The sequence below is a fragment of the Nocardia cyriacigeorgica genome (assembly GCF_010868145.1).
Taxonomy (GTDB): Bacteria; Actinomycetota; Actinomycetes; order Mycobacteriales; family Mycobacteriaceae; genus Nocardia; species Nocardia cyriacigeorgica_D.
In genome coordinates, this window is the sequence record NZ_JAAGUY010000035.1 from 1 (window position 1) to 43,878 (window position 43,878).

General features: G+C 66.7%; 45 protein-coding genes and 2 tRNA genes. 26 read left to right on the top strand and 21 right to left on the bottom strand.

What is annotated here, in order from left to right; genetic code table 11:
* Positions 1-360: VWA domain-containing protein (locus tag GV792_RS26265; RefSeq protein WP_163827525.1), on the top strand; the 360-nt coding region annotated here is incomplete at its 5' end.
* A 101-nt stretch (positions 361-461) separates the two neighbouring features.
* Here GV792_RS26265 and GV792_RS26270 read toward each other — a convergent pair.
* Both GV792_RS26270 and GV792_RS29935 read right to left on the bottom strand, forming a co-directional pair.
* Complete coding sequence (locus GV792_RS26270; protein WP_163827528.1) at positions 462-866, bottom strand: HNH endonuclease; 405 nt, start codon at positions 864-866, stop codon at positions 462-464.
* Positions 867-876: 10 nt separating this feature from the next.
* A complete protein-coding gene (locus GV792_RS29935) occupies positions 877-1,011 on the bottom strand; it encodes a hypothetical protein (protein WP_256673887.1) in 135 nt (44 codons plus the stop codon).
* A gap of 242 nt (positions 1,012-1,253) precedes the next feature.
* On the opposite strand from GV792_RS29935, the gene GV792_RS26275 reads away from it, so the two are divergent.
* Positions 1,254-1,406, top strand: coding sequence for a hypothetical protein (locus tag GV792_RS26275; RefSeq protein WP_163827530.1), 153 nt, complete (start codon positions 1,254-1,256; stop codon positions 1,404-1,406).
* Positions 1,407-1,779: 373 nt separating this feature from the next.
* Positions 1,780-1,983, top strand: coding sequence for a cold-shock protein (locus tag GV792_RS26280; protein WP_030521844.1), 204 nt, complete (start codon positions 1,780-1,782; stop codon positions 1,981-1,983).
* A 67-nt stretch (positions 1,984-2,050) separates the two neighbouring features.
* On the opposite strand, the gene GV792_RS26285 is transcribed toward GV792_RS26280, so the two are convergent.
* The 4 genes from GV792_RS26285 to GV792_RS26300 form a co-directional block, all read right to left on the bottom strand.
* Positions 2,051-2,599 (bottom strand): nuclear transport factor 2 family protein, encoded by a 549-nt coding sequence (locus GV792_RS26285; RefSeq protein ID WP_163827532.1) that lies wholly within the window; start codon positions 2,597-2,599, stop codon positions 2,051-2,053.
* Positions 2,600-2,626: 27 nt separating this feature from the next.
* On the bottom strand, positions 2,627-3,670 hold the full coding sequence (locus GV792_RS26290; protein WP_163827534.1) for an alcohol dehydrogenase catalytic domain-containing protein: 1,044 nt from the start codon (positions 3,668-3,670) through the stop codon (positions 2,627-2,629).
* Between the two features lie 2 nt (positions 3,671-3,672).
* On the bottom strand, positions 3,673-4,854 hold the full coding sequence (locus GV792_RS26295) for an LLM class flavin-dependent oxidoreductase (protein WP_163827540.1): 1,182 nt from the start codon (positions 4,852-4,854) through the stop codon (positions 3,673-3,675).
* A gap of 146 nt (positions 4,855-5,000) precedes the next feature.
* Positions 5,001-5,639 (bottom strand): TetR/AcrR family transcriptional regulator, encoded by a 639-nt coding sequence (locus tag GV792_RS26300; protein WP_163827542.1) that lies wholly within the window; start codon positions 5,637-5,639, stop codon positions 5,001-5,003.
* 78 nt (positions 5,640-5,717) lie between these two features.
* On the opposite strand from GV792_RS26300, the gene GV792_RS26305 reads away from it, so the two are divergent.
* Complete coding sequence (locus tag GV792_RS26305) at positions 5,718-6,263, top strand: winged helix-turn-helix transcriptional regulator (RefSeq protein ID WP_163827544.1); 546 nt, start codon at positions 5,718-5,720, stop codon at positions 6,261-6,263.
* Here the strand turns inward: GV792_RS26305 and GV792_RS26310 are convergent.
* Positions 6,212-7,501: an APC family permease gene (locus tag GV792_RS26310; protein ID WP_375154320.1), complete on the bottom strand. Its 1,290-nt coding sequence runs from the start codon at positions 7,499-7,501 to the stop codon at positions 6,212-6,214. The genes GV792_RS26305 and GV792_RS26310 overlap by 52 nt on opposite strands.
* Positions 7,502-8,293: 792 nt before the next feature.
* Between GV792_RS26310 and serA the strand changes: the two genes are divergently transcribed.
* Positions 8,294-9,892 carry a phosphoglycerate dehydrogenase gene (serA, locus tag GV792_RS26315; RefSeq protein ID WP_163827546.1) on the top strand — a complete coding sequence of 533 codons (1,599 nt, stop codon included), beginning with the start codon at positions 8,294-8,296 and terminating at the stop codon, positions 9,890-9,892.
* A 78-nt stretch (positions 9,893-9,970) separates the two neighbouring features.
* Here the strand turns inward: serA and GV792_RS26320 are convergent, their stop codons facing one another.
* Entirely contained in the window at positions 9,971-10,210 is a 240-nt protein-coding gene (locus tag GV792_RS26320; RefSeq protein WP_218580086.1) for a hypothetical protein, read from the bottom strand.
* A 131-nt stretch (positions 10,211-10,341) separates the two neighbouring features.
* Here GV792_RS26320 and GV792_RS26325 point away from each other — a divergent pair, with 131 nt between their 5' ends.
* A complete protein-coding gene (locus GV792_RS26325; protein WP_163827550.1) occupies positions 10,342-11,349 on the top strand; it encodes a 3-isopropylmalate dehydrogenase in 1,008 nt (335 codons plus the stop codon).
* Between the two features lie 207 nt (positions 11,350-11,556).
* On the opposite strand, the gene GV792_RS26330 is transcribed toward GV792_RS26325, so the two are convergent.
* Positions 11,557-12,753: an MFS transporter gene (locus GV792_RS26330; RefSeq protein ID WP_218580087.1), complete on the bottom strand. Its 1,197-nt coding sequence runs from the start codon at positions 12,751-12,753 to the stop codon at positions 11,557-11,559.
* Between the two features lie 280 nt (positions 12,754-13,033).
* Here GV792_RS26330 and GV792_RS26335 point away from each other — a divergent pair, with 280 nt between their 5' ends.
* From GV792_RS26335 to GV792_RS26350, 4 genes are all read left to right on the top strand, one after another.
* Entirely contained in the window at positions 13,034-13,807 is a 774-nt protein-coding gene (locus GV792_RS26335; RefSeq protein ID WP_163827552.1) for a fumarylacetoacetate hydrolase family protein, read from the top strand.
* 13 nt (positions 13,808-13,820) lie between these two features.
* Positions 13,821-15,293 carry a glutamate--tRNA ligase gene (gene gltX, locus GV792_RS26340; RefSeq protein ID WP_163827554.1) on the top strand — a complete coding sequence of 491 codons (1,473 nt, stop codon included), beginning with the start codon at positions 13,821-13,823 and terminating at the stop codon, positions 15,291-15,293.
* Positions 15,294-15,453: 160 nt separating this feature from the next.
* Positions 15,454-15,525 (top strand) — tRNA-Gln (locus tag GV792_RS26345).
* 201 nt (positions 15,526-15,726) lie between these two features.
* Positions 15,727-15,799: transfer RNA gene (locus tag GV792_RS26350), tRNA-Glu, on the top strand.
* A gap of 408 nt (positions 15,800-16,207) precedes the next feature.
* Here GV792_RS26350 and GV792_RS26355 read toward each other — a convergent pair.
* The 3 genes from GV792_RS26355 to GV792_RS26365 form a co-directional block, all read right to left on the bottom strand.
* Entirely contained in the window at positions 16,208-16,390 is a 183-nt protein-coding gene (locus GV792_RS26355) for a DUF5302 domain-containing protein (protein ID WP_163827556.1), read from the bottom strand.
* A gap of 154 nt (positions 16,391-16,544) precedes the next feature.
* Entirely contained in the window at positions 16,545-17,066 is a 522-nt protein-coding gene (locus GV792_RS26360; protein WP_163827557.1) for a pyridoxamine 5'-phosphate oxidase family protein, read from the bottom strand.
* An 80-nt stretch (positions 17,067-17,146) separates the two neighbouring features.
* Positions 17,147-17,848, bottom strand: a complete 702-nt coding sequence (locus tag GV792_RS26365; RefSeq protein ID WP_163827559.1) for an IclR family transcriptional regulator — start codon at positions 17,846-17,848, stop codon at positions 17,147-17,149.
* Between the two features lie 166 nt (positions 17,849-18,014).
* Here GV792_RS26365 and leuC point away from each other — a divergent pair, with 166 nt between their 5' ends.
* The 3 genes from leuC (at position 18,015) to GV792_RS26380 (ending at position 20,929) form a co-directional block, all read left to right on the top strand.
* On the top strand, positions 18,015-19,430 hold the full coding sequence (gene leuC, locus GV792_RS26370) for a 3-isopropylmalate dehydratase large subunit (protein WP_163827561.1): 1,416 nt from the start codon (positions 18,015-18,017) through the stop codon (positions 19,428-19,430).
* A gap of 50 nt (positions 19,431-19,480) precedes the next feature.
* Positions 19,481-20,089 carry a 3-isopropylmalate dehydratase small subunit gene (gene leuD, locus GV792_RS26375; protein WP_163827563.1) on the top strand — a complete coding sequence of 203 codons (609 nt, stop codon included), beginning with the start codon at positions 19,481-19,483 and terminating at the stop codon, positions 20,087-20,089.
* A 156-nt stretch (positions 20,090-20,245) separates the two neighbouring features.
* Positions 20,246-20,929, top strand: coding sequence for an HU family DNA-binding protein (locus GV792_RS26380; RefSeq protein ID WP_163827565.1), 684 nt, complete (start codon positions 20,246-20,248; stop codon positions 20,927-20,929).
* 148 nt (positions 20,930-21,077) lie between these two features.
* Here the strand turns inward: GV792_RS26380 and GV792_RS26385 are convergent, their stop codons facing one another.
* From GV792_RS26385 to cofC, 3 genes are all read right to left on the bottom strand, one after another.
* Positions 21,078-22,001, bottom strand: coding sequence for an NUDIX hydrolase (locus tag GV792_RS26385; protein WP_163827603.1), 924 nt, complete (start codon positions 21,999-22,001; stop codon positions 21,078-21,080).
* 50 nt (positions 22,002-22,051) lie between these two features.
* Positions 22,052-24,232 (bottom strand): RNA degradosome polyphosphate kinase, encoded by a 2,181-nt coding sequence (locus tag GV792_RS26390; RefSeq protein WP_163827567.1) that lies wholly within the window; start codon positions 24,230-24,232, stop codon positions 22,052-22,054.
* 72 nt (positions 24,233-24,304) lie between these two features.
* The gene (gene cofC / locus GV792_RS26395; RefSeq protein ID WP_163827569.1) at positions 24,305-25,003 is read right to left on the bottom strand and encodes a 2-phospho-L-lactate guanylyltransferase; all 699 of its coding nucleotides are present in this window, start codon (positions 25,001-25,003) and stop codon (positions 24,305-24,307) included.
* A gap of 31 nt (positions 25,004-25,034) precedes the next feature.
* Here cofC and GV792_RS26400 point away from each other — a divergent pair, with 31 nt between their 5' ends.
* Genes GV792_RS26400 through GV792_RS26410 form a run of 3 tightly spaced genes read left to right on the top strand, consistent with a single transcriptional unit; the run spans position 25,035 to position 27,490 of the window.
* The gene (locus GV792_RS26400; RefSeq protein ID WP_163827571.1) at positions 25,035-26,030 is read left to right on the top strand and encodes an NAD(P)H-dependent glycerol-3-phosphate dehydrogenase; all 996 of its coding nucleotides are present in this window, start codon (positions 25,035-25,037) and stop codon (positions 26,028-26,030) included.
* Between the two features lie 43 nt (positions 26,031-26,073).
* On the top strand, positions 26,074-27,171 hold the full coding sequence (locus tag GV792_RS26405; RefSeq protein ID WP_163827573.1) for a D-alanine--D-alanine ligase family protein: 1,098 nt from the start codon (positions 26,074-26,076) through the stop codon (positions 27,169-27,171).
* Positions 27,172-27,196: 25 nt separating this feature from the next.
* Positions 27,197-27,490, top strand: coding sequence for a DUF6191 domain-containing protein (locus tag GV792_RS26410; RefSeq protein ID WP_256668387.1), 294 nt, complete (start codon positions 27,197-27,199; stop codon positions 27,488-27,490).
* Between the two features lies 1 nt (position 27,491).
* Here the strand turns inward: GV792_RS26410 and GV792_RS26415 are convergent, their stop codons facing one another.
* Positions 27,492-28,214: a DUF3515 domain-containing protein gene (locus tag GV792_RS26415; RefSeq protein ID WP_256668388.1), complete on the bottom strand. Its 723-nt coding sequence runs from the start codon at positions 28,212-28,214 to the stop codon at positions 27,492-27,494.
* Positions 28,215-28,437: 223 nt separating this feature from the next.
* Between GV792_RS26415 and GV792_RS26420 the strand changes: the two genes are divergently transcribed.
* The 4 genes from GV792_RS26420 to GV792_RS26435 all read left to right on the top strand — a co-directional run bounded on the left by GV792_RS26420 (position 28,438) and on the right by GV792_RS26435 (position 31,317).
* Positions 28,438-29,415, top strand: coding sequence for a thiamine-phosphate kinase (locus tag GV792_RS26420; RefSeq protein ID WP_175583043.1), 978 nt, complete (start codon positions 28,438-28,440; stop codon positions 29,413-29,415).
* Between the two features lie 11 nt (positions 29,416-29,426).
* Positions 29,427-30,110: a uracil-DNA glycosylase gene (locus GV792_RS26425; RefSeq protein WP_163827577.1), complete on the top strand. Its 684-nt coding sequence runs from the start codon at positions 29,427-29,429 to the stop codon at positions 30,108-30,110.
* Positions 30,111-30,147: 37 nt separating this feature from the next.
* Positions 30,148-30,387: a hypothetical protein gene (locus tag GV792_RS26430; protein ID WP_163827579.1), complete on the top strand. Its 240-nt coding sequence runs from the start codon at positions 30,148-30,150 to the stop codon at positions 30,385-30,387.
* A gap of 66 nt (positions 30,388-30,453) precedes the next feature.
* A complete protein-coding gene (locus tag GV792_RS26435) occupies positions 30,454-31,317 on the top strand; it encodes an alpha/beta fold hydrolase (protein ID WP_163827581.1) in 864 nt (287 codons plus the stop codon).
* 5 nt (positions 31,318-31,322) lie between these two features.
* Here GV792_RS26435 and GV792_RS26440 read toward each other — a convergent pair whose 3' ends face one another.
* Positions 31,323-31,790, bottom strand: coding sequence for a MarR family winged helix-turn-helix transcriptional regulator (locus GV792_RS26440; protein ID WP_163827584.1), 468 nt, complete (start codon positions 31,788-31,790; stop codon positions 31,323-31,325).
* A gap of 61 nt (positions 31,791-31,851) precedes the next feature.
* On the opposite strand from GV792_RS26440, the gene GV792_RS26445 reads away from it, so the two are divergent.
* On the top strand, positions 31,852-32,364 hold the full coding sequence (locus GV792_RS26445) for an SgcJ/EcaC family oxidoreductase (RefSeq protein WP_163827586.1): 513 nt from the start codon (positions 31,852-31,854) through the stop codon (positions 32,362-32,364).
* Here the strand turns inward: GV792_RS26445 and GV792_RS26450 are convergent.
* The 3 genes from GV792_RS26450 to rpmB form a co-directional block, all read right to left on the bottom strand.
* Positions 32,346-33,134 carry an enoyl-CoA hydratase/isomerase family protein gene (locus GV792_RS26450; protein ID WP_163827588.1) on the bottom strand — a complete coding sequence of 263 codons (789 nt, stop codon included), beginning with the start codon at positions 33,132-33,134 and terminating at the stop codon, positions 32,346-32,348. The two genes, GV792_RS26445 and GV792_RS26450, sit on opposite strands and share 19 nt — an antisense overlap.
* Positions 33,104-33,649, bottom strand: coding sequence for a GNAT family N-acetyltransferase (locus GV792_RS26455; protein ID WP_163827590.1), 546 nt, complete (start codon positions 33,647-33,649; stop codon positions 33,104-33,106). The genes GV792_RS26450 and GV792_RS26455 overlap by 31 nt, the downstream gene beginning before the upstream one ends.
* Before the next feature lie 111 nt (positions 33,650-33,760).
* Complete coding sequence (gene rpmB, locus GV792_RS26460; RefSeq protein WP_011210730.1) at positions 33,761-33,952, bottom strand: 50S ribosomal protein L28; 192 nt, start codon at positions 33,950-33,952, stop codon at positions 33,761-33,763.
* Between the two features lie 373 nt (positions 33,953-34,325).
* Between rpmB and GV792_RS26465 the strand changes: the two genes are divergently transcribed.
* Positions 34,326-36,065 (top strand): DAK2 domain-containing protein, encoded by a 1,740-nt coding sequence (locus GV792_RS26465; protein ID WP_163827610.1) that lies wholly within the window; start codon positions 34,326-34,328, stop codon positions 36,063-36,065.
* A gap of 46 nt (positions 36,066-36,111) precedes the next feature.
* Positions 36,112-38,391, top strand: coding sequence for an ATP-dependent DNA helicase RecG (recG, locus tag GV792_RS26470; protein WP_163827592.1), 2,280 nt, complete (start codon positions 36,112-36,114; stop codon positions 38,389-38,391).
* Between the two features lies 1 nt (position 38,392).
* On the opposite strand, the gene GV792_RS26475 is transcribed toward recG, so the two are convergent.
* On the bottom strand, positions 38,393-39,814 hold the full coding sequence (locus tag GV792_RS26475) for a short-chain fatty acyl-CoA regulator family protein (RefSeq protein ID WP_175583040.1): 1,422 nt from the start codon (positions 39,812-39,814) through the stop codon (positions 38,393-38,395).
* Between the two features lie 151 nt (positions 39,815-39,965).
* Between GV792_RS26475 and GV792_RS26480 the strand changes: the two genes are divergently transcribed.
* The 3 genes from GV792_RS26480 to GV792_RS26490 are packed head-to-tail and all read left to right on the top strand — an operon-like array spanning position 39,966 to position 43,524.
* A complete protein-coding gene (locus GV792_RS26480) occupies positions 39,966-41,489 on the top strand; it encodes an MmgE/PrpD family protein (RefSeq protein ID WP_163827595.1) in 1,524 nt (507 codons plus the stop codon).
* Positions 41,489-42,397 (top strand): methylisocitrate lyase, encoded by a 909-nt coding sequence (prpB, locus tag GV792_RS26485; RefSeq protein WP_163827597.1) that lies wholly within the window; start codon positions 41,489-41,491, stop codon positions 42,395-42,397. The genes GV792_RS26480 and prpB overlap by 1 nt, the downstream gene beginning before the upstream one ends.
* A gap of 5 nt (positions 42,398-42,402) precedes the next feature.
* Complete coding sequence (locus tag GV792_RS26490; RefSeq protein WP_163827614.1) at positions 42,403-43,524, top strand: bifunctional 2-methylcitrate synthase/citrate synthase; 1,122 nt, start codon at positions 42,403-42,405, stop codon at positions 43,522-43,524.
* Positions 43,525-43,878: the final 354 nt, after the last annotated feature.

Below are 43,878 nucleotides of genomic sequence, written 5' to 3' on the forward strand. Positions count from 1 at the left end.
CCACCCACCCCCGACCTGACCGCCCGCATCATCCGAGAATCCGGCGTCACCCGCTTCGGCAGCAGCAACTACGGCGAAGCGTTCGCGGGCTTCGTATCGAGCCACCTGGACGCCCTCGGCCCCCGCACGTCCCTGCTGATCCTCGGTGACGCCCGCACCAATCGGACGGACCCGAATCTTGTTGCGCTGGAGCTGATGGTGGACAAGGCGAAGCACGCGTACTGGTTGAACCCCGAACCCGCCCGTTCGTGGTCCACCGGCGACTCCGCCGCCGACACCTACGCCCAGCACCTCACGATGCACGAGTGCCGGAACGTGGTGCAGTTGGCCGAGGTCGTCGCGCGACTACTGCCCGCTTAGCGTGGTAGCACCACCGGATGAGTCCTTACTCTGTCCGACTGCGTGGAGTTCACGACCGCCGCGACCTTCTCAGCCCGGGACCCTAATCTCGTACCTGATGTTCATTCGTTCGCGGCGAATTCTCCCTCTGGAGCCACCGACTTCACGATTTTCGTGGTCGTATCGGAGCTCGGCCAGCTGATGTCGTGCCTCCGGCCGCTGGCACGCACCCCCATTGTGAACTGCTCGAAACGTGCTGCCAGTCGTTGTTCTGACGGGTAGAACTTGCGGGCGATCGGTAGCTGGAGATCCGCCTTGTCCAGTTGCTGTAGTCCGAGCTCGAGGATCGGGCCTTCATTCGCGGCCGACATGATCTCCTCGCCGACGTGGATCTTCATATCGGAAAAGACTCCGATGAGATTGCGGTCGTAGGCGGTGTGATGAATACGGCATAAGCTCAGACCGTTTGGAATGTCGGCGATTCCATGCTCGTGCGCGTCGGGAACGATAGGCGCCGCCTCGAGCAACTGGACACGATCAGTGGTCGCCGAACTCCCTTGATCGTGAACTGGTCGAGTTCGGAACGGGAAACGGACCCGCCCCGGTGACAACCAGATCGGTGAGTGCCGCGAAGATCTCCAACCGCAGCTCATACTCTTCCTCTAGCGTCACATGCTCAGTGTGCCATGGTGTTACGACCGAAGCGGTACGGCGGACTCTTCGCAGATCGTTGCAATGATCTGCCGGGGATCGAGTCGCTCGAGCCGTCACGGTAGTTAGCCATGGACCCATAGACCTCGGGGAACCGCGCTTGATCCAGGACGCGAATACAGCCCCATCATTGCCGCGTTCCCGTGTGCTGCAACTTGCGGGGTCGGTGCCTCGTGCAGACGCACCAGTTGGAGCCCGCTCGAGTGGCGCTGAACCGTGCGCTGACGGATGCGGAGTCCACAGGCAATGCGCTGGATGCGGGTTCGGCCGTTGTCACGCTGTGCTGGCTGCTGATCGTGGAACGTCGATTCGACCGGGTGCGCCAGCTCGCCACAGCGTGGGCTGACCGAATTTGAGCCGCGCTTGTCCTCGTGATGGCGTGGCGATCTGGTGGCCGCACGACCGGGGCGACGAATAGGTAGCCCCCCACGCCTGCCGATCGTGCAGCCGGGAACTGGCACCCGACGGCACCGGAGCGGAGTGCTTGCCGGGATGAGTCCGATCGGCCCCGTGCAACGCGTGGGCCCTACGTGACGGCTGCCACCCCACCGTGACGCCCCCGTAACCTGGGCAATCGTCCACACTCCATAGTGGAACGCCCTGAGGGATAGTTACCTCACAGTCACATGGTCCAGATGTGGAGGAATAGCCGAAACCATGGCATCGTTGTAGGCGAGACCGGGCTTGAAATTTGCTCGGCTCATCTACAGGAAGTATGAAGTACAGAACATGGCTCAAGGCAGCGTGAAGTGGTTCAACAGCGAAAAGGGCTTCGGCTTTATCGCGCAAGACGGAGGCGGCCCTGACGTCTTCGTGCATTACTCGGCAGTTTCCGGGTCGGGTTTCCGGACCCTCGAAGAGGGCCAGCGTGTGGAGTTCGAGATCGGGCAGGGCCAGAAGGGTCCGCAGGCTCAGGACGTCCGCGCTATCTGAACAGCGTGACTTTCGCAAGCCCCGCACCGTACGGTGCGGGGCTTGCCCCTTTTCCGGACCTTGTGACTCAGCCTGCGCGCATGAGCTGGACGTACTGCTGCGGCAGCTGCTCGGGCCGCAACTTGGTGACCTCGGCAGGGCCGGACTGGTAGGAGTCCTCGCCAACGATCCGGCCGTCCTCATCGACCGGCCAGAGGATGAGCTGGCGGTTGATGACGAGGTAGTCGGCTGATTCGTCATCAACCGGTATGCCGAGTCGCGCGGCATAGGATCCGGGGTAGATCTGCTTCAAGAAGCCCTCGGTCACCACGCAGTGGTCGTCGACGACGAGACGATCGATGTCGAACTCGAGGATATTCGAGCGTGTCGCCAGGAAATCTGTGTAGTACTGGCGCACGCCGTCGGTGCCCTTCGGCCCGCGGTCGCTGCCACTGTTCCAGAAGTGGTAGTCGGGCTCGTCCGACAGCGTGGCCATCAGTGCGTCCAGGTCGGGCGCGGCCTCGGCCCGCATATGTTCGATGACGGCGCCGAGCACGACGCGGTGCCGCCGATCGGTGGTGTCGGCGAGTCGTTGTTCGAGCGGCTCCCAGGTCCGGGTGGGATCGATGACGGGCATCGTGGCATTCCTTTCCGTGGCAATGGTTCACGCGTGCGGCAGGACCAGGATCTTGACGTGCTCGTCAGGATCGCGCAGCGCGTGGAACGCATCCGCGACACCGTCGAGACCGACGCGGCCGGTGATGATCGCTTCGGCGTCGATCTCGCCGTCTGCCAGTCGACGCAACACTGTGTCGTAGGCGCGGTCGTAGCTGCCATGGCCGAAATTGATGGCAATCATCCGGAACTGGCCGACTACGGGGACAATGGTCTCCTCCGCGAAACCGGCCGCGAGGACCTGGATTCGGGAGCCGAACGGCATAGTGTGCAGCAGAGAGTCGAGAATGCCTGCGCGGCCACTGCATTCGTAGGCGATGAGGATCCCCTCGCCGGGTGTGGCCATCTCGTTCCACACGGCGATGGGGTCCTGCTCATTCGGGTCGACGACGATATCGGCGCCCAGTGCGCGGGCGAGTGCACGTCGGGCCGGTGACGGCTCGGAGGCGATCACGGTCCGTGCGCCGTGTGCCTTCGCCGCCAGTATCGCGCCGAGACCGATCGGGCCGCAGCCGATGACCAGCGCCGAGTCGGCGTCGGTGAGACCCGACTGCTGCACATGCATCTCACCGACATGCAGCGGCTCGGCAAGTGTGGCGTGTTCCAGTGAGAGCCCGTCCGGAACATGGCGCACCCAGAATGCGTCGACGACGATGAATTCGCCGAAGCCGCCGTGATATTCGTTGGAATACCCGATGATCGTCGGAATGCCGGTGACGGTATCGGTGCAGACACCGATCCCCGCAACGCGGTCGCCGATGACGAAATCCTTCACCTCCAAACCGGTTTCGACGACGGTGCCCGCGTATTCGTGACCGAGCACCACCGGCCGCTGATGGTCGAACACGGCCAGTGGGTAGCCGGCCTTCTCGGCGACCGCGACGAATCGGCACGGATCCTTCGACATGCTCAGATCACTACCGCAAATCCCGCAGGCGGCCACCGCGATACGCAGCTGACCCGGGCCGAGCGCAGGGGGATCGGCGACCTCGGTCACCAGGAACTCGCCATCGGCGAACTGTGCCGCACGCATGGTCACGCCCCTTTCTGCTGTTCGCCGTAATAGTCGGTGTGTGCCTTGGTGATGGCGCTGACCAGTCCACCGATGAGGTAGTCGCGGTTGTCTTCGGCGAACTGCAGACTCGCCTCCCGGCCGATATTGCGCTGCTTGAAATGCGGGACGACCTCGGCGGCGAAAAGCTCGTAGCTGCGCAGGGTGTCTTCCCAGTTCGCCATATCGACGTGTAGCAGCAACAACGTGCCGAACCCGCCGGTCTTCTCGATCAGCCGCTCGATCTGCGCAATCGCCTCATCGGGAGTGCCGATGATCGCCTGCCCGAACTCACCGAGCGTGTCGTTGCGCCACTGATCGATGATTCCGTGCGGAGAATCCGCCCAAGCGGGGCGAACTCCGGTCTGCCGGTTGACGTAGGCGGCCATCGCGCCGATGCGACGGCTCACCGCGCGCTCGGCGTCCGCGCGCGACTCCGCCAGGAACATGGGATTGACCAGCCGCCAGGTGGCGCGATCGGCCACGTGTTCGTGGTCGGCGCACACCTTCTCGTACACACCCCAGTTGCGGTCGAGTGCGTCGAAACCGGTGGGTGACCCGGCTGCCAGGGACAGCAGTGAAAGTCCGTGAGTCCCGGCCAGCACCGAGCCATTGGGTGAAATGGTGGACGCCGCAGCCACTTCGATACCCGCGGGGTCATAGGTCGGCAGTTGGGCGCGGGCGTCGCGCAGGGTGAACCAGTCGGTCTTCATGTTCACGACCTCGCCACGCAGCAGCGCCAGAATCGCCTCCAGCGCTTCGCCCTGCCGTTGGCGCTGATCGGACGGGTCGATGCCCATCATGTGCGCGTCGAGCGGAATCTTGCCGGGGCCGGTGCCGACGATCAGCCGGCCGCGGGTCTGCAGATCGAGCTGCGTGATCCGGTCGGCGGTGATCAGCGGGTGGTGATACGGGAGTGACATGACTCCGGTACCGAAGCGGATGCGCTGGGTGCGCTCGGCTGCCGCCGCGATGAACATATCCGGTGCGGGCACGATCTCGGCGCCGGTGGAGTGGTGTTCACCCATCCAGGCTTCGTCGAAGCCCAGGTGGTCGAGGTGTTCCATGAGGTCGATATCGCGGCGTAACTGTAGCACCGGATCGGCGTCGAGCGGGTGATACGGGGCGAGGAAGGCGCCGAATCGCAGTGATCGGGAGGTCCACACGGGCGTCGTCTCCTGACGTGATCGGGACGAGAAAGGTGAGTGGCATCACATCCGCTCACTCGCTGTTGTCTACCAGAGGATTGGATCAAGTGATCCAGAAAGCTCCCGCTGAATGGAACAACACCGGGACCGGGTCCGCGAACCGATCAGGAGCCGAGGAGTCGTTCGACGCCGCCCACTACGAACGTCACCACGTCCTCGTAGAAGGTGACGAGTTCGTCGGGCGAGAGCATGCTGTCGTCGCGGCTCCACTCGTCGGCCTGGCTCAATGCCTGGACGAAGCCCATGACCGACACCGCCCAGCGCGCCGCCAAACGCTGCGGGTCGGCCGCCGGGAACGCGCGCCGGACCTGTTCGAAGAGGATTTCCGGCAGACGTTGATCGGTGGCTTCGAGCGCGGGATGGCCTTGCGGCGCGATCTGCGCGATGATCTTGACCCACCGCATCCCGCGGGTCCGATGCCGTTGTAAGAGTTCGAGATACGGCGTGGACACGGCTCGTACGAGCGATTCGGCATCCGGTGGTTCGGCTGACCCGGCCAGCCGGTCGGCATTGGCCCGGATGCGGTCGCGGACCGACGCGCCGAGCTCGACCAGCACCGCGGCGAGCAGGTCGTCCTTGGTGCCGAAGTGATAGTGGACCGAGGCGGCACCGAGTCCGGCAGCAGCATTGACCGCGCGCACCGATACCGCGTCGACGCCGTGGGCGGCGAAAAGCCGCTCGGCCGTCTCGAGCAGGCGGAGCCGGGTGGCATCGCCCTGACGGTTGCGGGCAGGGGAGCTCATGCGGTCAGCATGGCACGGGACGCCGACCCCAGCTGGTTGTATATTGCAAGCGGTAGGTCTGAATCGGAGGAGGACGGTATGCGTGAGGACGGACGCTCGGGCTGCCCGATCAACGCGACCATCGAGGTGATCGGCGACCGCTGGACGTTGCTGGTGCTGCGCGACGTGATGTTCGGCAACCGTCGCTACTTTCGTGAGCTGCTGGCCGGGTCCGAGGAGGGCATCGCATCCAACATCCTGTCCGACCGGCTGAAGCGGCTGGTGGCAGCCGGATTGCTCAGCCGCGACGATGCCGGGCCGGGCCGCAAGGCCGAGTATCGGCTGACCGAAGCCGCCATCGAGCTGGTGCCGATCATGGCCCATCTCGGTTCCTGGGGCCTGCGCCACCGCGAGACCACCCATCGTTTGCGGGTCCGGGCGCAGCTGTTGGAGGAAGGCGGTCCGCAGCTGTGGGAAGAGTTCATGGACGAGCTGCGGGAGTCGCACCTCGGGACACCGCGGCCTGATCCATCGGTGCCGCGGGCGAGTGAGCGTTTGGCAGCTGCTTATGCGGCTGCCGCAGTCGGCGGCAATCAGGATCGGGAGCCGCCCCGGTCCGATAGAACAGCGTTGCGGACCAGGTAGGCGATCGCTCCGATGGCTGTCACGGCTGCTCCAGCGAGGACGGCTTCCGCGGGCAGGGTGCATGCCAGGGCCAGGCACCCGATCAGGCCGAGGGCAGGGATGACGCGTAGGGGGCGGCCTTCATCCGGGCGGAGGGTCCAGGCGGAGGCGTTGGCGATGGCGTAGTAGAGCAGGACGCCGAAGGAGGAGAAGCCGATGGCGGTGCGGAGGTCGGCGGTGGCAGCGGCGACGGCAACGACTGCGCCGACGGCGATTTCGGAGTGGTGTGGGACGGCCGTGCGCGGGTGTACGGCGGCGAGGGTGCTCGGTAGGTGGTGATCGCGGGCCATGGCGAGGGTGGTGCGAGAGACACCGAGGATCAATGCGAGCAGGGAACCCAGCGCGGCGACGGCGGCGCCGACGCGGACAATGGGGGACAGCCAATCGGCGCCTGCTGCCTCGGCGGCAGTCGACAAGGGCGCGGGGGATTCAGCCAGACGTTGTGGGCCGAGCACCAGCAGGACCGCGACCGCCACCGCGGCGTAGACGACGAGCGCGATGGCCAGTGCGAGCGGGATGGCGCGGGGAATGGTGCGTGCGGGGTCGCGCACCTCCTCGCCGAGAGTGGCGATGCGGGCGTAGCCGGCGAAAGCGAAGAACAGCAGCCCCGCGGCCTGCGTGACGCCGAGAACCGTGATGTCGTTGCCGAATTCGAGTCGTTGTGGATCCGCCTCGGCGGACGTGGCCGCAGCAACAACCACGGCGGCCAGCACCGCGAGCACGACCGCTACGATCATCCTGGTCAGCAGCGCGGACTTCTGGACGCCGAGATAGTTCACCGCCGTCAACACCACCACCGCAGCGACCGCCACCGCGTGCGCATGACCGGGCCACAGATAAACGCCAAGGGTCAATGCCATTGCCGCGCAGGACGCGGTCTTACCGATCACGAAACTCCAGCCGGCCAGATAGCCCCAGAACTCGCCGAGCCGTTCGCGACCGTAGACATAGGTGCCGCCGGACTCGGGATAGCGGGCCGCCAGCCGCGCCGAGGACGTGGCGTTGCAATAGGCGACAACGGCCGCGACGGCGAGACCGAGCAGCAGCCCGCTACCCGCGGCTTTGGCGGCCGGTGACAACGCGGCGAAAATGCCTGCGCCGATCATCGCGCCCAGACCGATCATGACCGCATCGCCGACTCCCAACCTTCTGCGCAGCCGTTGTGGGTTCGGCTGGTTCGGGGACGCGGAGGTGGGCACGGCGGCTCCTGGGGAGGGGTCCGAAGTCGTCGCTCACCCTATCCGCGGCCGTGTTCCAGCGCTGGGCGGCTGTCCGCTCGGCGGGCGGATGCGGCATGGATAGGGATTTCGAGGAATATCAATGCGGCTAATTGATTTGGATGCGGCGAGGCAGCTGGCATCCGACCTGGTCGACCGAACTTCGCGTATTGCCCACAAAAATTGTGGGCAGCTTTCTAAGTGAATTCTCAGGTTATTCCGCCATGTGCGGGAGAGTGCTTCGTGATCGGCTCGTGACCTGGTGATTCTCGGCATTTGCGCTGATAGGAGCCCTGTATGGCAGCAATGTGGCTCACACGCCAGCGGCAATTGTGGCCTGTGTCACTAATTGAAGTTTTTCCGTAACCGATTCCGATCGCGCCTCGATGAGTCCTGTGTCAGCCAGTTCGACTGGATTGAATTTCGACGAGAGGTATTTCATGATCCCCGTTATCATCGACACCGGTAGCGCCGCCGTGAACGGTCTTTTCGACACCCTGGGTGCGGCTCTGCACGGCCTGGTGAACACCCTGTGGACGGGCTCGTTCGGCGGCTGATCACACGCTGCGGTCGCGGACGCGACCAGACTCCTGCCCCGGTCTTCCTCGTAGAGACCGGGGCAGGTCCGTCTCCGGACGAAAACGGCGCCCGACCCAGGCCACCCGACCGACTGAGGACGGCCGCCTACCAGGCGGTAGGGGGCGCGCAAATCCGGCCAACTAAGCTTGGCCCCGGTAACTGCCGACCCCTTTTCTTCCCCAGGAGTAACCCACAGTGAGCCAAGCAGGCCGTCCTGTAGTTCTGATCGCCGACAAGCTCGCCCAGTCGACCGTCGACGCGCTCGGTGACGGTGTCGAGGTCCGCTGGGTCGACGGTCCCGACCGTCCGGCGCTGCTGGCCGCGGTTCCCGAGGCCGACGCGCTGCTGGTTCGTTCGGCCACCACGGTCGACGCCGAGGTGCTGGAAGCCGGTAAGAACCTGAAGATCGTCGCCCGTGCCGGCGTCGGCCTCGACAATGTCGATGTGCCTGCCGCCACCGAGCGCGGCGTCATGGTCGTCAACGCGCCGACCTCCAACATCCACACCGCCGCCGAGCACGCCGTCACGCTGATGCTCGCCGCGGCCCGTCAGGTGCCCGCCGCCGACGCCACCCTGCGTGAGCGCACCTGGCAGCGCAGCAAGTTCAACGGTGTCGAGATCTTCGGCAAGACCGTCGGCGTCGTCGGCCTCGGCCGCATCGGCCAGCTGTTCGCCGCGCGCCTCGCCGCGTTCGAAACCCACGTCATCGCCTACGACCCCTATGTGTCGCCGGCCCGCGCCGCCCAGATCGGCATCGAACTGGTGACGCTGGAGGAGCTGCTCGGCCGCGCCGACCTCATCTCGGTGCACCTGCCCAAGACCCCGGAGACCAAGGGCCTGCTGAGCAAGGAGAAGCTCGCGCTGACCAAGCCGGGCGTCATCATCGTCAACGCCGCCCGCGGTGGCCTGATCGACGAGCAGGCGCTCGCCGACGCCATCAAATCCGGCCACGTGCGCGCCGCCGGTCTCGACGTCTACGAGACCGAGCCGTGCACCGACAGCCCGCTGTTCGAGCTGCCGCAGGTCGTGGTGACCCCGCACCTTGGCGCCTCCACCTCCGAGGCACAGGACCGTGCGGGCACCGATGTCGCCAAGTCGGTGCTGCTTGCGCTGGCGGGCGAGTTCGTACCGGGTGCGGTGAACGTCACCGGTGGCGTCGTCGGCGACGAGGTCGCCCCATGGCTCGACATCGTGCGCAAGCAGGGTGCTCTGCTCGGTGCGCTGGCGGACGAGCTGCCGGTGAGCCTGGAGATCCAGGTGCGCGGCGAGCTGGCCTCCAGCGAGGTCGGCGTGCTGGAACTGTCCGCGCTGCGCGGCATCTTCTCGGCGCACGTCGAGGACCAGGTCACCTTCGTCAACGCGCCGGCGCTCGCCAAGGAACGCGGCATCACCGCCGAGGTCACCACCGCGTCGGAGAGCCCGAGCCACCGCAGCGTCGTCGACCTGCGCGCCGTGTTCGGCGACGGTCGCACCCTGAATGTGGCAGGTACGCTGACCGAGCCCGCCCAGGTGGAGAAGATCGTCAACATCAACGGCCGCAACTACGACATGCGCGCCGAGGGCCTGAATCTGGCCGTGCTCAATTACGAGGACAAGCCGGGCGCACTGGGCAAGATCGGCATGAAGCTCGGTGAGGCCGAGGTCGACATCCTGGCGGCGCAGCTGACCCAGGACGTGGACAAGGAAGGCGCCACCGTCATGCTGCGTGTCGGCAAGGAGGTATCCGCCGAGGTGCAGAACGCGATCCGTGAATCCGTCGGCGCCACCAAGGTCGTTCAGGTCGACCTGTTCTGAGTCACCGGGTTCGCATCACCCGATATCACCGACCGAGCCCCGTTCCGTGTGGAGCGGGGCTCGGTTGTCTCGTCGGTTCTAGTGCTCATGCCCTCCGCGGGCTTCCACTGCCGCTTTCGCCTCCGCCAAACCTGCCTCCGGGTGCAGTCCCCGGTACGCCTTGATCGCGTGAATCGTCTTGCCCTGAGCGAGTAGCGCGTCGATTTCGCCATAGGAGATGGCAGCCTCGGGATCGTCGATGCCCAGATGTTTCATGATCAGGTCGATCTTTCGCTCGATTCGACCGATCCGGTACTCGAGCCCACTGTTTCCGAACATGCGCAGAGGCTGCCCATGGCGCCGCGATCCCACTGTTCGGGAGAGTTCGCCCTGGTCGCGGCCGGGTTCGGGCCACCGGCTATCGTTGCGATGTTCACGGGCGCCATCATCGGAAACGGAGCATTGCTTTCATGAAACTCGCTGTCATCCCGGGCGACGGTATCGGTCCCGAAGTCATCGCCGAAGCCCTCAAGGTGCTCGATGTGGTGTCGCCCGGGGTCGAGAAGACCGAATACGACCTGGGTGCCAAGCGGTACCACCGCACCGGCGAGATCCTGCCCCCCTCGGTGTTGCCCGAGCTGAAGCAGCACGACGCCATCCTGCTCGGCGCGATCGGTGATCCGTCGGTGCCAAGCGGCCTGCTCGAGCGCGGTCTGCTGCTGCACACCCGGTTCGCGCTGGACCACCACGTGAACCTGCGGCCGTCGAAGCTGTTCCCGGGCGTCACCAGCCCGCTCGCCGGCAATCCCGATATCGACTTCGTCGTCGTGCGTGAGGGCACCGAAGGCCCCTACACCGGCACCGGCGGCGCTATTCGCGTCGACACCCCGCACGAGGTCGCCACCGAGGTCAGCACCAACACCCGGTTCGGCATCGAGCGGGTCGTGCGCTATGCGTTCGCCAAGGCGCAGCAGCGTCGGAAGCACCTGACGCTGGTACACAAGACGAACGTGCTGAGCTTCGCCGGATCGCTGTGGCAGCGCACCGTCGACGAGGTCGGCGCCGAGTTCGGTGACGTCGAGGTCGCCTACCAGCACATCGACGCCGCGACCATCCACATGGTCAACGATCCGGGCCGCTTCGATGTGATCGTCACCGACAACCTGTTCGGCGACATCATCACCGACCTGGCGGCCGCGGTCAGCGGTGGTATCGGTCTGGCGGCCAGCGGCAATATCGACGCCTCCGGCACCAATCCGAGCATGTTCGAGCCGGTGCACGGCAGCGCCCCGGATATCGCCGGTCAGTCCAAGGCCGACCCGACCGCGGCGATCCTGTCGCTGTCGCTGCTGCTGAACCACCTCGGCGACACCGAAGCCGCGGCTCGGGTCGAGGCCGCGGTCGCGAAGGATCTGGCCTCGCGCACCGGCGCCGCGTCGACGGTCGAGGTCGGCGACCGGATCGCCGCCTCGGTCTGAGTCATGTGATGTGTAGGCCCCGCGCTCTCTGTGAGCGCGGGGCCTACTGCATCCCGCCGCCGTGCTTGTCGGTCCCGGGTTGGGTTCTCACGCACCGTCTCGGAGACTCTGATACGTCGACCGCAGCGGGATCGGCGCACCGAGCGGTCGAGTGCTCGTGCAGTCAGGCGTCGGTCCGCGCGCGGCCCGGGCGCCGTCGAATTCGTATCAACGCGGCTCGGGATCCTTGGGTACCAAGGGAATCGCGATGACTGCGAGCGCGGCCGCGGCCAGGTAGGTAGCCGGGAATCCGGAGTAGGTGATCAGCGCGCCGAAGACCGGCGGAACCGCTGCCAGGACCAGATTCTGCCCGGTGTTCTGGATGCCCAACCCGCGACCACTCCAATGCGGCCCGGCGATTTCGGCAACCGCGGTGAAGGCCAAGCCGTTGTCGGACACCGTGACGACCGAGGCGATCACCAGTAGCGGGATGGCCAGCCACCACCACTGCGCCCATGCGGCCAACCCCAACGCCGCCATGGTCGCCACCGCGGCGATCGCGACCGACCGCAGCGGTCCAAGGCGGCTGCCCACCCGGTCCGACCATGCGCCCGCACCGATCCGGCCCGCAGCACCCAGCATTTGGGTCGCGGTGACCAGCACGCCGGCCACCGGCAGCGACCAGCCGATATCGCGATGCAGCCACAGCAATGCGAACGTCCACACCGTCGCCTGGGGGAACACCAGCAAGACCGACACCGCATGAATGCGCAGCAGCGTCGTGCTGCCGCGATATGGGTTGGCCCGATCAGTGGCCGAGCCCGCCGGACGTGGCGGATCAATGATCCCGGCCAGGCAGCCCACCGCGGCGACCGCCGCCATGATCGCGGGCACCAGTATCGCGACCGCGACGCCGTGTGCGCCGGCCACCAGGGGAATCGCCACTGCGCCGACGCCGACGCCCAGTGGCTGCGCGGTCTGCCGGACACCCATGGCGAGCCCGCGACGATGCGGCGGGAACCAGCCGACGATCACCCGCCCGCTGGCACCGTTGGTGCTCGCCGCGCCGACACCGCCGAGGAACAGCAGCACACCCAACGCCGGATAGCTCGACGTCGTGGCCGCGGTGGCGCCCGCGACGAACATCAGTAGCGGTCCACCGACCAGTACCTTGCGTTCGCCGATCCGGTCGACTACATAGCCCCAGGCGATCAGCGTGCAGACCAGCCCGACGCTCGGCATTGCCACCAACAGCCCGGCCGTGACCAACGGCATGCCCTGCGCGGTCAGCTCGGGCAGCAGGAACGGGACGCCGTGGACGAAGACCGCGCTGGAGGCTTGGGCGAAGACCCCGAGGGCGAGCATCGACCACCGTCGAAACGTGTCGACCTGCGGTGTGGTCGCCGTGGGAGCGTTCACGGCCATTGGTAGCCCCACCTCTCGAATCTCAATATATGGAACTCTGATCTCACTCAGTGATCGGCTGACGCTTACCGTACACCCGGTGACCGGGACCGCCGAAGCGACAGTGATGTCCGACGGCTCACACCTCGCGGCCACCGCAACCTCTCGATGTGAATGCGGACCGTCGTGCGCTCGGATTCTGTTGTGCTCGAGGGCGACGTGGCGCACCCGATGTCGGCCGGCCATGTGACGGGCATGCTCCGCGTTCGGGCAGGTGGAGGCGGGTGGATAGACTCCGACTATGCGTCTAGGTCGAGTTGCCAGTCCGGATGGAGTCGCTTTCGTCAGTATCGAGGGCGACGGTGGCGACAGCGTCGCCAAGGAGATCGCCGAACACCCCTTCGGCACCCCGACGTTCACCGGGCGCAGCTGGCCGCTGGCCGATGTGCGCCTGCTCGCCCCGATTCTGGCCAGCAAGGTGATCTGCATCGGTAAGAACTACGCCGCGCATGCCGCCGAAATGGGCGGTCCGGCACCCGCCGACCCGGTCATCTTCATGAAGCCGAGCACCTCGATCGTCGGGCCGAACGCGTCGATCATCCTGCCGCCCAGCTCCTCTCAGGTCGACTACGAGGGAGAACTCGCCATCGTCATCGGTCGCCCGTGCAAAGACGTGCCCGCGGCCCGTGCGCATGAGGTGATCCTCGGCTACACCGTCGCCAACGATGTGACCGCGCGCGACCAGCAGCGCCACGACGGTCAATGGACCCGTGCCAAGGGATACGACACCTTCTGCCCGCTTGGGCCGTGGATCGAAACCCAGCTCGACCCCTCGGATCTGGAGATCGTCACCGAACTCGACGGCGAGGTGCGCCAGCGCAGCCGCACTTCGCTTCTGCTGCACGATATTCCGAAGCTCATCGAATGGGTGACCACCGTGATGACGCTGCTGCCCGGCGATGTCATTCTCACCGGAACCCCCGAGGGTGTCGGCCCGATGACCGCGGGGCAGAACGTCTCGGTCACGGTGTCGGGCATCGGCACCTTGACCAATCCTGTTGCCGCCAAACGCTGATCGAAAGAGAGCCATGACTGAAGTACGGGTCCGTTTCTGCCCGTCACCCACCGGGACGCCACATGTCGGCCTTATCCGGACGGCGCTGTTCAACTGGGCGTACGCCCGCCATCACGGTGGGAGCTTCGTCTTCCGCATCGAAGACACCGACGCGGCACGCGATTCCGAAGAGTCCTACCGTGCGATCATCGACGCCCTGCGCTGGCTCGGACTGACCTGGGACGAGGGCCCCGAGGTCGGTGGCCCCTACGAGCCCTACCGTCAGTCCCAGCGGCGCGATCTGCACCTGGACGTGGTGCGACGGCTGGTGGAGGCGGGGGAGGCCTACGAGTCCTTCTCTACGCCCGAGGAAGTCGAGGCGCGCCACCTCGCCGCCGGCCGTGACCCCAAGCTCGGCTACGACAACTTCGACCGCGACCTGACCCCCGAGCAGATCGAGGCCTTCCGCACCGAGGGTCGTCCCCCGGTGGTGCGGCTGCGGATGCCCGACACCGACCTCACCTGGAACGACCTGGTGCGCGGGGAAACCACGTTCAAGGCGGGTACCGTGCCCGACTTCGCGCTGACTCGAGGCAGCGGCGCCCCGCTCTACACCCTGGTCAACCCGGTCGACGACGCGATGATGCGCATCACCCATGTGCTGCGTGGTGAGGATCTGCTCTCCTCGACGCCGCGCCAGCTCGCGCTCTATGCCGCGCTACAGCGCATCGGTGTCGCGGAATTCACTCCCGAGTTCGGTCATCTGCCATTTGTGATGGGGCCGGGGAACAAGAAGCTGTCCAAACGCGATCCGGAGTCGGACTTGTTCGCCCACCGGGACCGCGGTTTCCTCCCCGAGGGTTTGCTGAATTACCTGGCATTGCTCGGTTGGAGCATCGCCGACGATCACGATGTGTTCTCGATGTCGGAGATGGTCGCGGCCTTCGATATCTCGAAAGTCAATTCGAATCCGGCCCGTTTCGACCAGAAGAAGGCTGATGCGCTCAACGCCGAGCACATCCGTTTGCTGGAAGTGGGCGATTTCACTCACCGTTTGCGTGAGTACCTTACCGAACACGGACATATCGGCGCCGAAATCGACGAGAAGATGTTTGCCGCAGCGGCCCAACTCGTGCAGACCAGGATTGTCGTCCTGGCCGACGCGTGGGATCTGCTGCGCTTCCTGTTCTCGTCCGACGAACAGTTTTCCATCGACCCCGCTGCGGCCGCGAAGAATCTCGGTGCTGACGCGGCGCCGGTTTTGGACGCCGCTATTGCCACGCTGGACTCGCTCACGGCGTGGACCACCTCCGCCATCGAGGAGGCTCTGAAAACCGCGCTGATCGACGATCTGGGCCTCAAACCGCGCAAAGCCTTCGCGCCGGTGCGGGTCGCGGTGACCGGCTCGCACATCAGCCCACCGCTCTACGAATCGCTCGAACTGCTCGGCCGCGACCGCGCGATGGCTCGGCTGCGCGCGGCGACGGCGCAAACCCTGGCCGGCTGACCGCGGCAGTGGGCGGCTGCCGTGAAACAGCCGCCCACTGCCCGAAAACAGGGCTTTGACCAGGCGATTTGTAGTTTACCGTCAGTGGTTTGGTACTCTTCTTCTCGGCCGGAACACGGCCTCGGAGTCACCCAGACACGAGGTCGAATGTGTTGGTCATTGGGGTATGGTGTAATTGGCAACACAGCTGATTCTGGTTCAGCCATTCTAGGTTCGAGTCCTGGTACCCCAGCGGAGAAAGCTCCGGTTTCGACTCATGTCCGAATGGGCCTGAAGAGAATCCTTCTCGCGATGGCGAGCGGGTTCGCCGGAGTCTCATCCAGGCGATTTGGTCGCCGAGCTTCGGCCGGTTAAGCTTGCCGAGCCTGATCGAGAGATCAGACCGATCGAAAGATCACCGGATACACCTCAGCCAGAGGTTGATCCAAGTCCTGGCCCCGTCGTCTAGCGGCCTAGGACGCCGCCCTCTCAAGGCGGTAGCGCGGGTTCGAATCCCGTCGGGGCTACGCAGATGGAAGGCTCATGCTCACGAAGAGCGTGAGCCTTTTCTGCTTCGCATTGTCTTTTGGGGGTGCAACCCCCATACCCTGTCCGGAGGGCTTCGCCCCCGGACCCCCGCCCGGGTGGCTTCGCCCCGGGGGAGTCGGGTGTGCGTTGGTGGGGGAAGTCGCGTTGCTGGTACTTGCAGGGCGTGTGACCTTGCTGATACGTGGGGGCGCACCACTTTTGCAAGTGTGTGCGGGGCAGGTCGCTTGACGAGTTGGGCGGTCGTTCTGCTGCGCCGGCCCTTACTGCGCTCATATGGCACGTTCGGTCGAACCGGATAGCCGCCGAGCCATGTGCAGCGAATCGTTCTCGGGCTGGGCGGTTGCCGGCCTGGGCCGATGTCCGGGCCCAGGCCGACTGTCGTGCCGCTACCCGCTCTTGCGGCGGAACTCTCGTTTGTGGCTGGCGCTGGCGTGGGGGCCAGTGGCCTTGGAGTGGCCGTCCATGTGGTCGGCCGAGCGGGCGTGGTGCTCGTTCTTGCGTTCCAGTGCCTCCCGGAACTTGCGCTTCACTTCATCGGCGCTGTTTTGGGAACCACCCGATTCCGACATGGTCTGCTCCTTGTGGTCGGGCCGAGGCCGCACCCGGCGAGCGGGGCGGGCGCCGGCCGAAACGTGTCGAACATCTCGACGCTAGCCCGCCGGGCGGGTCCTGTCAGGTGGAATTCGGGTTGCCCGCGATGTGTCGGGCGCCCTGGAGGTGAAATCAGTCGTCGAGGGCGTGGGCAGTGGTGCCGCCCAGCGGCATCGCGGGCATACCCAGCTTGCGGTGATCCCAGCTGCGGATGCGGTCGGCCACCACACGCACCGCCACCCGCTTGTTCAGCATGGTCTCCACGAACGGGCGCATTTCCTCGCTGTACGGGCCCGTATAGCGCTCCCAGACGCTCACACCGACCGCGAAAAGCTTCTCCGGATCATCGATGATCTCCGCGCGGCCCTCGATGGACACACCACGCAGCGTGTCGTAGGTCTGACCCGACTCCACCATGCACGTCACACGGGGATCGCGGCGTATGTTCACCGCTTTCTGCGACTTGGCCTTGGTCTCGAACCACAGCTCGGGCCGGCCGCCGTCGGGGCCGTCGATCAGCGCGTACCACATGGCGGTCAGATGCGGTGCGCCGCTCGCACCGAGGGTGGCCAGCATGGCGACGCGGCTGCGCACCAGGAAATCGGTGATCTCGGTGTCGGACATGACGATCTGCGACCGTTGGTTAACTCCCATGGGCCAACTGTAGTGAGGGCGGGTGCCCTCGGGTAGGGCCGCAGGTGCCAGGCCGCCTGTGCGCAGCCGTGGCGCGGTGCCTAGAGCCGTTTGTGCAGCGCGTCGGCCGCGGCCACCAGATCCGCTGCCCAACGTGCACCCGGCCTGCGGCCCATGCGATCGATCGGCCCGGACACCGACACCGCCGCCACCACAACACCGCCCGGATCTCGGACCGGCGCCGAAACACTCGCCACTCCGCTGGCCCGCTCGGCCGCGCTCTGCGCCCAGCCGCGCTTTCGGACCTCGGCGAGGGCGCGTTCTCCGTAGACGGCATCGGCCAGGATCGTCCGCTGCAATTCCGGATCGGCCCAGGCGACCAACACCTTCGCGGCCGAACCCGCGGTCAGTGGCAGCCGGGCGCCGATCGGGACGGTGTCGCGCAGGCCGGCGGGCGGTTCCAGTGCCAGAACGCAGACGCGCGCATGGCCGTCGCGGCAGTACAGCTGGACGCTCTCGCCGGTGATCTCCCGCAGCCGGGGCAGAATGGCCGAAGCGGCGTCGTGCAGCGGATCGCTCGCACCCGAGGCCAGCTCGGCCAGGGCAGGCCCCGCACGCCAGGAACCGTTGTTGTCCCTGCTCAACAGCCGGTGCACCTCCAGGCCGACGGCCAACCGGTGCGCGGTGGCGCGTGGCAGGCCGGTGCGCTCGCACAGTTCGTTGAGGCCGCACGGTTGCTCGGCGACCGCATACAACACGGCCACCGCTTTGTCCAGGACGCCGATACCGCTATGCTGTCTCATAGAACGATATTAGCGTCTCGCATGCTGAGATTCCTAGCCTCGGGTTCCAGGTACCGGGATTCCGGGGCCGCAGGATCGCTGAATGCGAAGTTCCCCTCATGTCGCGCATCCGCCGCCGACAGCCAAGAGCGGCGCACCGGATGCCAGCCCGAAAGGTGATCGATACATGGCACGCACGCTGGCCGAGAAGGTATGGGAGCAGCACGTCGTCGCCCGTGGTGAAGGAGAAGGCGCCGCGCGTGAACCCGACCTGATCTACATCGACCTGCACCTGGTGCACGAAGTGACCAGCCCGCAGGCGTTCGACGGACTGCGCGCCGCCGGACGGCCGGTGCACCGCACCGACCTCACCATCGCCACCGAAGACCACAACGTCCCCACCATCGATATCGATAAGCCGATCGCCGATCCGGTATCGCGGACCCAGGTGGAAACCCTGCGGCGTAATTGCGAGGAATTCGGGGTACGCCTGCATCCGATGGGCGATCTCGATCAGGGCATCGTGCATGTGGTCGGCCCGCAGCTGGGTCTGACCCAGCCGGGAATGACGGTGGTGTGCGGCGACAGCCATACCTCCACCCACGGTGCATTCGGTGCGCTTGCCATGGGAATCGGCACCAGTGAAGTCGAGCATGTGCTGGCCACCCAGACGCTGTCGCTGCGTCCGTTCAAGACGATGGCCATCACCGTCGACGGCACGCTGGCCCCCGGTGTCACGAGCAAGGACCTGATCCTTGCCGTGATCGCCCAGATCGGTACCGGTGGCGGCCAGGGCTATGTGCTGGAGTATCGCGGCGAGGCCATCAGGAAGCTGTCGATGGAAGCGCGGATGACCATCTGCAACATGTCGATCGAGGCGGGCGCACGGGCCGGCATGATCGCGCCGGACGAGACGACCTATGAATTCCTCAAAGGTCGCCCGCACGCGCCGCAGGGGGCCGACTGGGACGCCGCAGTGGCCGCCTGGGACGCGTTGAAGACCGACGAGGGCGCGGTTTTCGACGCCGAGGTGCATATCGACGCCGACCAGCTGACCCCGTTCGTCACCTGGGGCACCAATCCCGGTCAGGGCGCGCCGCTGGGCGATCGGGTCCCCGATCCGGCCCAGATCGCCGACGAAACGGCCCGTGAGTCAGCGGAGAAAGCACTGCGATACATGGATTTGGCGCCGGGTACGCCGCTGCGCGAAGTCGCGGTCGACACCGTATTCGTCGGATCGTGCACCAACGGCAGGATCGAGGATTTGCGCGCGGTCGCCGATGTTTTGAAGGGCCGCCGGGTCGCCGAGGGTGTCCGAATGATGGTTGTACCGGGTTCTATGCGGGTGCGGGCTCAGGCGGAAAAAGAAGGACTCGGCGAGATATTCACCGCCGCGGGCGCGGAATGGCGTCAGGCCGGTTGTTCGATGTGCTTGGGAATGAATCCCGATCAGCTGTCCCCCGGCCAGCGTTGCGCGTCCACCTCGAATCGCAACTTCGAGGGCAGGCAGGGCAAGGGCGGGCGAACCCACCTGGTGTCGCCGCTGGTAGCGGCCGCCACCGCGGTGCGCGGAACGCTGTCCTCGCCTGCGGATCTGGACTGACCCGCGAGTAAGTCGCCCCGTCGAAGCCGAATCAGACTCAGGAGAATCAGATGCAAGCCTTCACCGTGCACAAGGGGATCGGGGTTCCGCTGCGCCGATCCAATGTCGATACCGATCAGATCATCCCGGCGGTCTATCTGAAGCGCGTCAGCCGAACCGGATTCGAGGACGGGCTCTTCGCGGCCTGGCGAACGGATCCGGACTTCATTCTGAACACCGAACCCTTCAATCAGGGCAGCGTGCTGGTGGCCGGTCCGGATTTCGGTACCGGATCCTCTCGTGAGCACGCGGTATGGGCACTGTCGGACTACGGCTTTCGAGTGGTCATCTCGTCGCGTTTCGCCGACATCTTCCGCGGCAATGCGGGTAAGGGCGGTCTGCTGGCCGCTCAGATGTCACAGAACGATGTCGAAATGCTCTGGAAGATGCTCGATGAACAGCCCGGACTGGAATTGGTAGTGGATCTCGAGGCGCGCACTGTGACGGCAGGAACCATCGTGTTGCCGTTCGATATTGATGACTACACAAGGTGGCGTCTGCTGGAAGGTTTGGACGACATCGGGCTGACGTTGCGGCGCAGCGAGCAGATCGACGAGTTCGAAAAAGCAAGGCCAAGTTGGAAACCCACAACCCTTCCGGCGCATATTTCGCAGACGTAATCACCTGCGGCGGTTAGCTGGGCGCCGACCGGGGCGGTAGCTGTACGTGTGCTAAACCACATGAATTTTGGCGTGGCACATAGACTCTTGCCCAAAGTGGGTTTACCGTGGTACCTAGTCGGTCCGACGACGGGCCATTAGTCTGCGGAGGATTCAATGAACAAGGCGGAACTGATCGACGTTCTGACCGAAAAGTTGGGTACTGACAGGCGCACGGCCACCGCGGCAGTCGAGCATGTGGTCGACACCATCGTGCGCGCGGTGCACAAAGGTCAAAGCGTCACCATCACCGGATTCGGAGTATTCGAACAGCGCAAGCGCGCGGCTCGCGTCGCGCGGAACCCGCGCACCGGCGAAACCGTCAAGGTGAAGCCCACTTCGGTGCCTGCGTTCCGTCCCGGCGCCCAGTTCAAGGCCGTCATTGCCGGTAAGCAAAAGCTTGCCGCCACCGGCCCTGCGGTCAAACGCGGCGTGAATGCACCGGTCGCGGCCAAGAAAGCCGCTGCGAAGAAGACGGCGGCCAAACGCACGGCCGCCAAGAAGGCGACCGCCACCAAGGCGCCCGCCAAGACCACTGCACGGAAGGCAGCGACCAAGGCGCCGGCGAAGACCACCGCGCGCAAGACGACCGCTACCAAGGCGGCTGCGAAGAAGGCGCCTGCCAAGAAGACAACGGCGGCAGCCAAGAAGACCGTCGCGAAGAAGACGACGGTCGCCAAGAAGACCGCTACCAAGGCGGCTGCGAAGAAGGCGCCTGCCAAGAAGACAACGGCGGCAGCCAAGAAGACCACCGCCAAGAAGACCGCGGCGAAGAAGGCTCCGGCCCGTCGCTCGCGCTGATCCGGCGTCAGGCGCGTAACCCAGCCCGTCGCGCGCGGACGCCCGGCACACAGGGTGGACACACCTCCACCCGCGATACCGAACGGGAAACGGCCCCGGGTGATCCCCGGGGCCGTTCGTCGTCTCTGCGGCGGTATGCGCGCGGGCGTCACTCGGTGACGGTCGGCCCCACATCGATCGACAGCGACCGATCCAGATGATCGGCAGCGACAAGTTGTCCCGCGACGAACGACAGCACCCACACACTGCCCTTACGGTTACGGGCCGGTGGCAAGGTCACGCCGTCGCGGTCGGACCACCACCGCATCAGATCGGGAATCACCTCGCCCTGGCTGCACAGCACCCGCACGGCGGTATCGGAGACCAAGGAACGGGCACGCTCACGCGCCTGCTCCGGGTCCGCGGCATAGCCGGATTCCGACAGCAGCGGCTCGATTCCGATCTCCACACCCAATTCTTCGGCCAGCGGCGCCACCGTCTGCATACAGCGCAGGGGATCGGCGGAAACGATCTCACTCGCGCCGAAAGCGCGCAGATTCGGCACCAGGGCCGCCGATTGCCTGCGTCCGGCACGTTCGAGCGGCCGCTGATCGTCCGGGCCGCTGAAACGGTCGCGGCGCCCGGCTTTCGCGTGCCGGACCACCAGTAGCGTGCTGGTTGCCGCGGGTAAGCGGGTGAATGCACGCACGACCTGCCGATCCATCGGATACGACAGTTCGTCCATCACCTGATCCAGCCGCAGCCAGATCAGCTCATCGACCTCGGTATTGGCGGCGAACGCACCCTCGATCACCTCGGCGGCCCAGTAATACACGCGCTTGAGTTTGCGGTGCCCTGGCACCGGATAGGTCACGTGGCCGAGATAGCGCCCGAGCCTGCACCGCAGGCCCGTCTCCTCGGCGACCTCACGGATCGCGGCGAGTACCGGCGTCTCACCGGGGTCGAGTTTGCCTTTGGGCAGCGACCAATCCTCGTATTTGGGGCGGTGGATCACCGCGATCTCGATGGCGCCGGAACCATCCGACGCGTACCGCCACACCACCGCTCCGGCGGCGTGGATATTGGCCTGCATCCGGGAATCCCGGAACACTCCGCCATTGGTGGCGAAACCGGTCGTCGCGCTCACTGCTGGTCCGGCCGCCGCAATCGCATCAGGTACGCCTGGTGGTCGCGGACCTGCGCGCCGTCCTCGGTGCCGGTGCGCTCGGGCCAGGCCTGCCAGCTGCCGTCCGGTTGCAGCACCCAGCACCGCGTCATCGGGTCGAGCGCGGAATCGAAGACCGAACCGAGTTGGTCGCGCAGCTTCGGATCCTTCACCTGGGCCATGACTTCCACCCGTCGGTCCAGATTGCGGTGCATCATGTCGGCGCTGCCGATCCAGTACTCGTCCTGCGCCTGGAAATGCATGATCCGCGAATGTTCGAGGAATCGACCGAGAATGGAGCGGACCTCGATGTTGTCGCTCATCCCCGGTACTCCCGGCCGCAATCCGCAGATACCGCGCACCACGACCTGAATCGGGATCCCCGCCTGAGAGGCGCGGTACAGCGCATCGATGACCTGTTCGTCGACGATCGCATTGGCCTTCAGCCGGATTCGACCTGGCTGCCCGTTCTGAGTCAGCTCGATCTCACGCTGGATTCGCTCGATGATTCCGGCGCGCACACCGGTGGGTGCAACGAGGATATTGCGATAATCGGACTTCCGGGAATATCCGGTCAGCGAGTTGAACAGATCGGTGAGGTCGGCGCCGATTTCCGGTGCGGCGGTGAGTAATCCGACGTCTTCGTATAGTCGCGCCGTCTTCGGGTTGTAGTTGCCGGTGCCGATATGGCAGTAGCGGCGGATGGTTGCGCCCTCGCGCCGGACCACCAGGCAGGTCTTGCAATGGGTTTTGAGCCCGATGAGTCCGTACACCACATGGACGCCCGCCTGCTCCAGCGTCCTGGCCCATTTGATGTTGGCCTGTTCGTCGAACCGCGCCTTGATCTCCACCAGCGCGACCACCTGCTTGCCCGCCTCGGCGGCGTCGATGAGCGCATTGACGATCGGCGAATCGCCGGAGGTGCGGTAAAGGGTCTGTTTGATCGCCAGCACCTGGGGGTCGGCAGCGGCCTGTTCGATGAATCGCTGCACGCTGGTGGAGAACGAATCGTAGGGATGGTGCACCAGCACATCGCCTTCGCGCAGTGCGGCGAAGACATTGCGGGGGGTCTCCCGTTCGCCGAACGCGGACGGGGTGGCGGGCACATAGGGCGCGTCCTTGAGGCCGGGCCGGTCCACGCCGTACACCTGCCACAGGCAGGACAGGTCGAGCAGGCCGGGCACCTGGATGACGTCGCCCGGATCGACTTCCAGCTCGCGCAGCAGTAGTTCGAGCATGTGCTCGGTCATATCGTCGGAGACCTCGAGACGCACCGGCGAACCGAACCGGCGCCGTGCGAGTTCCCGTTCGAGCGCCTGCAGCAGATCCTCGTCGCGATCCTCGTCGACCTCGAAGTCGGCATTGCGGGTGATCCGGAACGAATGGTGTTCGACTACCGACATCCCGGGGAACAGCTGATCGAGGTGCGCGGCGATGAGCGCCTCCATCGGCAGGAACGCCGCGACCGCGCCGGAGCCCGAATCGGTGCGCCGCACCCGCACGAACCGGTCGACGTTGTCGGGGACCTTGACGCGGGCGAAGTGCTCGCCGCCGGTGGTCGCGTCCTGCACCGTCACCGCGAGGTTGAGGCTGAGACCGCTGATGTAGGGAAAGGGGTGCGCCGGGTCCACCGCGAGTGGGGTGAGGACGGGGAACACCTGGTCCTGGAAGTGCGCCGAGAGCCGCCTGCGTTCGGACTCGTCGAGATCGGACCAGTCGATGATGGCGATGCCTTCGGCGGTGAGCGCGGGAAGGACATCGCCGAGGAAGGCCCTTGCGTGCCGGTCGGCGATCTCCTGGGCCCGTGCGGCGATCAGCTCGAGCTGTTCACTGGGGGAACGGCCGTCGGCCGAGCGCACCGAAAGTCCGGTCTCGGCACGACGTTTGAGGCCCGCGACGCGGACCATGTAGAACTCGTCGAGATTGGAAGCGAAGATAGCCAGGAATTTGGCACGTTCCAGTAACGGCAGCGACGCGTCTTCGGCGAGGGCCAGCACCCTGGCGTTGAAGTCGAGCCAGCTCAACTCGCGATTGAGGTAGCGATCGGCTGGCAAACGCTGTGCTGTCGAACCGGGCTGCAAAGGTGCCGCCGCAGGCGGTGGAGTAGGAAGCACCTGCTGCTGCTTGACGGTTTCGGTATCGCTCACGACAACGATCATCCCTCACAAACGGGGCGGTGTGCAGCCTGACACCGGGATTGCCACACGAATCACCTCGGTCGTGGCGACCGGCTAGCACACGTGCGGGACCGTCTCGTGAACACGACCCTGCCAGCCGATGTCACGCAATGCGGCACGGGTCGCGGAACCGGCGCCGAGAGCGATCGCGCAGTCGAGATCGGTGGCGGTGTCGACGTCCAGACGCAGGCCCGGCCAGTCACCGTCGAGGTCCAGCGCGCCCGCGGCGATATGCCTGCGGGCCGAATCCGGGCCGAATCGCGGATCCAAGGCGTGGGCCGAGGCACGGGCCAACAGGGCCGCCGTACCGCTGCCCGCGTGATCGACCACGACCGAACGGGCGTCAGCGGGTGCGGTGGCGAGCATATCGGCGAGCTCGTCCGGGCGCAGTGCGGGCAGATCCGCCTGCAGGGCCAGCACATCGACCGGCCCGTGGCGATGCCGGAGCTCATCGGCGGCGGCGCGCAATGCGGCATTGAGCCCGTCGGGGTCACCGGGTTCGCCGGGGGCAGGCATCGGTTCCGGATAGACCGCGGCGCCCAGGCGAACCGCGAGATCGGCGACCGCCGGATCCGGGGTGACCACAGTGACCGAGGCGATCTGCGGGACCGCCGACGCGGCACGCACAGTATCGGTGAACATGGCGAGCACCAGGCGCGCACGCTCACGCGGCGGCAGTCGATCGGCCAGCCTGGACTTGGCTCGGTCGAGACTCTTCACCGCGATCACGGCGTGCACGGTGTGCGAACGCATGGCACCGATCTTTCCATGGCATATTGGGCTGATGGCGAGGGTGGCAGTGCTCGGCGCGGGATCCTGGGGAACCGCGTTCGCGAAGGTGTTGGCGGATGCGGGATCGGACGTCACCATCTGGGCGCGACGGCCCGAGGTGGCCGCGGCGCTGAACACCCAGCATCGCAACCCCGACTATCTGCCCGGCGTCCAGCTGCCGCCGGTGTCGGGCACCCACGATTTCCGGGTCGCGCTCGACGGTGCCGAACTGATCGTGCTCGCTGTGCCCTCACAGTCGTTGCGCGCGAATCTCGAGGTGTTCAAGCCTGCCATCGGGCCGGATGCCACATTGCTGAGCCTGGCCAAGGGCATCGAGACCGGGACGCTGCTGCGGATGAGTCAGGTGATCTCCGAGGTCACCGGCGCGGAGTCGAGCCGTGTCGCGGTGCTGTCGGGGCCGAATCTGGCCAAGGAGATCGCCGCGGGTCAGCCCGCGGCGACCGTGGTGGCCTGCACCGATGCCGACCGGGCCGTCGCGGTCCAGCAGGCCTGTGCCACCGGATACTTCCGGCCCTACACCAATACCGACGTCATCGGCTGCGAGGTGGGCGGTGCCTGCAAGAACGTCATCGCCCTCGCCTGCGGTATCGCCGCGGGTATGGGTTTGGGCGACAACTCCATCGCCAGCCTGATCACCCGAGGACTGGCCGAGATCATCCGGCTCGGCGTCGCGCTCGGTGCGGAACCGGCCACCCTGGCCGGCTTGGCCGGTGTGGGCGATCTGGTGGCAACCTGCGCGTCGCCGCTGTCTCGCAACCGATCCTTCGGCGCCGTGCTCGGCACCGGCGGATCCATGCAGGCCGCCCAGGACGCGACTCATGGCCAGGTCGCGGAGGGTGTGAAGTCGTGCACATCGGTGCGGGCACTGGCCGCCGCGCACGATGTGGAGATGCCGCTGACCAACGCTGTGCACCAGGTCTGTCACGAGGGAATGCCGGTGCCGGAGGCGGTGGGCAAATTGCTCGGCCGGCGGATCAAACCGGAGTAGTCCGACGCGTGTACCCGGCCCGGTAACGGGTACGGTTCCGTGCATGACGAACCGGATCAGGGTGGCTGTGGTGTTCGGCGGGCGCAGCAACGAGCACGCCGTCTCGTGTGTGTCGGCCGGCGCTGTGCTGCGCAACCTCGATCCGCAGCGTTATGAAGCCGTCCCGATCGGCATCACCAGCGCGGGCACCTGGATGCTCGGCGGAGCCGATCTGTCGGCACTCGCGTTCCGCGATCACAGCCTGCCCGAGGTGGACGGCACCGGCACCGAACTGCTGCTGGCCACCGATCCGAGCCGGTCGGGCAACCTCATTCCGGTCGACGATCCCGGCGCCGCGCTCGGTGCGGTGGACGTGGTGTTCCCGGTGCTGCACGGACCTTTCGGTGAGGACGGCACGGTGCAGGGAATGCTCGAGCTCGCCGGTATCCCGTATGTCGGGCCCGGTGTCCTGGCCAGTGCGGCCGGTATGGACAAGGAATTCACCAAGAAACTGCTGGCGGCCGAGGGGCTGCCGATCGGCAGCCAGGTGGTGTTGCGGCCGCGTGATGTCACCGTCACCGAGGCGGACCGGGAACGGCTCGGGCTGCCGGTGTTCGTCAAACCCGCGCGCGGCGGGTCGTCCATCGGCATCACCAAGGTCACCGACTGGGCCGATCTGGATGCGGCCATCGCGGCCGCCCGCGCCCATGATCCGAAGGTGATCGTGGAAGCGGGCATCGTCGGACGCGAAGTCGAATGTGGTGTGCTGGAATTCCCCGACGGCCGCGTCGAGGCCAGTGTGGTCGCCGAGATCCGGATGCCCGAGGTCGACGCCGCGGCACCCGAGTTCTATGACTTCGAGACCAAATACCTCGACGACGTCTGCGAATTCGATGTGCCCGCCAAACTGGACGATGCCGTCAGCGACGAGATCCGGGCGCTGGCCGTGCGGGCGTTCCGGGCGCTGGACTGCCAGGGGCTTGCCCGCGTCGACTTCTTCGTCACCGCCGACGGTCCGGTGATCAACGAGATCAACACCATGCCCGGCTTCACCGCCATCTCGATGTACCCGCGCATGTGGGAGGCCACCGGGATCGATTACCAGGCACTGGTATCCACGCTCATCGAGACGGCCGTGGCGCGCGGCACCGGGTTGCGCTGAATCGGCGTACGCTCGACTCGTGTTGATGGCGATGACCATCCCGGGCCTTGCGTTGCTGATCATCGCCGTGGCCTCGGCGGACGTGATGTACCGGCGGATCACCGGGCGCACGGCTCTGCCCTGGATGCGGGGTGGGGAAGGCCGTGGCGTTGGTGCCATCGGACTGGAACAGTTCGATGCCGTGTTCGCCGCCGGGCGGCAGCATCAATTCGAGCAGCAGCAGTCGGTGCTGATGCACCGCGAAGCGCCGGGGGACGGTACACCGGGCGAAGCCGAGGTCGATCTGCGGTCCGGTAAAGCCGTTCTGCGCGGGGATTGAGCTAGTTCGGCAGCGGGCCCGGATCCATCTGTTGCGCGGGCAGATTCGCGGTGATCGCATCGGAGACCGCCTGTAGCGGGGTGGGCCCGGAGCCACCAGGAACGGTCAGCGCAATGTAGGTGGCGCGGTCGACGGCGAACCACGTGCTGGCATCGGCGGCGGGATCGGCGATCTCGAACCAGGCCACCTCGTTCACCATCTGAATGGGGGAGGCGCGGTTGAACTCCAGCGGGCGGTCGAGGCCGCAACGCAGCACGATCGGCTCGCCGCCGTCGGGTCGCTGCCAGGCGCGGGTGGCCGGGGGCGCGGGTTCGACCAGCGTCGACTTGGTGAAGTCGCCAAGTTCGGCGGGCAGCGCGGGTAACAGGGTCGTGCAGGCCTCGCTGTCCGCGGCAGGGGCGGGGACGGAGCCGAGGGCAAGCGGTTCGCGTTCGACGGGCATGCGGTTGGCCAGGATCGCGGCGACGAGAACGGCGATGACCAGGGCTACCGGGAGAGCTACGGCGGTCGCGATCAGTGCGGGGGGGTAGCCGGAGCCCGTCTGTTCGGGCTCGGGCTCGGTGTCATCGCCGGCGGACACCGCGGCATCGTCCTCGGAGCGCGTTGCGTCGGCTGGCTCGTCCGTCGCCGGCTCACCCGCGTCGGTCGTGGGCTTGTCGGCATCGCCCGCGGCACCCGATTCGCCGGTGTCTTCGGGTGAATCGTGGTCCGGCGTGCTCGCCATGCGCACCGATCCTTCCTTGGTCTCACGTGTTGTCGTCCCGGGCCGGGAGGCCGCGTGCCGTGTGGCATACAAAGGGATGCCGCGGCGCCGGGCGGTCACCCGATTGCCCGTGCACAGGGTACCGTCGGGGCGAATCCGGCTGGGCAGCGCGCCCGCGCCGGGCCGCACAGGTCGTGATCTCGAGAAAGGGCCGATCATCAGCAACAGCACGCCGCCGCGGACTGTGGGTGAGCTCGGTGAGTTCGCGCTGATCGAGCGCATCAACGCGGGCCGCACCCAGGCACCCGCGGTGTTGCTCGGTCCCGGCGACGATGCGGCGGTGCTTACCGCTGCGCGCGGCCGGTTCGTGGTGACCACCGACATGCTGGTGCAGGACCGCCATTTCCGGCTGGACTGGTCGAGCCCCTATGACATCGGACGCAAGGCCATCGCGCAGAACGCCGCCGACGTGGTCGCCATGGGCGCGGTGCCGACCGCGTTCGTCGTCGCGCTCGGCTGCCCGGCCGACACACCGGTCTCGGTGATCGACGGACTGGCCGACGGGCTGTGGGATGAGGCGGCGATCAGCGGCGGATCCATCGCGGGCGGGGACCTGGTGCGTGATGCGCACCTGGTCGTCTCGGTCACCGCATTCGGCGACCCGATCGGCTCGGAACCGGTACTTCGCAGCGGTGCCCGGCCCGGCGACACTATCGCGGTGGCCGGTCGGCTCGGCTGGTCGGCGGCGGGGCTGACCGCGTTGAGTGCGGGTGCGGGACGCCAGGGCCAGTTCGCCGAAGCTGTTGCCGCGCACCGGGTTCCGAAGCCGCCGTATCGGAGGGTGCTCGACGCGGTGACCGCGGGCGTGGTTCCGAACGCCCTCACCGATGTCTCCGATGGTCTGCTCGCCGACCTCGGTCACCTGGCCACCGCCTCGCAGGTCGCGATCGACCTCGACTCAGCCGCGCTGGCCGACGCCGACCTCGCCGACCTCGCCGCCGCGCTGGATGCCGATGCGGCCCAATGGGTTCTGACCGGCGGCGAGGATCATGCCTTCGCCGCAGCCTGGCCCGCAGCCACCGAGTTGCCGTCAGGGTGGATCAGGATCGGTGTGGTCAGTGCAGGTCAGGGGGTCACCGTCGATGGCGTGCGCCCGGCGGGTCGCGGGGGCTGGGAATCGTTCGCCGGGGCGGACTCGGCGCAGCGGCCCGGATCGCGATAGGTTGTCCGGTCATGGGCGCGAAACCACTGGCGGAAGTCATGGATCCGGGTTGGGCGACGGCACTGGAACCGGTGTCGGATCAGATCACTGTGATGGGCGAATTCCTGCGCGCGGAGAACGCGGCAGGACGCGGATACCTGCCCGCGGGGGAGAACGTGCTGCGCGCCTTTCAGCGTCCGTTCGACGCGGTGCGAGTGCTCATCGTCGGACAGGACCCCTACCCCACGCCCGGACATCCGATGGGGCTGAGTTTCTCCGTCGCGCCCGATGTGTCACCGGTGCCGAGGAGTCTGGCGAACATTTTCGCCGAGTACAGCAAGGATCTTGGGCATCCCACGCCATCCTGTGGTGACCTGAGCCCCTGGTCCGACCAGGGAGTGCTGCTGCTGAACCGCGTGCTGACGGTCTCGCCCGGCCAGCCTGCCTCGCACCGGGGCAAGGGGTGGGAAGTGGTCACCGAACAGGCGATCCGCGCGCTCGTCGCGCGGGATGAACCGCTGGTGGCGATTCTGTGGGGCCGCGATGCCCAAACCCTGAAGCCGGCACTGGCGGAGGCCGAGGTGCCCTATATCGAATCCGCGCACCCCTCGCCGCTCTCGGCGTCGCGCGGATTCTTCGGTTCCCGCCCGTTCTCGCGGGTGAACGAGCTGCTCGACGAGCTGGGAGCCGAACCGGTGGATTGGCGTCTGCCCTGATCGGGCGCCGATAAGAAACAAGTGAGGAGCTAGAGACATGCAGACCAGAACCGTCCGCGGCGTAGTGCGCGGCACCACCGCCACGCTGGCCGTGTGCGCCGCGATCGCCGGCGGCGCGGCGAGCGCGGGTGCGGCGCCGTTGGCGCTCGAACCGGCTACCGAGACCAGCTCCACCCAGGTCTCCGAGCAGTACACCTCATCCGGATCGTCGACGATTTCGGCGACGGTCCACGCGAAGTTCGCCTGCGTGCTCTTCACCGGAACGTTGGGCTGCTGAAACCCGTTCCAGAAATCTCTGGGGGCTCGTTCCGGCACCGCTGGGTGGCTGTGCGATCCTCAGATCGTGAGTAGTGCGAACAATCTCGTTGATCCCGTCCGGCTGCGCTTGCGTGGTTCGGGCGGGATCGAGCTCGTTGCGGACCAGTACGGGCCCGCGGACGGCCCGCTGGTGGTTTTCTTGCACGGCGGCGGGCAGACCCGGCACTCCTGGAAGCGGACCGGCGCCAAGCTGGCAGCTACCGGAATGCGGGTAGTCACTCTCGATGCGCGCGGGCACGGCGACAGTCAGTGGTCGGCCGAGCGCGACTACCGGCGCGAATCCATGGTCGACGACCTGATCGAGGTGCTCGGTCAGCTCGGCGGCCCGGCCGTGGTGGTCGGGGCGAGCATGGGCGGAATCACCGGACTGCTCGCGACCGCGGTGCCCGGCGGTACACAGATCAGCGCGCTGGTGCTGGTCGATATCGTCACCCGCCCCGAACCCGAGGGTGTGCAGCGGGTGCTCGATTTCCTCGGCAAGCATCGCGATGGCTTCGACAGCCTCGATGCGGTGGCCGATGCGGTCGCGGACTATATGCCGCATCGCCCCCGTCCGGACAACACCGACGGCCTGCGCCGCAATCTGCGCGAGCGCGACGGCCGCTGGTACTGGCATTGGGATCCGGACATGCTCGCCGACCGCGCCGAGGATCCGTCCGAGATCACCGGCCAGATGGAAGAGGTCGCCCGCACCCTCACCATTCCTGTGCTGCTGGTGCGTGGCCTGCAGTCGGATGTGGTCAGCGCCGAGGGGGCCGCGGCCTTCCAGGAACTCGTACCGCATGCGTCGATGGTCGAGATCGGCGGCGCGGCCCACACCGCGGCGGGCGACGACAATGACGCCTTCACCGACGCGGTGGCCGAATTCATCCTCGGACTCGGGGGCTGAGCGGTTCAGTCGCCGGAACTGCGCTCGGCCAGCAGCCGGGTCTGTTCCCGATGAACGTCGAAGGCCGTCTGTAGGAAGTCGAGAATCAGCGCGAGGGCGTCCTCGTCGTAGCGGGTCAGCGCCCGCGCGCCCGCTTCGGCGACCGGTCGGAACAGCTCCGCGTCCACCGCTCGCGCCGCGTCGGTGGCGGTGACGAGCACGCGCCTGCGGTTGTCCGGATCCTGTGCGCGGGTGGCGAATCCCGCGCGAACCAGTCGATCGATGACCGTTGTCGTCGCGGCCGGACTCAGCCGTAGCGCCGCGCTCAGTTCACCCGCGGCGCTCGGACCGCGGCCGAGCACGAGGTCGAGGCAGCGCATATCCGTGCGGTTGAGGCCGACGTGCGCGGCCGCCGTCTCGTCGAACGTATCGAAGCTCTGCTGAAGCAAGCGCAACTGCTGACCGATAGCGCCGATACTTTCTTGTTTCGACATTCGAATCTTTCTGTTATCATACATTTCGAGCATGGAAACGATAGCAGAGGGGATACCCGCAATGAACGAGACACTCACCCACGCTGCCGACGACACCGCCATCCTGGCGCTGTTCGAGGAGTTCAAGCAGGCCTGGACCGACAATGACGCCGCCGCGTTCGGCGCGTTGTTCACCGAGGATTCCGACTACGTCTCCTATGACGGCACCCGGGCGAGCGGACGGGCCGAACACCAGGACAACCACGACAAGCTCTTCCGCGGCGTGCTGGCAGGCTCCGCACTGGTGGGTGAGGTCGAGTCGATCCGCTACCTCACCCCCGATGTGGCGATCCTGTACGGCACCGGATCGGTGCTGATGCCGTGGCGTGCGCAGCTGCCCGAGCGCAGGCTCTCGCGCCAGACGGTGGTGCTGGTGCGCACGTCGGCGGGCTGGCTGATCAGCGCCATCCACAACGGGCGCGTGCGGCCGGTGACCATCCCGGAGCCGGACGCGTTCCCGTCGAGGATGGCGCAGCTGATGGGCCGGTGGGCCCGGCGGCTCGGATTCGGTCGTGCTCAGGCGAGCCCGCGATAGTCGGGTACGCGTTTGCCGACGAAAGCGTCGACGCCCTCGCGTCCGGCGGGGGTGCCCGCAGCCGCGGCGATGGCGTCGCGTTCGTCGTCGAGCTGATCGCTCAGCGTCGCCGTGGTCGAGCGGTTCAGCAGGGTCTTGATGCTCGCGTAGGTGCTGCGCGGGCCGTTCGCCAGGGAGGTGGCAAGGGCCACTGCTTCGTCGCGGACGGCCTCGTCGGCGACCAACCTGCTGAGGATGCCGAGCCGGACGGCCTCCTCGGCATCCAGGATCGCGTCGGTGAGCAGGATTTCCCTGGCCCGGCCGCTGCCGACGATGCGGGGCAGCGTCCACGACATGCCGCCGTCGGGGCTGAGGCCGACGCCGGGATAGGCGGGCCGCAGTGTGGTGGACGGCCCGCCGAGTGCGATATCGGTGGCGCACACCAGGCTCATGCCCGCGCCGGCCGCCCAGCCCTGGACACCCGCCACCACCGGGACGGTGGTCTCGTCGAGTGCGCGGACGAAGGCGTGCAGCTGGTCGGCGAGGTCGTAGAGGTGGGCGGAACGGTCCTCGGCGGCGGCGAAACCACGGACATTGCCGCCGGCGCAGAAGTTGGCGCCAGTGCCTGTCAACAGGACGGCCCCCACTCCGGAATCGAGGTCACGCAGGGCCGCGGTGCCCGCGGCGACTCCGGTGAAGTCCAGTGAGGTGCCGTTGGCGGCGGTGGCGATGGTGATCTGTAGGACGCCGTCGACGGTGGTTACGTACTCGGCTTCGGTGGTGGTGGCCATGGCCACGACCCTATCGCGCCCTCCGGGCGCACCATTCTGACCTCGGTGACGTTGGCGAAGTACTCGGCGCGGCTGGCCCCGTCGGGAGTGAATCCGTATTTGCGGTAGAAGGCGATCGCCCGCGGATTCTGTTCGAAGACCCAGAGCGAGCAAGGAGTCTCAGGGTTCAAGGTGGTCTGCATCAGATCGTCGGCAACGCCGGTTCCATACCATTCGGCACGGACGTAGAGGGCGTTGAGCTCGAGGTCGGTCACAGTCGGGTGGTAGAGGGCGGGCCCGAGGGTAATGAAGCCGATCACGGTGTCGTCTGCTGCGGCCACGGTGGTGCGGCCCGGATGGTCGCGCAGTCTGCGGGCCCAGATCTCGGTCCGGTGATTGATGTCGAACGCGTCGAGCACATGGTCGGGGACCAGTCCGCGGTAGGCCTCGCGCCAGCACACGATATGGCATTCGGCGAGGCCGCGGGCGTGCTCGGCGGCCGCGGGTGCGATGCGATAGAGGCGCGGCGCGATCATGACCTCATTGTGGCGCGCGAACCCGGCCGAGTGCGGACACGACCGCGCCCCGGATCACCGTGAGGTGCCGGGGCGCGGTTGCTGTACTTACAGGGTGGTGCGTCGAGCGGATCAGCCGCGAACGACCTTGCCCGCCTTCAGGCAGGAGGTGCAAACGTTCATCCGGCGGGTGTTGCCCGGCGCGACCTGCGCACGCACGGTCTGGATGTTCGGGTTCCAACGACGGTTGGTGCGCCGGTGCGAGTGCGAGACCGACTTCCCGAAGCCGGGGCCCTTGGCGCAGACGTCGCAGACGGCAGCCATAGTCGCGAACTCCTTCATGTCATAGAGGACCGCTGCATGACAACACAGCATGTCCGGAATCAATGTCGTAGTGCCTTGCCGACGTGAACCGGCGAGCGCAAGCCGAAGCGGCCGCGCGAGGCAACCCTGCAAGATTAACCGCCCGCCCCGCGATCCGCCAAACCGGTGGCCTGTCCGGGGCCGGAGCGAGGTAGTGCGCCACGTCGATGCGTGGTCGCCCGCGACAGGAGCGATGTCGGGGGATCCGGCTAACCTGGCCAGCAGTGGTATCGGGTGTCGAGGTGGTGAGAGGAGGAGCTGCGTGCCGGAATCGTGGGAGGTGAGCGGCCGCTACGCGGCCCCGAGGGCGGACGCGCTCGACGGCACGGCGCTGATGCGGTGGGGCAGGCTCTGCCTCGACGAGCTGACCAACCGGCGCGAGGAGATCAACGCCCTCAACGTCTTCCCGGTCGCCGACTCCGACACCGGCACCAACCTGCTGGCCACCATGCGCGCGGCGGTCTCGTGCGCCGAAGTGGCGGTGCTGTCGGCGCACGGCGGGGCTTTTCCCGGCGGATCGCCGAGCGGGGACGCTGCGCCGGCCACCCTGGTCGCCGCTGCGATGGCGCGCGGCGCGACGTCGGGCGCAAGGGGCAATTCCGGGATCATCCTGTCGCAGGTCCTGCGCGGAATGTCCGAGGCGACGCGCAGCGGTCCGCTCAGCGCACAGACACTGCGGCTGGCGCTGGACCGGGCCGCAGTGCTGGTGCGGGAGGCGCTGAGTGTCCCGGTGGAGGGCACCATCCTCACTGTGCTCGAGCGCGCGGCGGGCGAGGCCGCGGCATGCGTCGACTCCGAGCTGGCCGAGGTCGCGCTGGCGGCGGCCGATGGTGCGGCCAAGGCGCTCGGGGAAACCCCGTCGCAACTGACCGTGCTGCGAGCCGCCGGCGTGGTCGACGCGGGGGCGCGGGGGCTGGTGGTGTTGCTGGACTGCCTGGTCGAGGTGGTGATCGGCGAGCGGCCCGCTCGGCCGGTCTACTTGCCTGCCGGCACCGCCTACGAACTGGCGCCGGTCGCCGGTGCCGCGGCCCCGCCCCGCTACGAGGTGATGTACCGGCTCACCGGCTCCGATCCGCACCGGATCGCGGCCCTGCGGCACCGGCTCACCGAACTGGGCGATTCCGTGGTAGTCGTCGGTGACGGTGAACGCAGCTGGTCGGCGCATGTCCACTGTGTCGATGCGGGCGCCGCGGTCGAAGCCGGGCTGATGGCAGGAACGCTCGGCGGGGTGCGCGTCGAAGCGTTCGCTGTGGGCACCACCGCCGAGTCGGATCCGGACCGGCCCGGAGGGCGCGATGGTGGTGGGCGCTGTGGCGTCGGGGGAGCCGCCGAATCCGGTCCATCCGCCGCGCACGGTCCCGGTGTCGCGGGCTCATCGGCCGGCCGCGCGGACGAGACATCCTTCGACGATGCCGCCGCCGACCGGGGCATCGTGGCCGTCGCGGCAGGTGACGGTTCGATCGCGCTCTTCGAGGCTGCGGGCGCGATCGTGATCCCCGGCGAGCCGTTCGTCACCTCGGCCGCCCTGCTCGCCGCCATTCGGCGGATGCCGAACCGCGAAGTGCTCGTACTGCCCAACGGTGCCCTTGCCGCGCAGGAACTGGTTGCCGTGGGTGTGGCCGCGCGTGAGCGACATCGCGACGTGCTGCTGCTGCCGAGCGGTTCGATGGCGCAGGGGCTGGCCGCGATCGCGGTGCACGATCGTGGCCGGATCGCGGTGGACGACGCGTTCGCCATGTCCGAAGCCGCCGCGGCGACTCGTTGGGGATCGTTGCGGGCGGCTACCGAGCGTGCGTTGACCATGGTCGGCACCTGCGAACCCGGTGACGGTCTCGGGCTGGTCGGACACGACGTCATCGTCATCGACCGTGACGCGCGCGCCGCCGGGCAGACGTTACTGAACCGGATGCTCGGTCTCGGTGGTGAACTGGTCACCCTGCTGGTCGGTGCCGCGGCGCCGGAGGGGCTTGCCGAAGAACTTGCCGCGCATATCGCCGAGGATTTTCCCGGGGTGGAGGTCATCGTGTATTCCGGTGGGCAGCATGCCGATCTGATACAGATCGGAGTCGAATGACGGTGCGCGGTGCGACGGTGCGGACGAAGGCGGCGGGAACGAGGTCATGGCAACACTGAGCGATCGGCTCGACCATCTACTCGGCGCGAAAGCGGCTGCCTCGCTGGCCGACGCGTTCGATATGCAGACCGTCGAGGATCTGCTGCGGCACTATCCACTGCGCTACGCCACGCAGGGGCAGCCGCTCACCGAGGAGGCGCCCGAGGACGGTTCGCACATCACCGTCATCGGCCGGATCACCAAGGCCGAACTCAAGCCGATGCGTCAGCGTCGCGGGTCGCTGCTCAAGGTCGTGCTCGACACCGGCACGGGTAAGGGCGTCGATGTCACCTTCTTCAATGGCGACAAGGTGAAGTACGTCGTCCGCGAGGGCGCACGGGCGATGATGTCGGGCACCGTCAACTACTGGCGACCCGGTCAATGGAATCTGAGCCATCCCGGTTATCTGATTCTGCCCGAGAACGCCGATGACGAGGCCGCCCCCACACTCACTACCGTGCGCGGCGGCGGTGACCTGCGTGGTATTGCCCAGAGCGCGAAAGACGAGGGCGGGGTGGATATGTCGTTCTTCGAGCGCGAGTTCATCCCGGTCTATCCGGCGACGGCGAAGGTGCAGAGCTGGGAGATCCTCGCGTGTGTCCGACAGATACTCGATCAGCTCGACCCGATCGATGACCCACTGCCGGAACGGATCCGCGACGAGCGCGAGCTCATGGCCGTCTCGGATGCGCTGCGCCTGATCCACCTGCCCGATCACAAGCTCGATATCGAACAAGCGAAGCAGCGGCTGCGTTTCGACGAAGCGCTGGCCTTGCAACTGGTGCTGGCCGAACGTCGCCATGAGGTGTCCGGCCGGACCGCGCGCCCGTGCCCGCCACGCACCGACGGCATTGCCGCCGCGTTCGACGAGCGGCTGCCGTTCGAGCTCACCGCCGGCCAGCGGCAGGTGATCGGGGAGATCTCCGCGGATCTGTCGCGCGAGCAGCCGATGCACCGCCTGCTACAAGGTGAGGTCGGATCCGGTAAGACCATCGTCGCGCTGCACGCGATGCTGCAGGTGATCGATGCCGGTCAGCAGTGTGCGCTGCTCGCCCCCACGGAAGTGCTCGCCGCGCAGCATTATCGGTCGCTGCGCGGCATGCTCGGCGAACTCGGCCAGGCCGGTGAACTCGGCGCCGCCGACACCTCGACGCAGGTGACACTGGTGACCGGTTCGATGTCGGTCGGTACGAAACGTGCGGCGCTGCTCGCCGCGGTCACCGGCGAAGCGGGCATCGTCATCGGCACCCACGCACTGATCCAGGACGCGGTGGAGTTCTTCGATCTGGGCATGGTCGTGGTCGATGAGCAGCATCGCTTCGGTGTGGAGCAGCGAGATGCGCTGCGCGCGAAGGCGAAAGCGGGATCGACACCGCACCTGCTGGTGATGACGGCGACGCCGATTCCACGCACCATCGCCATGACCACCCTCGGCGATCTGGAGACCTCGACCCTCACAGAACTTCCGCGTGGTCGTTCACCGATAGCATCGAAGGTGGTGCCGCGCCGGATGCATCCGAACTGGGTGGAGCGCGCCTGGGAGCGGATCGCTGAGGAAGTGCGCGATGGCAGGCAGGCCTACGTCGTGTGCTCGCGCATCGGCGATGACGAAGACGGCGCACACGGCGCCAAGTCACGGGGTAAGTCCAAGGCCGCGGACGGCAAGGATGGCCCGACCACCCAGGCCGTGCTCGATGTCTTCGATCAGCTGCGAACCGGGCCCCTGTCCGAACTCCGGGTCGGGCTGCTGCACGGGCGCTTGCCGTCGGATGAAAAAGACCAGGTGATGCGCGAATTCAACGACGGCAGCATTGATGTGCTGGTCTGCACCACCGTTGTCGAGGTCGGCGTGGACGTGCCCAATGCCACCGTGATGGTGATCGTGGACGCGGACCGGTTCGGCGTCAGCCAGCTGCACCAATTGCGCGGGCGTATCGGCCGGGGCACACATCCCGGGCTGTGCCTGCTGGTCACCGACGCGGCTCCTGGTGGCCCCGCGATGACGCGGCTGGAAGCGGTCGCCGCGACCACCGACGGTTTCGAACTGGCGGTGCTCGATCTGCGGCAACGCCGCGAGGGCGATGTGCTCGGTTCCGCGCAGTCGGGCACCGCACGTTCGCTTCGGCTGCTCTCACTGCTCGATGACCTCGAAGTCATCACCGCCGCACAGGAACTCGCGCGCGAGCTGGTCGAGGAGGATCCGGGTCTGTCCCGGCATCCCGGGCTCGCGGCGATGATGCACGCCGCGGTCGACTCCGAACGCCTGGAGTACCTGGCCAAATCCTGAGTCATCCCCGCACGCGTGGATACGGCAGATCCACCGACACCTCCTCGGTGACGGCCAGCGGGCTGCCGATCTGCGGGAACGCTCGCTGCGGGCAGGCAGGTCGATCGCAGACCTTGCATCCCGCGCCGATCGGCACCGCGGTCGCGGGATCGTCGAGCTGAATGCCCTTGGAATACACCAGCCGGTCGGCGTATTCGATATCGCAGCCCAGTCCGACGGCGAAGTTCTTGGCCATGGTGCCGAAGCCCTGCGGTGCCATCATGGCGGTGCGTGCGATCCAGAAATACCTTCGCCCGTCGGGCATTTCGGACACCTGGGTGAGGATGCGGCCGGGATGCGCGAACGCCTCGTGCACCACCCAGAGCGGGCAGCTGCCGCCGACGCGGGAGAAGTGGAAGGCGGTGGCGGACTGGCGTTTCGAAATATTGCCCGCTCGATCCGTGCGGACGAAGAAGAACGGCACGCCACGCTGGCCCTGCCGTTGCAGGGTGCTGAGCCGATGACAGATGGTTTCGAAGCCGACCTCGAAACGCAGGCCGAGTAGATCGATGTCGTAGCGCAGTTCCTCGGCCGACCGAAGGAAACGTCCGTATGGCAGTACTAGTGCGCCGGCGAAATAGTTGGCCAGCCCGATCCGCGCCAGGTTGCGGGATTCGCCGGCCAGTGACGGCGCTTCGCTCAGGACTGCGTCGAGTTCGTTGCCGTAGAGCAGGAAGGCAAGGGTGGTGGCGATCTGGAAGGCACGCTGACCGGGCCGCAACCGCCTGGCCAGGGTGAGGGTGCGGCTGTCGGGGTCGTAGCGGCGTTTGGGGACCGAGGAGTCGGCGCCGTCGCCACGCACCAGCACCGTCACCCCGGCGCGCTCCTCGGCTACGCGCGCAAGCTGCCGGTCCAGCGATCCGATCGACAGACCGCATTCGTCGAACAGCCGTTCCGCGGCCAGATCGAGGCGGCCGATGTGATTGTGGTGGTCGTAGAAGAAATCGCGCACGTCCTCATACGGCATCGGCACCCCTGCCGCGCCCGCCGGAGCGGCGACCCGCGCCGAGAGCAGATCGAGCTGATCGGTGGCGGTACGCAACCGTCGGTGCATCGCCACCACCAGGCGCGCGATCTCCGGTTGCCGCGTCGCCAGTTCCTCGATCTCGGTGAGCGGGGCGCTGTCCCCGCCGGCGGCGTCGACGAGAACTTCGTGTAGATCCGATACCAGGCGGGCATCGGAGTCCGCGGCGAAGAACTGCACATCCAAGTCGAAGGTCGAGTTCAGTTTGAGCAGGACCGGGATGGTCAGCGGACGCTGGTCGCGCTCGAGCTGATTGAGATAGCTCGGCGACAGGTCCAGCGATTTCGCGAGCGCGGCCTGGGTCATTCGCCGTTCTTCGCGCAGTCGTCGCAGCCGGGCCCCGGCGTACATCTTTCGCACGGCGAGCGATCGTACTCCCATATCTTCGCAAACATCGCAAAAATGCTAGTTGTTACCCACAAAAATCCACCTGTGCAAGGTGTTTTGCCGCAGACATCGGCTGCGTAGCGTGCGAAGTACCGGAAGAGATCGCCCACAGTGCGGAGGACGCATGAAGACCAACATCGTACGCGCTCGCGGATCCGCTGAGGACTTCCCGCGCGCGGAGCATCTGGCCACCAAGATCGCCGAAGTCGCCACCGATCCGGTCGAGGTGACCGACGCGGTACGGGAGATGATCGTCAACCGGATCATCGACAACGCCGCTGTCGCGGCCGCCTCGCTGGTACGTCGTCCGGTGTCCTCGGCGCGGGTCCAGGCCTTGGCGGCCGGCTATCAGCCGCGAGCCGGTCGCGCGGGCGCGACGGTGTTCGGTCTGCCCGCCGCTCGTGTGGTGTCGCCGGAGTGGGCGGCGTGGGCCAATGGCGTCGCGGTGCGCGAACTGGACTTCCACGACACCTTCCTGGCTGCCGAGTACTCCCATCCCGGAGACAACATCCCGGCGATTCTGGCCGTCGCCCAGCACACCGGTCGCAGTGGCGCGGATCTGATCCGCGGGCTGGCCACCGGCTACGAGATCCAGATGGATCTGGTGCGCGGAATCTGTTTGCACGAGCACAAGATCGACCATGTCGCCCATCTCGGCCCGTCCGTCGCGGCCGGTCTCGGTACCCTGCTCGGGCTGGATGCCGAGACGATCTATCAGGCCATCGGCCAGGCGCTGCACACCACCACCGCGACCCGGCAGTCGCGCAAGGGCGAGATCTCCAGCTGGAAGGCCTACGCGCCCGCCTTCGCCGGGAAGATGGGTGTGGAGGCCGTCGATCGCGCGATGCGCGGCGAGGGTGCGCCCTCGCCCATCTGGGAGGGCGCCGACGGCGTCATCGCCTGGCTGCTCGGCGGACTCGATGCCGAATACCAGGTGCCACTGCCCGGCCCCGGCGAGCCGAAGCTGGCCATCCTCGACAGCTATACCAAGGAGCACTCGGCCGAGTATCAGAGTCAGGCGCCGATCGACCTGGCTCGCCGGATGCGCTCGCAGATCGGTGATCTCGACCAGATCGCCTCGATCGTGCTGCACACCAGCCACCACACCCACGTGGTGATCGGTACCGGCTCCGGTGACCCGCAGAAGTTCGACCCGCAAGCCAGCCGGGAAACCCTCGATCACTCCGTGCCCTATATCTTCGCGGTCGCGCTGCAGGACGGCACCTGGCACCACGAGCGCTCCTACGCGCCCGAACGCGCGCAGCGGCCGGACACCGTTGACCTGTGGCACAAGATCTCTACCGTCGAGGATCCGGAATGGACCCGTCGCTATCACTCCACCGACCCGAACGAGAAGGCCTTCGGCGCACGCGCGGTGGTGACCTTGAAGAGTGGCGAGACCATCACCGACGAGCTGGCCGTCGCGGATGCGCACCCGTTGGGCGCGCGGCCGTTCGCCCGCGAGCAGTACATCGAGAAGTTCACCGTGCTGGCCGAGGGCGTGCTCGACGCCGCGGAGCGGCGTCGCTTCCTCGACGTGGCGCAGCGGGCGCCGGAACTGGCCGCCGGCGAGCTGGACCAGCTGACGTTCACCGTGTCCGATCAAGTGCTCGCGGCCGCGCCAACCATCCCCGAAGGTGTGTTCTGATGAGCGGGCTCATTGCCGCGGCGACGAGCGCGGCCGATAAGCGAATCGCTCTGCGGGCCGGTTTGGCCTCGAACCGGATCCAGCGGATGCCGGGTGCGTTCAATCCGCTGGTCGCCAAGCTGATTCAGGAACTCGGATTCGAAGGCGTCTACGTGTCGGGCGCGGTCGTCTCGGCGGAGCTCGCGCTGCCCGATATCGGGCTGACCACGGTGACGGAGGTGGCCGGGCGCGGACAACAGATTGCCCGCGTCACCGATCTGCCGGTACTGATCGACGCTGATACCGGGTTCGGTGAACCGATGAACGCCGCCCGCACGGTGACGCTGCTCGAAGACGCGGGCCTGGCCGCCTGCCATATCGAGGACCAGGTGAATCCGAAGCGGTGCGGGCATCTCGACGGCAAGGCGGTGGTCGAGCGCGACGAGATGGTGCGCAGGCTGCGTGCTGCCGTGTCGGCGCGACGCGATCCGAACTTCGTCATCTGCGCTCGCACCGATGCGCGCGGCATCGAGGGGTTGGACGCGGCCATCGACCGGGCCAAGGCCTACGCGGATGCGGGCGCCGACCTGATTTTCACCGAAGCACTGGCCGACGAAGGCGAATTCGCGAAGTTCCGTGCGACGGTGGATATTCCGTTGCTGGCGAATATGACCGAATTCGGCAAATCCGAACTGATCTCGGCAGGCACGCTCGAAGAGATCGGCTTCAACGCCGTCATCTATCCCGTGACGACCTTGCGGCTGGCGATGTTCGCCGCCGAACGCGGATTGCGTGAGATCGCCGCCACCGGAACCCAGTCCGGGCTGTTGGACACCATGCAGCACCGCTCGCGACTCTACGAACTGCTGGACTACCAGCGCTACAACGATTTCGATTCCGGAATTTTCAATTTCACCGTGAGTGAGTGATCGATATGACCGAGATCAAGAAGGGGCTGGCGGGCGTGGTGGTGGACACCACCAGCATCTCGAAGGTGGTGCCCGCAACCAATTCGCTGACCTATCGCGGCTACGCCGTCCAGGATCTGTCGCGGCTGTGTTCGTTCGAGGAGGTGGCCTATCTGCTCTGGTACGGCGAGCTCCCGAATGCGGGACAGCTCGAACTGCTGTGCCAGCGCGAGCGCGCGCAGCGGCGGGCCGACCGTTCGATTCTGTCGCTGGTGCAGAAGATGCCCGACAGCTGCCATCCGATGGATGTGGTGCGCACCGTGGTCAGCTACCTCGGATCCGAGGATCCGGTGGAGGACCTTACCGGCGCCGCGGACGAGAAGGCATTGCTGGCCACGGCGTTGCGGCTGACCGCTGTGCTACCCACCGTGATCGCCGCCGATATGCGCCGCAGGCGTGGTCTGGAACCGATTGCGCCGCATTCCCATATGGGGTTCGCGGAGAACTTCCTCCACATGTGCTTCGGGACGGTGCCCGATCAGCGGATCGTCAAGGCGTTCGAGATCTCACTCATCCTGTACGCCGAGCACAGTTTCAATGCCTCGACCTTCGCGGCGAGGGTGGTCACCTCCACCCAGTCCGATATCTACAGTGCGGTGACCGCGGCGATCGGTGCGTTGAAGGGGCCGCTGCACGGTGGCGCCAACGAGGCCGTCATGCACGCGATGCTCGAGATCGGTGATCCCGACCTGGCCGCGGAATGGCTGCGCACCAAACTGGCGAACAAACAGAAGGTGATGGGTTTCGGCCACCGCGTCTACAAGAACGGCGACTCCCGCGTCCCCACCATGAAAGCCGCGCTCGATGACGTGGCCGAGGTGACCGGCGAGCGCCGGTGGCTGCGCATGTACACCGAACTCGAACGCACCATGGCCGAAGCCACCGGCATCAAACCCAACCTGGATTTCCCGGCAGGCCCCGCCTACCACCTGATGGGCTTCGACATCGAGATGTTCACCCCCATCTTCGTCATGAGCCGCATTACCGGCTGGACGGCTCACATCATCGAACAGACCCAATCCAACGCTCTCATCCGCCCGCTGTCGGAATACGTCGGCGTCGAGCAACGCGAACTCGTCGTCGCCTGAGACGATTCACCCGGACCGGCCGTGCGTGCTGCCTGTGCAGCGCGGCGGCCGGTCCTACTCATTTCACGGAGCCCGCCACAGTTCGGCAGTATGCGGCGTGTCGTGCGGTGTGTTGAAAGTTCTCCCGAGAACTGGGAACCGAATCGTCGCGTGGGTCGTCCAACCTGGCGAAACGATGACTGTGATGTGTGAGGAGGGGTAGTCGCATGGAGCGGAATCAAGGGTGCCGGGCGCTGTGGCGTGGGGTGGTGGCGCCGGAGTCGCGGGAGCGGCCGGTGTTGCGGGTGGCGCGGCGGTGTCAGGGGTGTGCAGTTGATGGGTGGGAAATGCGGAGCTGGGCCGCGCATGTGAGGG

Excerpts from the sequence above, each read along its gene's own strand:
- GV792_RS26280 (WP_030521844.1), top strand. The coding sequence starts at position 1,780 with ATGGCTCAAGGCAGCGTGAAGTGGTTCAACAGCGAAAAGGGCTTCGGC.
- GV792_RS26285 (WP_163827532.1), bottom strand. The coding sequence starts at position 2,599 with ATGCCCGTCATCGATCCCACCCGGACCTGGGAGCCGCTCGAACAACGA.
- GV792_RS26290 (WP_163827534.1), bottom strand. The coding sequence starts at position 3,670 with ATGCGTGCGGCACAGTTCGCCGATGGCGAGTTCCTGGTGACCGAGGTC.
- GV792_RS26300 (WP_163827542.1), bottom strand. The coding sequence starts at position 5,639 with ATGAGCTCCCCTGCCCGCAACCGTCAGGGCGATGCCACCCGGCTCCGC.
- GV792_RS26305 (WP_163827544.1), top strand. The coding sequence starts at position 5,718 with ATGCGTGAGGACGGACGCTCGGGCTGCCCGATCAACGCGACCATCGAG.
- GV792_RS26320 (WP_218580086.1), bottom strand. The coding sequence starts at position 10,210 with ATGTTCGGAAACAGTGGGCTCGAGTACCGGATCGGTCGAATCGAGCGA.
- GV792_RS26325 (WP_163827550.1), top strand. The coding sequence starts at position 10,342 with ATGAAACTCGCTGTCATCCCGGGCGACGGTATCGGTCCCGAAGTCATC.
- GV792_RS26330 (WP_218580087.1), bottom strand. The coding sequence starts at position 12,753 with ATGGCCGTGAACGCTCCCACGGCGACCACACCGCAGGTCGACACGTTT.
- GV792_RS26335 (WP_163827552.1), top strand. The coding sequence starts at position 13,034 with ATGCGTCTAGGTCGAGTTGCCAGTCCGGATGGAGTCGCTTTCGTCAGT.
- gltX (WP_163827554.1), top strand. The coding sequence starts at position 13,821 with ATGACTGAAGTACGGGTCCGTTTCTGCCCGTCACCCACCGGGACGCCA.
- GV792_RS26355 (WP_163827556.1), bottom strand. The coding sequence starts at position 16,390 with ATGTCGGAATCGGGTGGTTCCCAAAACAGCGCCGATGAAGTGAAGCGC.
- GV792_RS26360 (WP_163827557.1), bottom strand. The coding sequence starts at position 17,066 with ATGGGAGTTAACCAACGGTCGCAGATCGTCATGTCCGACACCGAGATC.
- GV792_RS26365 (WP_163827559.1), bottom strand. The coding sequence starts at position 17,848 with ATGAGACAGCATAGCGGTATCGGCGTCCTGGACAAAGCGGTGGCCGTG.
- leuC (WP_163827561.1), top strand. The coding sequence starts at position 18,015 with ATGGCACGCACGCTGGCCGAGAAGGTATGGGAGCAGCACGTCGTCGCC.
- leuD (WP_163827563.1), top strand. The coding sequence starts at position 19,481 with ATGCAAGCCTTCACCGTGCACAAGGGGATCGGGGTTCCGCTGCGCCGA.
- GV792_RS26380 (WP_163827565.1), top strand. The coding sequence starts at position 20,246 with ATGAACAAGGCGGAACTGATCGACGTTCTGACCGAAAAGTTGGGTACT.
- GV792_RS26385 (WP_163827603.1), bottom strand. The coding sequence starts at position 22,001 with ATGCAGGCCAATATCCACGCCGCCGGAGCGGTGGTGTGGCGGTACGCG.
- GV792_RS26390 (WP_163827567.1), bottom strand. The coding sequence starts at position 24,232 with ATGATCGTTGTCGTGAGCGATACCGAAACCGTCAAGCAGCAGCAGGTG.
- cofC (WP_163827569.1), bottom strand. The coding sequence starts at position 25,003 with ATGCGTTCGCACACCGTGCACGCCGTGATCGCGGTGAAGAGTCTCGAC.
- GV792_RS26400 (WP_163827571.1), top strand. The coding sequence starts at position 25,035 with ATGGCGAGGGTGGCAGTGCTCGGCGCGGGATCCTGGGGAACCGCGTTC.
- GV792_RS26405 (WP_163827573.1), top strand. The coding sequence starts at position 26,074 with ATGACGAACCGGATCAGGGTGGCTGTGGTGTTCGGCGGGCGCAGCAAC.
- GV792_RS26410 (WP_256668387.1), top strand. The coding sequence starts at position 27,197 with ATGGCGATGACCATCCCGGGCCTTGCGTTGCTGATCATCGCCGTGGCC.
- GV792_RS26415 (WP_256668388.1), bottom strand. The coding sequence starts at position 28,214 with ATGGCGAGCACGCCGGACCACGATTCACCCGAAGACACCGGCGAATCG.
- GV792_RS26425 (WP_163827577.1), top strand. The coding sequence starts at position 29,427 with ATGGGCGCGAAACCACTGGCGGAAGTCATGGATCCGGGTTGGGCGACG.
- GV792_RS26430 (WP_163827579.1), top strand. The coding sequence starts at position 30,148 with ATGCAGACCAGAACCGTCCGCGGCGTAGTGCGCGGCACCACCGCCACG.
- GV792_RS26440 (WP_163827584.1), bottom strand. The coding sequence starts at position 31,790 with ATGTCGAAACAAGAAAGTATCGGCGCTATCGGTCAGCAGTTGCGCTTG.
- GV792_RS26445 (WP_163827586.1), top strand. The coding sequence starts at position 31,852 with ATGAACGAGACACTCACCCACGCTGCCGACGACACCGCCATCCTGGCG.
- GV792_RS26450 (WP_163827588.1), bottom strand. The coding sequence starts at position 33,134 with ATGGCCACCACCACCGAAGCCGAGTACGTAACCACCGTCGACGGCGTC.
- GV792_RS26455 (WP_163827590.1), bottom strand. The coding sequence starts at position 33,649 with ATGATCGCGCCGCGCCTCTATCGCATCGCACCCGCGGCCGCCGAGCAC.
- rpmB (WP_011210730.1), bottom strand. The coding sequence starts at position 33,952 with ATGGCTGCCGTCTGCGACGTCTGCGCCAAGGGCCCCGGCTTCGGGAAG.
- GV792_RS26465 (WP_163827610.1), top strand. The coding sequence starts at position 34,326 with ATGCGGTGGGGCAGGCTCTGCCTCGACGAGCTGACCAACCGGCGCGAG.
- recG (WP_163827592.1), top strand. The coding sequence starts at position 36,112 with ATGGCAACACTGAGCGATCGGCTCGACCATCTACTCGGCGCGAAAGCG.
- GV792_RS26480 (WP_163827595.1), top strand. The coding sequence starts at position 39,966 with ATGAAGACCAACATCGTACGCGCTCGCGGATCCGCTGAGGACTTCCCG.
- prpB (WP_163827597.1), top strand. The coding sequence starts at position 41,489 with ATGAGCGGGCTCATTGCCGCGGCGACGAGCGCGGCCGATAAGCGAATC.
- GV792_RS26490 (WP_163827614.1), top strand. The coding sequence starts at position 42,403 with ATGACCGAGATCAAGAAGGGGCTGGCGGGCGTGGTGGTGGACACCACC.